Here is a 51,659-nt window from a genome sequence, read left to right as displayed (position 1 = left end):
AAGACATGACAGAATATCTTAGGTTTTTTCTTGATTTTAGATTTTTAGAAAGCCCACATATTTCAATAATAGCCACAGAATTTTTAGAGAAAAAGGCATGACCTCACAACCTATTGTTTACTGTCTAAGCAAGCTAATATAGCTATGAGCGAACACTGATTATAACATGGGAGCTTTTAATAATGAAGAGATTGCGGTCTCTAAAGAAGGAATCTATCAAGGAGAAGAAGTAGAAGAAAAACTTATAAACGCTCTTGTTTTTCTTGAATAAAAATAAGTATATTTGTCAAATATTGACAAGTCAAATGAAGGAAACTTTTGGAGAGTATATCAAAACGCATAGAAAAAACAAAGGGCTCACCTTGACCCAACTAGCTGCTTTATTGGGACTAGACGCTGCAAATTTGAGCAAAATGGAGAATGAGAAGCGTAATTTTGATCCATCCAAACTTCCAACCTTGGCAGAAATTTTTGAAATCCCTTTTGATGAGATTAATGACGAGTATGTAAGTGATAAGATTGGTAAACAAATCTATGAGATGAACTGCTCTACAGAGTTGCTCAAAGTTGCAGAAGAAAAAGCAGCATATCGCAGAGCTTCAAAAAAATAAAGCCTTTTTTACAGATTCAAGGCTACCCCGTATCAGGACCAAATTGCATCTCCTACCCTGCAATCCTGTAAATCTGTTAGTTTATAAAAAAGGATAGAAGGTTTTCTTCTATCTTACTAGTATACAAAAGGAGTTGATAAGTTATCCTATTCAGAGCTCTTTTTTTAAAATTTTAAGTCAGAACGATACATGCCCGCTTCTTTTATAGAAGGTAGCACTTGACATATAGCTATTACAGTATATGTTTTACCAAAGGCCGGGAACTACGCTAGTTTTATCTAAATCAAAAAAACACTAAATATAAAAAAGATGAAAATAGACTTAGAGGCTCAAGGTTTTCCAACATTTAAGCTACCTGCAAATCAAGATTTGATTTTATTACTTATCAAAAATGAACTGATTAGCACCCAGTTTGCACATCAATTAGATACTATAGGGTTTGATACCTCTAGCTACAGTATAGAGCTAGGTTCTGCTATTTTATCCTTGGTTGGCTTTACAGATAGAACAGATACGTTATGGGAGTGGTATTATAATATACTGGATTCTTATATAGAGAAAATAAATCTAGAAGAAAATGGCATAACAGAGAGGGTCATTTTTGATTTTTATATCGCCTTACGTATAAAGTTACATACAGAATCTATAAAGGTTGCATAACCTAGAGTGGGCTAATTTTATATAGATTTTTTATCTGAAGGAGAAAATAAGTATGATTCTATAGTTTATTAATCATAGTAATTACCTTTTGTGGCGGTATGCTATTCATTACATTTTCATACCCTTCTGGCACCTTATTACCATATATAGATGTTGGTATTTGATCATACTTGGCAAGGTTTGGCAAAATAGCATGTTCTATTGGTTGGCCAAATGGCATAAAGCCAGCATAGGGGTGTGTAACACCCCATAATGTAATGGTTGGCACACCGTGCATAGCGGCTAGATGTGCATTGCCACTATCCATAGATAGCATGATGTCTAGGTTGCCTATTAATTTTAATTCTCCTTCAAAGGATAATTTGCCTATTACATTGGTGACATTTTTATATTTGCTCGCTATATTATTCAAAATATCGGCCTCACGCTTACCACCACCAAACAAGAAAATCTCAAAGTTCTCTTCTTTATCCAATGTATCGATCACCTCAACGATCGATTCTAGTGGGTATGTTTTGCTGTCATATTGCGCAAAAGGGGCGATCCCTAACCACTTCTTGGTTGAATTCTGGGTGAGTTCTAGAATATCAGGTGTCAAAGATTGTTTTGCAGGAAATCTATGGGTAGAGAGATCTATAGGATATCCCAATGCCGAAAAAACATCTGCATAGCGCTGGTGGGTGGTTTTTAATTGTTTGAATACCTTGCCTTTTGATCGAGTCAATGCCTTCTTCTCTGCTCTACCTTTATCTATTTGAATGGTTTTTATTCCTTTTAAAAAGAATAAATTCTTGAGTATATTAGAGCGTAGCACATTGTGCAAATCGGCAACGGCAGTGATTTTCTGTTTTTTTAATTCATTAGATAATCTAGTAAGTCCCAAGATGCCTTTGTGCTTCTTATCTACATCGGCATGATATACCTCTAGATTTTCTATACCCGAGAATAAGGGAGCAAAGAATTTTCTTGTAAGTACTGTTAGTTTTACATCTGGATAGGTTGCTCTAAAAACACGTAATACAGGAATAGTCATTGCAACATCCCCCATGGCAGATAATCGTATTACCAAAATATTTGCCTCAGAACCGCCTAGTTTCCTGATATTATTTACCGCCACGCAATACTGGGTTTAATTCATCATCATTATACATCTTCATTTGCTTGTATACCTTCATGTACTTGTCGCCATTTTCTATATCACTCAGTAATGTATCTATGGCTGTCGATAAATCTACTTGTTGCTCTAATAAAGTGTCTAATTTTTTTTGGCACCCAGCCTTATGCGCTGCTGTAGCTCCTTCTCTAATAGTTTCTACATGCATATGATATACTTTTAATGCTAAAATAGACAACCTGTCTACACCCCAAGCAGGACTTTCTGTATTGATGGTTGCAGATGCTTTAGGAGTTACTTCTTTGTATAATTCTAGAAAATAACTATCAATATACTCTACCATATCAGTTCTATCCTGATTAGAAGCATCTATCTGTCTTTTTAGCTTTAATGCAGCAACGGGATCAATTTCTGGATCACGTATAATATCTTCATAATGCCACTGTACTGTATCAATCCAACATTTACGATACAACAAATGCTCTATAGCTTGTGATTTACTGTCATAGGGATTAGAGAATTCCTGATCTACAGTATCAATCACATGGTATTTTTCTATAACTTCTTTAAAAATGGAATTTGCTTTGTTGGTAAACATGTATCTTATTATTTTCTATAATTTATGCAAAGGTATTATATTTTGTAATAGTATGTATTATATAGCCATATTGATATCTTACTGAATTATATTTTAAAAATATTTCTTTGATAATCAACCTATAAAACAAATGATACGTATTTAATTTTAAAACAATAAAATGATAAATGGCATGAGAATGAATACCCATAGATTAACCTCTTTGGCAAACTGGCGATAATCCATCTCGAGATACGCAGTACTCATGAGTGCCAAAGGAGCAACGATAAAAAATAACTCTGAGGTATCTTTTGAAGGGGAAACCACTATAATCCCTACTGCAACCAATAAGTACACAATAACTAATCTAAGTATTGGCTTGGTATTTACTGCTTTTCGACCAAACTTAATAAGATATATCGAAAAAAAGAAAATCGTGCAAATTGATAATACTCCTACAGAAAACAATTGTTCTTTTCTTAGGTAACTGTGAAATGAGAATGAAAATGAATCTATATAGTCTGTGAATGCAAAAAATGAATCATAGACCAATAATGTAAAACAGTTGGCAAACAAAAAGGCTACGCTTATACCTACCACAGGAATAATCCAGTTTCTATAATCTTTGGAGCAAAAATATAATATTCCTAAAAAGACCAAGATTATAAAGCCGATACTCCAAAAATAGGCTAATGAGGCTAGTCCTATATAAAATGAAGCATTAAAAATCTTGGCTTTACTTTGTTTCTCATTTCGTAAATGCAATATATTCTGTAGTGCTAATAAAACAAATACATTGGATGCTAGTATATAAAAACTTGTCAATGAATTAGGAAGTACTGCCGATAGGCAAGCATACAATAGTATTGTAAATGTACCTTTATTGGTTAAGTTATTTTTTTGTGCTACCAAATTAAGTGCAAGCATAGGCAAAACGTATAAAAAAAGACCTACTGTAGCCAAAAGAATAGGGGTACTTTTTATCTCTAATCCCTTTTTGTAATAGGCAATACCAAAGAACACTGTCATATACAATGCTATGACTATATAATTAATTGGTTTTGATTTACTAAAAAAGCTTGATAACACTACTATTTTTTATATTTTTGCAATCGGTGATAATATATTTATTGTCATTATTTATGATAGAACTAATTTATAAAAAGTTTTTAAGTATAAGGCTTTAAACTTTTTACAAAAAATATTCAACCGTTATGAACGATTTTTTTAAAGCTATAGATTCCTTTTTTGTAGATGTGCTTTTTGCTCCTCTTGATGCCTTGAGAACACTTGAGCTAGAAAGCTGGTCTGGAGCCAATTTTATTAATTGGTTTTTTATGTTAATCGGTTTTGTTGCTTTTTTATATTGGATGAAACAATTGAAAAAGTTTAATGACAATAATGAAGAGGATAGAGATCCTACAGCTCATTCATTCCTGAATTAGTATAAAAGGAAATCAAATAATAAAAAGAAACCCGCTGTTTTTATAAAAACAGCGGGTTTCTTTTTTACAGATCGTAAACCTAGCTCTTACAAGTCAAATCCTAGATCTTTTCTATAATACATTTTATCAAAATTAAGTTTTTCTACACTTTGATATGATTTTTGCAATGCAATTCTAAAATCTTCATCAAGTGATGTGATTGCAATTACTCTTCCGCCGTTTGTTACTACTTTATCACCATCTATCTTGGTTCCTGCCTGAAAAACGATAGAGTCTGTTATCGTATCAATTCCTGTAATTTCTTTTCCTTTATCATATGCTTCTGGATATCCTCCTGAAACTGTCATTACTGTAGTAGCACTTCTAGGGTCTAACTCAATATCAATTGTGTCTAATGATTGATCTCCTACATGTTTAAATAAAGTTACCAAGTCTGTTTTTATTCTTGGCAAGACTACTTCGGTCTCGGGGTCACCCATACGCACATTATATTCAATAACTTTTGGGTCATCTCCTACCTTGATCAATCCTATAAAAATAAAACCTTTGTAATCTATATTCTCTTTTGCCAGTCCGTCTACTGTAGGTTTAATGACTTGATTTTCGATCTTAGCCATAAAAGTATCATCAGCAAAGGGAACGGGTGATATTGCTCCCATACCGCCAGTATTTAAGCCTGTATCTCCTTCTCCTATCCTCTTATAATCCTTGGCTGTAGGCAATGTTACATAGTTTTTTCCATCTGTAAGAACAAAAACACTAAGTTCTATCCCATCAAGAAATTCCTCTATCACGACCTTTTCACTAGCTGCACCAAACTTCTTATTGGTCAACATGTTTTCTAATTCTGCCTTGGCTTCTTGAATATCTTCTAATATCAATACTCCTTTTCCTGCTGCCAAACCATCTGCTTTTAAAACGTATGGAGCTTGCAGGGTTTCTAAGAACTGTTTTCCTTCTTCTACAGTAGTGGCTGTAAAGCTTTGATACGCTGCTGTAGGAATATTATGTCTGAACAAAAATTCTTTTGCATACTCTTTACTACCTTCTAGCTGTGCTCCTTCTTTAGAAGGGCCTATGACAATAACGTTCTTTAATTGATCATCTTTGGTAAAAAAATCACTGATTCCTTGTACCAAAGGGTCTTCTGGCCCCACTACTACCATATCAATACTCTCACGCAATACCACATCTTTGATTGCCATAAAATCTGTAACCGAAATATCAATATTGGTCGCTATACCAGCTGTCCCTGCATTACCAGGTGCTACAAATAACTTATTACAAAGTTTACTTTGCGCTATTTTATATGCAAATGTATGTTCTCTTCCTCCTGATCCAAGTACTAAAATGTTCATGATAATTTACCTTGTTTTTTGAGGTTCAAAAATAACTTATTAGAATTTGTATTACTAATTCTTTTTAAGGAAGTGACTTAAACTTTTTCTATTAGTAATAAAAACGGTAATCATTGCTCATTCCTAATAATTCTACTACTCAAAATACTTCGCTTTTTTAAAAGTAAAGGGATAACGATAGAAAAAAACACAATCCCATTAAATCGAACCAACATAGATTCAAAAAGTAATGATATAAAAAGAATTAAGAAAACCGAAAATTCATTTCTGCTTCTTTTCATACGCATACCTAACAAGATAAAAATGCTTACCAAAATACCAAAACCTACAATACCTGTTTGTAAGTACGTTTGCAAAAACTGATTGTGAGAGTTGTACTTGTTCTTATGATTGAACGTATAATTCAATTCTTTATATTTTTTGATCAAAACATCGTTTGCATCTCCTACCCCATAACCAAGAATAGGGGCTTCTTTTATCAATTTGATACTTGCATCCCAGGACAATACTCTTGATTTTTCTGAAGTGGTGTTTTCATAATCCAATGTCTCATTAAAACTTTTAATTCTCACATAAAAATCTGAAACTCTAGGGTTGCTTGCAAATAAAAATACTCCCATCATAAACATAATGATCATTGTATACTTTTTTTGCTTATCCTTGATATTAACAATCAATAGTATGGCCATAATTGCTAAAATCACATATGCAGCAATAGAAGCAAGTAAAAAGAGGTACAAAAACAAAACAAAAATCACTACCATTTGCAATCGTGTCTGTAGTTTGTTTTTTAGATAATAGCTTAGTACTAATAGTATATAAATCGAAATATAGTTTGCATTAACTGCTCTTGAAAGAGAGGAACCTATAAAGAAGTAGTTTCGCCCTTTTATCAGTCGTTCTATAAACGAAAATGTATTTATACCTTCTTTGTCGTTAATCGCATATTGCAATAGATTGTTTGTGGCACAAAAAAAATTAAAACAGAAAGAGACTAGTAGGCCTACTAGCAAAAAATCAAATAGTTTTCTTACTGTAGTTGCATCTTCTTTGACAAACAAAAAAATGATCGGAAATAATAACAATGTCAATGATCGCTGTATCAAATCGAATCCACTAGATAAATTATCTGTGTAGATTAATCCAAGAGACATTACTACAAAATACGCAGGGAATAGTAGTAATATTTTATTATCTAGTATAAAACTTTTATCAGATCTGAACATCATAATGACTCCAAAAATAATTGAAATCACAAAAAATGGAGTTGGAAGATTAATCCCTAGTGGTAATAAAAAGAAAGCAATATATAAGCTGTTCCAAAAAGTCATAACTATCCAGTCATCTTCTTTGTAAAACATGCTTGTAGCATTGATTATTAAATTCTTTAATTTCACTTACTATTAATTCATTTTGAAGCAATTAACGTTTTGTATTAACATATATTATCACAATACAATATAAAAACACTACATAAAATCTCTATGCTCACTTTTTTGAAGTTCTTCTTTTGAAAACTCTTTAAAGTAGTTTAAAGTTAATCGCATTCCTTGTGACCTATCAATTTTGGGTTCCCAATCTAAAACTTCCTTGGCTTTTGTGATATCTGGTTGTCTCTGCATTGGATCATCAATAGGTAATGGTTTATATACTACTTTCTGATTTGTATCTGTTAACTTCACAATTTCCTCAGCAAAATCTTTGATCGTTATCTCATCTGGATTACCAATATTTACAGGATATATATAATCACTAAAAAGTAATTTATAAATGCCCTCTACTTGATCATCTACATAACAAAAAGACCTGGTTTGTAATCCATCTCCAAATATTGTCAAATCCTCGCCTCGCAATGCTTGTCCTATAAAAGCAGGTACTACCCTACCGTCATTTAATCGCATTCTAGGTCCATAGGTATTAAAAATACGTGCTATTCTGGTTTCTAATCCATGATAGGTATGATATGCCATCGTAATCGATTCCTGAAAACGTTTGGCTTCATCATATACTCCTCTTGGCCCTATAGTACTTACATTACCGTAATACTCTTCGTTTTGAGGATGTACTAGAGGGTCCCCATATATCTCACTTGTTGAAGCTATCAAAATTCTTGCTTTCTTCTCTTTTGCTAACCCTAAAAGGTTATGTGTACCCAAAGATCCAACTTTTAATGTTTGAATCGGAATTTTAAGATAATCTATTGGACTCGCTGGGGATGCAAAATGTAGAATATAGTCCAATTCTCCTGGAACATGAACAAATTTGGTTACATCATGATGATAAAATTCAAATTGTTGTAGTTTAAAAAGATGTTCTATATTTTTGATATCACCTGTGATCAGGTTATCCATGGCAATCACATGAAACCCTTCTGCTATAAATCTATCACATAAGTGAGATCCCAAAAAACCTGCTGCTCCAGTAATTAGAATTTTTTTCATTTTACATCCTTTCTACCTATCGAAAAATACGAAATCTCTTCCCCTTCCATCTCCTTGATATCATATAAATTTCTTCCATCAAAAATTACTGGACACGAAAGTGTCTTTTTTATTTTATTAAAATCAGGAGTTCTAAAAATGCTCCATTCTGTACATATAATCAGTGCGTCTGCATTTTCTAAAGCATCATACATTGACTCTGTAAGATCAATTTTATTCTTATATTTTTTTGCTACATTATCCATTGCCTCAGGATCAAAAGCTCTAATCCTTGATCCTTCCCTTAGTAATTCATCAATCAAATATAATGATGGAGCTTCTCTAATATCATCAGTTTCTGGTTTAAATGCTAATCCCCAAATAGCAAATTTTTTATTACTAAGATCATTATTAAAATATTTTTTAATCTTTGGTAATAGCGCTATTTTTTGGTTATCATTTACTTTAATTACAGCATCTAGAATTTTAAAATCATATTGTGATTCTTTTCCTGACTTATGAAGTGCTTTTACATCCTTTGGAAAACAAGACCCTCCATATCCTATTCCAGGAAACAAGAAACGTTTTCCTATTCTAGAATCAGTACCTATCCCTATCCTCACTTTATCCACATCTGCGCCAACTTTTTCGCAATAGTTAGCAATCTCATTCATAAAAGTAATCTTAGTTGCCAGAAAAGAATTCGCCGCATATTTGGTAAGCTCAGCTGATTTTTCATCCATAATAATTATTGGGTTTCCAGATCTTACGAATGGTTTATACAATTTTTGCATTAGCTCGGTAGCTCTTTCTGAGCTTGACCCAATTACTATTCGTTCTGGTTTTAAAAAATCATCTACGGCAAAGCCTTCTCTTAAAAATTCTGGATTAGAAACTACATCAAAATCACATTTGGCATTCTCCTTAATAGTTTTATATACTTTTTCTGCAGTTCCTACAGGAACAGTACTTTTATCTACAATCACTTTATATTCAGTAATCATCTTTCCTATCTGCTCAGACACTCCTAAAACATATTGCAAATCAGCAGATCCATCACCATCGTCTGGCGTTGGTAGTGCCAAAAATATGATCTCACCATGATTCAGTCCTTCTTCTAGAGATGTAGAAAAAGTTAATCTACCTGCTTTAATATTTCTTTCGAACAATACATCCAAATGAGGTTCATATATTGGCACTTCACCATTACGCATTTTTTGAACCTTTTCTTCATTGATATCTACACAAACAACCTCATTACCAGTTTCTGCTAAACATGTTCCTGTTACTAGACCTACATAACCAGTTCCTATTACTGAGATTTTCATTTGTTTTTTTGCTTGTTTTTCTGCATTAATTTCCCTCCTCCTTTTCTAACTTCATTTTTTATATTATCCACCTTTCTTCTAAAAAAAATTTTTCTTTTGATGTTGGAAAAACTATAATCAAAACGATAAAAGAAATAACCTAATACGATAACTGTAAAAATAAGTACAATAACCAAATAAAAGTTATATGATGAACTTCCTAGAATAATAAACAGTACTACAAAAACAAGATTAAACCCCCCAATAATAAAACTAGCTTGTTTATGCGAAATTTTAAAATAATCGATCAATATATGGTGTGTATGATTTCTATCTGGAGAAAAAGGGCTTTTTTTATTTGCTAATCTTATCGTAAAAACACGAGCCGTATCGAATAATGGTACAATTAATATACTTATTGCTATCAGTGGTACATTTTCTAACAAAAAAGGAAGACTATCATATGATTCAGGAGATAATGCTAAAAATTTCAATGTTAATGTACTTATAATAAACCCAACAATAAGAGATCCCGTGTCACCCATAAATATTTTTTTACTTGATGAGAGATTAAAGCTCAAAAAAGCAATCAAACATCCATTTAGTGCAAGACAAAGAAGTACATAAAAAAACTCTTTAGTAATATAAAATATCGTTGTGTAAATTATAAGAATTATAATTCCAACAATCGCTGCTAATCCATCTATTCCATCAATAAGATTATACGCATTAATAATAGTGAGCATTAAAAAAGCCCCAACGAAATAATACAAATAAACAGGGATTTCATGTATTCCTAGAAAACCATTTAATGAACGAATCATAAAGCTTTCATTACTTAAAATAAAAATGATAGCAAGGAGTTGTGCTGCAAGTTTAGTATATGGTGACAATACTACAAGATCATCCTTTAAGCCAACAATGAAAAGAATAGTCAATCCAGGGATAAAATAAATTGCTTCATCATAATTATCCCATTCTTTTAAAAAAAAAAGAGTAAAAATTAAAGTGTAAAAAAAAGAAACTCCTCCTAAAGTAGGAGTAATTTTCACATGTGAACTTCTATTATTCGGTTTATCCATTAAATTCTTGTATTCAACAAGACCAATTATTTTAGGAATAGTCAAATATGTTATGAGATATGCGCCTATGAAAATGAGTATTAAAACTATTTCAATATTGAGAACAATCAAATTCATTCTTTCATATTTAATTAAATATTACTTTTTTAATTCAGAAGATTTAAAACTCAAATTACTCCATACATCTTTATTCGACGAAAAAAGTAATGAAAAAAATAAGAAGAAGAAAACCCCTCTTTGCAAATATATATAATCTTCTATCATTCCATAGGACATAACTAAAAAACATAATAATAGCCTTTCTTTATTTTTTAACTTGACAGACGTATATACTAAAAAGAAAAAGAGTATAATTAATATTACAAAACCTATAATCCCGTTTGATAGTAATTCCTTCAAATACATATTGTGAGGTATTAATCTTACATAGTTTTCTCCTATTTTAAAAAACACTTCATTAATTGACTCATCTCCAATCCCAAAAAGAAAATTTTGCTTAATAATGTTAAGTGATTCTTTAAAATATATTAATCTATGATCGAATGATTGACCTATTAATCTATAAATTAAGAAATCTCTAATGGTATATAGCAAAATTCCACACAATGTCAAAGATCCAATTATAGAATAAAAGGTTTTTTGAGTAAGCCCTTTGGAAAAAATTATAATCCAAAAAGAAAAAATAATCATTAATAAAATCGATAATTTAGAGCCTATATAAATCAAAGAGGTAAAAAGAAAAAAGTACAACCCTATTAATACCCATTTTGTTTTCCCCTTCTTATATATCAAATTTAATAATAACATCAAACCTGAAAAAACTATATAACTTCCAATATATGTATGATGATAAGATCCTGGCATTTCTTTTTTAAGAACATTCATCAAACTAAACTGATCAATCTCTATATTTGCCCAAAAACTAACATAAAAAATCAAATATAACCATGCATATAAAATATATACGATTGTACCCAGAATAAAAAAAAGAGTCACTTGCTTCTTAATTCCGCTCAAATGTTCTTTAATATTAAACAACAAAAAAGGGAGAATAAGAAAAGAAAGCTTTGTGTCGTTAAAAATAACATTTTTTTCCATTTCTCTACCAGAGAGGGTAAGGCTTAGTAAGTCTGTTAGAAAAAATAGAATACATATGATTGAAAAAAAATCAAACCTAACTTTCTTTTTTAGCAAAAAAAATGAATTAATAACAATACCTCCCATCAAGATTGCCGAAACAATTAAAGGTAATGGCAACGGTAAAAAAAAAGCAAAAATGTAGAACCCAATATATTTAACATCAAAATCCTTTGGCATCATAAACTATATGTTATTAAAAAGATCCATAATAATATTAAAGTTTCTAAAAAACTTAGAAAAATTTTTTCTTGGAGATTGTAAGAATCTAAACAAGAATTCAAGTTTAATTTTTCTTATGAAATTTGGAGCTCTTCTATTATCTGGAGAAAAATAATCGAAAAACCCCCCTACAGTAATTACCATTAGTCCTTTTTCTTTGACTTCATTCACATTTTTCAACACCCATTTTTCTTGCAAAGGACTTCCCCTTCCAATCAATAAAATTGAATTATTTTTTATACTTTTAAGATCAATGGTCTCATAACCATTGACAGAAAAATAAGGTAACAAACCATACTCTTTTTCTAACCATTCTTTAAAAAACTTCAAACCATTATCTGTAGAACCATATAAAGCAAAAGAAATTTTTTCTTCTGCCGTATACCTCAAAACATAAGGTGTAAAATCAGTCCCATTAAGATTTGGCAATTTAATATTATACTTATGTTTATAAAGTATTTGCATTCCAATCCCATCAGGTAATAAATGTGAAGATATATCTAATGCTTCTTTGTATTCTCTATCCTTTTTTAATAAGGTATAATTAGAATAATACAAAAAATTTATAATACAAAATGAGTTTTCACTCCAGGTTCTAAAAACTTTGTCAATCAAAATTTTTTCTGAAGATTCTAGTTCAAAATCAAACTTTTTCATGCGGTTTTCCTTTATCCAATAAACTTGAAGGAGATAATCTTTCTAATACTTCAAGTTTACCCCCATCTGTTGAATTAATCAATTTACCATTGTTTTTTCTTAAAAACTTATCACATTCTTTAAAAGCTTGTTCAACTAAGTCATATGTTGGAGGAACCCACTTTTTATTGTTTCTATAGTTTTTTATAAAATGATTTCCTTCTCCCGACGCTTTGCCATCTTTTTGTTTTTTAAAACTAAAACTATGATCAACTCCATAGAGGTACATATCTTTAATTCCCATAAAATAGGCCATTTGTATCGCAGGGAATAAAGAACCCGCACCACTAGAAAAGCCTTTTGATACATTTCTTTGAAATCGAAAAGGTCTTTGATTAAGTATAAACCCCCAGCAATAATGATCATTAACTATTGGTTTCGTTTTTGAAATAATAAAAAACTTTCCCTTATTCTTCTCTATTAATTCTTCACCAAAATCTTCAATAACCTGTTTATCAGAAGTAAACACATAATCAGGGCGAAAATCTGTTTGATCATAAATTAAATGAATTCTGTTTGCACAAAAAATTATATAATCATCATCATAGAAAAATTTTTCTAGATATTCAATCTTTACACTTGGTCCATTCCCACAAATTATAGCTTTTTTATGTTTATGTTTATCTCTTAAATTTTCAATTTTATTATAATCAGTATTTGAGAGATATCCTTTCTTAATAAGAAAATAGGAAAACTTCCAAGCCAAATTGTTGGGTATGTTTTTCACCCTATTTAATATCGATTTCCTTTTCTTTAAAAGAAATAATGGATTTAAAAATTTACTATACATTATATTTTTTTCATTAAAACACCCCTATTTAAATATACGCCAGCTAAAATGAAAACTATAAAATTTCCACTTAAGGCTAAACTAGATGCTGATAAATTATAGTTTAAATAATACACTAAAATCATTGCTGATATACCCAAATAATCAGAATTACCAGATAATTTATATATTTTATAAGATCTTACCATTAATAGGTATAAAATAATACTTATTATAAGCCCACCCACTCCTATTTGGGCAACAACATTTCCAAAACCGCTTTCTGCTCCATTTTCTCCATTAACTATATTGGTTGAAGGATTCATTGGTCTATTTCCTGCCATACCTAACCCCATTCCAAACAACTTATTCATTGCTATTTCAAAACCTGTATACACTCCTACTATATGTGAAAAGGACCCATGTATAAAGGTGCTATTTGTTACTGTGTATCCCAAAAATATTAGCAGAGGAGTCATTCCTAAAAAAATTAATTTTAGATTCATTCTAAAGTAATCTATAGCAATGATAAGAAGTATCGAAAGAATAAATATTTTCGAAAAAACCATCATTCCACATAGAAGAATCAGAATCAAAAATATTTTTTTATAATTAAATTTATTTGAAAAATAAAAGAATGCAAATATATATGAGAAAAAGGAACCTAAAGTTGAAGGTTCTAAAAAAACCGATAACATTCTTCTAAATTTTTTCTTATATAAAAAATATAAATCAGACGTATATCCTCTTCCTGTTTGTTTAATTGATTCTATTTCAAGACCTTGAGTGTCGTTGTTCCAATATTTAGGGAGGCTTAGCCATTCATCCCAAAAGTAATCTGGCAAAAAATATTCTATAAGCCCAAACAGGCAAATAAATAAAGAAATCCCAATTATGAAGTTTTTTATTGAAGTAAAACCATAACCAAAAAAGAGGCCATGGAAAGAAAAAAAAATGATATACAAAATCAAAATTCTCCTTAAATTATATAATTTAAAATATAAGTTTGATTCAGAAAGAAAAAAACTAATCGTCATGATTAGAATAAATAAGAAAAAAAGCGAATAGAGTTTTAGATGCTCTTTATTAATTTTTGATACAATTAATGTATAAAGCATCATTAAAGAAAATATCGAAAAGATCAAAAGATCCTTTATTACAGGAAAATAATTAATAAAAAATTGTTGATCCGACAAATTAAATAACAATAAGCCTATAAGTGGTTGTAGAATTACTACAAACACTAAAAAATAAAAAATTACTTTAACTTGGCTTTGCATTTTAAAGATACTTGTTTTTGTTGATTTATCCTTTTAGAACTATCACACTAGTATTAAGGTTTTCAAATTGAAATCAGTTATCCTATGGATTGGATAATTCTTATCTCTATTTTCGAAAAACAAATTGTATTTGCTTTTATTGTTGATGATTAATAGCTTTTTGGATTTATTTATTAACTCCAAAGACAAACTAATTCTTTTGTGCCCGTTATACTCTTTTTTTGTACAGACAACTAATTTTTCTTTTTCTTCTACTTCTTCACTGCCTGGAAAAAGTGATGCTACATGTCCATCCTCTCCCATACCTAAAAGAATAAAATCAAAAAAATTAACTTGATGTTTTTTAAAGTATTTATGAATTTCCTCCTCATACAACTTAGAGGCAACTTCGGGTTCCATTTCTCCTTTAATTCTATATACCCCACCAATATTGTCAATTTTAGAGATTAGATGTTTAAATGCCAGGTTATAATTACTTTCATCATGATTAGGAGGAACGCATCTTTCATCTAACCAAAAGATATCAACTTTACTCCAATTGATTTTTTCTTTATATCCTTTGATTAATTCTTCAAAAAAAAGCTTGGGCGTTCTTCCTCCCGAAAGCACCAACGAAAATCGTTCATTGTACTCAATACTCTCTTTAGCTTGTTCAACAATTAACTCACAGCCAATTTTTACGAATTCTTCAACACTCTGCGTGTCTATACTATTTTCATTCATCATAAGATCATATTTCAATTGAGATGTAAACAAGACTAATTAAGCTAACTATTATAATAATCGGTATAAACATATACTTTTCAAATTCAATAAAAGTCGTATTTAATGTTTTATATGTTCTCTTAATAATAAATGGAGCCGTTGCAAGCGTAGATACCAATGCAGCCAAAGGAAAAACGACAATACCTAATTCCTTGTACAATAGTCCCAAAAATAAAAAATAGATAACAAAAACTATTGAAGCATTAATATGTTCAATTACATTGTTTGCTTGGTTAGAAATTGCCAAATTAATACCTGCCCATCTTGATATTAATGTTGAATAAGTAAAGGCAAGTAACAGCGATATTCCTCCTAATTCTGCATTTCCTTTTATAATACTTATTAAGTTTTCTCCAAAAAACAAAATCACAACGATACCAATTACGAATATTCCGTAAGAAAGATACAGCACTTTTTTTAATAACGGTATTAATTTTTTAAAATCACCTCTTCCTCTGAAAGCTGCTATTTCTGGAATCTTAGCTTGAAAAGTAACCATGGTAAATGATTCTAATAGCTCAAATAATCTTTTAGTTAAAAGAAATGATGCTGAACTAATTGGAGTAAACAATTGTGCTACGATAACCCCTGAAATATGTTTAATTACAGTTGCAAAAATAGTTGTTAAACCACTTTTCCAAGCACTATCCCAAACTTCATTAAAAACTTCTTTCTTAAAAAAGGATTTAGGAATCTTTTGTAAAAAACTATCATTAGATTTTTGTGAAGCAAAATAAAGACATAAACTATTCATTATTGCTATAAATTGTACAACTAGAATAATATTTAACAAACTAGGAAAGTAAATACCCACAAATAGGATTAGAAATATTCCAAAGAAACTAACAATCGTAATAACTCTATTGATCAAAGCTACCTTGTTTATTCCCCTAAGGTAGATCTGATAAATAGACATATAGAGGTTTATTGAAGTACTAAGAATAATCACCAGCCATGCGATCCAACCTTCTTGATAATTCTCCAAAAACCCTATTGGCTTTATAACACCCCATGTACCAAAAACAGCAAGTAAAAAGAAATAAATTAATGTCAAAAAAAGAAAAGTTCTTTTTAAAACAACATACAGATCAGAAAATTCTTGTTTATCAACATCTTTTGATAGACTTGCTTCGAGTTTATTCTTTATATCAAAAAACTCTTTTATTCTTACTCCCGAAAATGAGTATGAAAAAAAACGAACGAAAGTTGTATTAAATCCATATTGAATCCCCTGCCCAATTCCTACTATGGTAATAAACAAAAACCATACATTAACTTGTTCTACAGAAAATTGCTTAAGAACAATGGGGAGGGTTACTAAACTAAAGACCACCTTTATAAGCTGGGATATCCAGGAAGTAAAAATCGAAGAATTATACAGTTTAGATAATATCATGAAAAATTATATAATCCTCTCATTTCTTTCCAAAAAGAAGATGTTTTATATTTGAATTAAAATCTAATCCAACAGCAAAGCTCACGCTTTTACTTAATTTGAACTTATTTCGCACTAAATAAGCAATAATAGATCTATATCTCAGCCTCTTTTTATAAAAAGAGTATATCAAATTACTTAACTTAATTTTAGCATCAATAAGCTCTCTACTATGTGTACTATTAGCAAGATCTAGTAGGTCGATATATTTATCAAAATTATTGTCGGCAAATGAACTATTATCTGCTCTCCATTTAACAATTGGAAATGGCAAATAGGTAACATTAAATTGGGTTGAATTATTTTTTATCTTCAAAAAAATATATACATGGGGGAAAATGTTAGAAAGATAAAAATCATCAATTTTTGATAGTCGTATAATTTCATCAATAGTATCTTTTTTAACGATCAATGAGCTAATAAAACACCCCAATGCATTTACACTTTTTACATCATCTAAATATGATATAAAATCTTCCTTATCAGACCAATTCCATGTATTTTCTTTTGTAAAATTCGTTCTAAAATAATTGTCTACTCCATATGTATTCATTTCAGTATCACAAAGCTCTCTATTGGTTATATAAAGTTCATTGTTAGATTGTAAATGAGAGGTAATGAAATCAAAACTATATTTCTCAGAAATTGTATCATCACTACCAAAAATCCAGACGTACTGACCCTTAGCCATATCTAAACAATTAATAAGGTTCTTTTGAAAACCTATATTTGATTGGTTAAAGCATGTATTGAAGTTAGGGAATTTTTCATTCCAATATGATAAAACCTCTTTAGAGTTATCTGTTGAACAATTATCACTTATGCAGATTTCAATATTGTCTAAGTCATTTTCAACTAATTTAAAAATGCTTTCAAGTGCCTCATTTAATTCTTGTCCCTTATTGTAATTTGGAATCGAAAACGATAATAACATATTTTTCTAAGTTAAATTCGATTTTTATTTATTAAATAATCTATTCAATCCTTCTTTTAACGAGATTTTCTGTGTCCAATTAGGTAAAATTTCAAATGAAGACCATAATTTCATCACTTCTCTTTTGCGATATGGTTTTTCTCCCCAATTAACTATGATTTCACTTTCAGAAATAGAATTAAAAATTTCAATTAGCTTTTTTAATGTTATAGTCTCTTTTGCAACAAGAGTATATTTTTCGTTCAGGCTTTTCTCATTTAAAAACTCATATGCACTTTCAAATCCCATGCAAATATCATCAGCATGCAATAAATTAATTTCCTGCTCACCTCCAGACATATCTAAAACCTTGCCTTCTTTAGAAAACTGATTAAGCAAATTAATCAATTTTGGTCTAGTATCATTTTCACTGTAAGAATCGAACAATTTTAATGTGATACACGATAATCCTTCTGCTTCATAATAATACGTGATTATTCGTTCAAATGCATCTTTTGTAGCTGCATATAAGCAAACTGGATTATAGGACTCATTATTAAAATGTTGCCATGAGGTGCCGGTATTAATTAGCTTTTTTACTTCAGCAATTCTCATTGCTTCTAACAAAAATGTTCCAAACAAAAGATTACTATTAATAAGTGAGTTTACATCTTCTGGTTTATGTTCTGCTATAAAGCAAGACGCTAAATGAAAAACTACGTCTATTTTTTGTTCTTTTAAGAAAGATGCCAATTCGTTAACAGAATCAGTGTAATTGTATAATACAATGTTCTCTTCAATATCCTTTAAGTTGCTTAAATCGGCATTTTCTCTAATTCCGACACTAATATTATATCCTTTCTTATAAAGATACCTACATAGATTGGATCCGATAAATCCTGTTCCACCAGTTATAAAAACATTTTTCATATATATCTAAAACGGAGATTTAAATTCTTCTAAACTTAAAAAGCTTTTATCTCTATCTGACATAATCAAATCTTCATTTTTTATGTCCCAATCGAAATCAATTGAACTCCATAGAATTCCTGAATCTGCCTCAGGATTATATTCAGTAGAAACGTTATATTGCATAACAGTATTATCCTCTATAGCTTTGAAGCCATGCGCTATTCCAGTTGGCAAATATACCATCTTATGATTAGTAGATGACAACTCAAAAGATAATGTTTCCCCAAAGGTTTTCGATTTTTTTCTAATATCAACAACAATATCTAAAACGCTACCGTTGATTACATAAACTAATTTACCATGATCAAAAGGTGGAAATTGAAAATGTAAACCACGAATAGTATTTTTATTAGAAATAGAGTAATACGTTTCTCTAATGTTGAAATCAATATTTTGATCTTCGAAAGTATTCTTATGAAATGTTTTAACAAATTTCCCTCTCTCATCATTTGCATAGAAAGGTTCTATGACATAAAGTCCCTGAATTTCTGTTTCTATAAACTTCACCTTAGTTTTTTTTCGATAAATTCTATAATTATTAATTTAGTCTGCTTATATATACTGACCTAAAAACAATTCTATATTCTTATGTAATTTTTCAAACATTTCTTCTGTCAGACCATGATGCAACGGTAACAATACTCCATTTTTCATTATGTTATCTGAATTAGGATATCCATGTTCTGTTACTCTTTTATCAATATTGATAAAACCAGGCTGTCGATTAATATTACCTGTAAATACTACACGTGTTTGGATGTTTCTTTTCTCTAAATAAATCTGAAACTCTTTTCTTGAAAACGGAGCTTCTTCTTTAATTAAAATAGGAAATGCTAACCAAGCAGTGTTTGCTCCTTTTGTCTCCTCTGGAGTTATAAAGAATTTATCGTGCTTTTTGAAAAATTCAATTTGCCTGTTTAAATTTTCTTGTCTAGTTTTAATATTATGGTCTAATTTATTTAATTGAGTCAACCCAAACGCAGCACCTACCTCGTTTCCTTCTAGATTATATCCTACTGTTTCAAAAACAAATTTTGCATCATATTCAATCCCTTCAAGATTAACATTAAATCTGTTTTCAATAGCTTCGCTTTTTTCATCAAACAGCGACGAACTTCTACCCCAAGAACGAAGTAACTTGGCTCTTTTCATCACCTCATCATCATTTATGGCAAGAGCACCGCCATTTCCTGCACAATTAATAATGTGAGAGCCATAAAAACTTGTTATTGACATATCAGAGTAATAACCAGAAGATTTTCCATTTAATGTAGCTCCTAATGTGTCAGCAGAGTCTTCAATAACCTTCAATCCGTGCTTATCGGCAATCTCTCTAATTTCTTCCCACTTACAAATATTTCCCATTAGGTTCGGGGCAATAATTGCTACTGTTTTATCAGTAATCATTTCTTCTATCTTAGTTGGGTCAATACAATATGAGTATTCTTCGACATCAACAAAAACAGGTATAAGATCATTCTTAATTAAACACCCTACAGTGGTTGAAAAGGTTAAGGCAGGTGTAATAACCTCGGCTCCCTTCGGGAATTGGAAAGCCTCAACGCCTATGTATAACGCAGATGATCCAGAATTAACATATAAACAGTGTTTTTTATCGAAAAGCTTTGCTATTTCGGCTTCAAACTTTCTTGAATAATTCCCCATCTGGGTAGATTCATTTAGGCACTTAACTACTGCATCTATTTCTTCTTGCCCATACACGGTCTTTGCATATGAAACGAATAAATCCTCTGACACTTTGCTCATCACTTAACTATTTTTGTTACTTAATTTTTTATAATTGAAAATATTGATTAATTTCTTCTTCAGTTCTTTTTCTGATATCATCAGAGTTTAAATATGCTTTATTCCAATCAACAATAAGTTTTAACGTTGTCTCGATATCCCATCTTGGGTTCCAATCCAGTTTTGATTTGGCCTTAGAGCAATCTAATTTCAAATAATTGGCTTCATGCAATTTATTTAAATTATCTATTTCATATGAAGAGTCTTCTCCCCACAAAGCACAAATTTTACTTATTATCCATTCTACATTCTTAGCATCAGAATCCTCTGGTCCAAAGTTCCATCCTTCTGCATAATCGACTCCATCATTATATAGTTTTTCTGCAAGAAGAATGTAACCAGACAGCGGTTCTAAAACATGTTGCCAAGGTCTGATCGCATAAGGACTTCTTATTTTTATTTTTTCACCCTTAGCAATTGCTTTTATAAAATCTGGTATTAAGCGATCATTTGCCCAATCACCTCCTCCAATGACATTTCCAGCACGTGCTGATGCCAATGCTACGCCATGCTGATCATAATCTTTTGGATTAAAATATGAACTTCGATATGAAGACGTAACTAATTCTGAACACCCTTTACTGTTTGAATATGGGTCATATCCTCCCATGGGTTCATTTTCTCTATATCCCCAATACCATTCTTTGTTTTCATAACATTTATCCGTGGTCACATTCACTATAGATTTAACACTTGGAGTGTTCCTGCAAGCTTCTAATACATGAACTGTTCCCATTACATTTATAGCATAGGTGTCAATAGGTATTTTATAAGAATCTCTTACCAAAGGTTGTGCAGCCATATGAATTACAATTTCTGGTTGAGATTTTTGTATTACCTCAAGAAATTTTTCATAATCTCGGACATCTCCTATATAAGAAGTAATCGATTTTTCTACTTCTGCTTCTACAAATAGACTAGGTTCGGTCGGTGGATTTAGCGCATAACCAGATACATTAGCCTCTAATTTATTAAGCAATATGCATAACCATGATCCTTTAAAACCTGTATGCCCTGTAATAAGAACACGTTTACCATTCCAAAAGGACAGGTCTGTTTTTGAACCTAGTTTCCCCATAGTTTCCATGGTGCTTTATTTGTTTTTAACAGGTTTTCCAATTTCTTCTTATCTCTTAAAGTATCCATTGGTTGCCAAAAACCTTCATGTTTATATGCCATTAATTGATTGTCTTGTGCCAAACCTTTCAAAGGTTCCTGCTCCCAAATCGAATCATCTCCGGATATTCTATCTAATACTTTGGGTGATAGAACAAAAAAACCTCCATTAATTTGTGCCCCATCTCCTTTCGGTTTTTCTTGAAATTTATTAACTACTCCTTCATTAATGTCAAGAGCACCAAATCTTCCAGGAGGATAAGTAGCTGTAAGGGTCGCATCTTTGCCGTGTGCATAATGAAAATCTATTAGTTCCTTGATATCAATATCTGCTACACCATCTCCATAGGTAAAACAAAATGCTTCTTCATCTTTAATGTACGGCTCAACTCGTTTTAATCTACCTCCTGTCATAGAATTGTCTCCCGTATCAACTAAAGTAACTGTCCAAGGTTCTGCTCTTTTTTCATGAACGATCATTTTATTATCCTTCATGTTAAAAGTAACATCAGATTGATGTAGGAAATAATTTGCGAAATATTCTTTAATTATATAACCTTTATATCCGCAGCATATAATAAAGTCATTAATTCCATGATAGGAATATATTTTCATAATATGCCATAAAATAGGTTTACCTCCTATTTCTACCATTGGTTTTGGTTTTGAAACCGTTTCTTCACTTAATCGAGTTCCTAATCCACCTGCAAGAATAACTGCTTTCATTTACAATACTTTTATGTTAAATTCTACTTTTTAGAATATTTTCTATCAAAATAAAATCTTTTTCCTCACTTACTTTTAACCCTTTAAGCGGTTCAATTTCAAAGAGCAATCTATTATCTCCAAGGACCGCATAATTTTTTGTTTTCATTCTATCAATGAAAGATTTTGAATCCCAAATAGTAACAGCCCAATTTAATATTACTATTTTCTTGTTATCTTGAGAAGGCGCTAATTGTTCATTGACATTAATATTAACAGGCTCATCGTTGCAAAATGTCTGCATTTGAGTTGATGATGCAGAAATTAATGTATCGCCTTCATTATTCTTAAAAAACTCAACCGCATTTTCGATATCCTTGCTATCAATTAAAGGACACACTGGGTTTATCATTATTAGTGTATCTGGAGATAGTTTTTGTATAATATCGTAGTTAAACTCATCACTAGACGAATTATCATCTGCTAAGTTTTTCTCTCGTTTATATATCTTAACATTAGGAAAATTTTCTGACACATAATCTTCTATTTCCTGTGAGTCTGTATTTACATATATCTCATTCGTAATGTTTGCTGTAATCGCTGCAGAGATCGTATAATAAATCATTGGTTTATTATTCATTAACCTCATGTTCTTTCTAGGAACTCTCTTACTACCTTCTCTAGCTGGTATGTGAAGTACAATTACGCCTAAATCTCTCATTTTAAGTAATTTTTCAATATTTAACTTTAATGGTAGCCTTCTTAATAACCTGTGGTTCAACAATAAATTTTTGAGGACTATGAGCGTCTGAAGGAAACATAATTGCAAATACGCCATTTCCTATATCCACTTGATTTACATCTAATGATGTTTTACCATAATATGATACATCCTTTACAGGGTTATATTCGTGAGTTAATTTTAAATCATCTATGTGGCTCCACAAAATTCTTTCACGCCCAACCAGTGGGTATTGAATATCAATTACATTCTGGTGTGCTTCATACCCGAGTTCAAAAAATTCTTTTGTCTCGTATTCTGTAATTATCGCTTTTGCTCTCTCATTAATTTCATATACCCCTAAATCGATGTTTTTGTCCATTTTAGACAAGAACTCTAAGCCTATAAATATATCTTCTTGAAGAAAATTATAAAATTTATAGTTCCTTAAGTTATCTATTATCATACACTTCCATTTAAGTAATTATTCAAATATCCTACAAAACGTTCATCAGGCAAGATAAGTCTCTTCTCACCGTTTCCAAAATCGTTCAATAATATTAGCCCAAGTTTGTTTCCTACATTTTTCTTATCCTTTGATAATGCATTTAATAGGGTACTTGTATCCAAAGAAGTAAGGTCAAAACTGTGCCATATTTTCTTTAAAAGTGTTTTTATTTCCTCTCGAACTTCAGGATCAAGCATCTCATATTCAACAGAAATATAATTAGCTATGTCCATTCCGAAAGCAACTGCAATACCATGGGGTATTTTATAATTTGTAATACTTTCTATTGCATGTCCAAATGAATGACCATAATTCAACAGTTGTCTAATTCCTTCATCAAACTCATCTTGTTCAATAAAACCTTTCTTAATTTGAAGGCATGTAGATATTACATGTTTTAACTTGGATCTATCCTCTATAATCTCATTATAATTATCTGCTACCAGGTTAAAATCTTTCTTACTGGATAAAATTATATAATGACACAACTCTCCCAATCCAGATTTCAAATCGGTCTCGCTAATAGAATCCAAAAATTTTATATCAATAAAAATTTTACTTGGAGGATAAAACCCTCCTATCTGATTTTTGTATTCTTTAAAATTAATTGAGGTTTTGCTTCCAATACAACTATCTCCTTGCGCTAATAATGAAGTAGGAATAAACATCCACTCAACACCACGATAAAGTACCGAAGCAATAAACGAGGTAACATCTTGTGTGATACCTCCACCAATAGCAAATAACCTGTTTTTCTTTTTAAAACCACTTTTAATCAATGAATCAATTACGGGAATAGTTCCTTCATAGCTTTTCATTGTTTCGTTTGCATCTATTTCAAAACAGTTATGAGAATTCAATATTCCTTTAAAAGTTTTCTCATACAAAGATTTTACTTTAGAATCAATTACAAAAAAATCACCTTCTTTTACTTCATTAAGAAGAATCTCTTTTATGTTATCTCTAAAATAAACAGAATAGTCGTTTATTTTTGATTTCACATCGAAATCATAGACTTGTATATCCTCCATCTATAATTATATTTTGCCCTGTTAAATATGTGTTTAATTCACTTGATAAAAATAAAACCAAATTAGCTATTTCTTTAGGATCCGCCAATCTTCTCATCGGAATTTTATCTTCCAAGATTCTTAACTCTTCTTTGGTATTCGTTTGTTCAGTTAATTCTGTTAGTGTAAAACCAGGTGCTACTGAATTAACTAAGATATTATGCTCGGCCAAATCAATTGCTGTCGATTTACTAAACCCTGCTAATCCCCATTTAGACATTGAATACATAGCTCTTTCTTTTCTAGAAACACTACTCCAAATCGATGTTATATTAACTATTTTCCCTCCTTTATTATTAATCATTAATTGGCTTACTTCTTGGGTAATTAAAAAAGGTGCTTTTAAGTTTATATCCAATACATCATTATATTCTGAGAGGCTTATATCAGAAACTAAATTAAGCTTATTAATTCCTGCATTATTTACGAGAATGTCAATTTTCTTTAGAGATCTTAAGTACTCCAAAAAACCTTGGAGAGATTTTTCATCACCAAAATCACTTTGATAATACTCAATATTTTCAGAATCAAACTCTTGTTTAATTGTTTCTTCTTTTTTTTGTGTAGTTCCTGTTATAATAACTCTAGCTCCAGCTTCTAATAAAGCTAGACTTATTGCCTTGCCTATACCTCTTGTGCCTCCAGTTACAACGGCTAACTTTTTATTTAAATTAATTAATTGATTCATAATTTATGAGTTGAAAAAGTCAAGGATTCTTTCAATTGCTGCTTCACCCATGGCCTGTACTGCTTCTTTTGAATTTCCTCCAATATGAGGGGTATTCATTAGGTTAGGGATTCCTAACAACCCTAAATCAGTGGGAGGTTCTATGTCATAAACATCCATAGCTGCCCCTGCAATATCTCCTGCAATTAAGGCTTTCTTTAAATCATCTTGATTAAAAAGACCTCCTCTTGCTGTATTAATAACAAATGAGGTTTCTTTCATTAAGCTTAAAGTTGATTTATTGAATAGATTTTTCGTTTTATCAGTTAATGGAGTGTGAATAGTTATAATATCTGCATTCTTAAAAATTTCTTCTTTTGAAACGTGTGTTAAGTTATTAGCTTTATAATACTCTTTTTGACTAATTATATCGTTTACTAATATTTTACAATTAAACGGTTTTAATAAGGATATCACGTCCTTTCCTATATGGCCTACTCCAATTATCCCGATTGTTTTTTCTGATAATTGCATTCCTCCTGATTTATTCCAAATACTATTTTTCAATAAATTAGAAGTTACGTATAGGTTTCTGCATAGAGAAAGCATAAAACCAAGTGTCATTTCTGAAACAGATCTTTTATTTACCCCTTGCGGATAAAACACTTTTATGTTATGTTTTTCACAGGCTTCAAAATCAATATTATCAAGACCAACACCATATTTAGATATCGCTTTTAAGCTAGGGATTTGAGCTAACACTTCTTCGGTGATAAGATCAAGTCCTATAATCGCTACGTCACAATCTTTTAGAAAAGAGACCAGCTCTTCTGTTGTAAACCTTTTTCCTGCTTCATTTTTCTTAACTTTTTTAAATCCTAATGAATTTAATTGATTCATTAATTTTACATTTTTTGAAAATGCAATGGTGGTAACGCCAACGGTTAGGTTCTGTATCATTTTAAAAGCCTGATTTTTTATAAATTTCTTCTACCAAACTAAGTGTTTCTAAAGCATCTTTACTTGTTCCGTTTTTTATTTCAGATTTTCCTAAAACTGCGTCAATAAACTCTTCTACTTCAAGTGTCCAAGAATTATCGTTTTCAAACCAAGTTATATTTTCCTTTGGTTTTCCCATTGCAAAAGTGATGTCTTCAAACTCTCTTCTACCCACTACTAATTTCTCTGGAGCATAACTTCTTGTATTTGATAATATACCATCCAAATTGATATAACCTTCTTCAAAACACATTTCTAATAAAAACTTATGTTTCCATTGGGTTGCGCTTGAATGCATCATTGCTGTAACCTTTTCTTCTGATTGCATAATCACAAAAGCATTGTCCTCTGCTTTTATATTCCAATAAGAGGTTGTCACAAAACTATTGATATTTTTAAAATTTTGGTTCGAAAAATAACGCATTAAATCAAGCATGTGTATTCCTTGATCAATCAAAATACCACCTCCAGAATATTCTTTATAGTTTCTCCAATTTTTATCATAATCGATACTTCCTGCTTTTCCATAAACTCCACGGAGCCAAAGTAATTTGCCCATTTTCCCAGAATCAATAATTTTCTTGGCTTCCATCACGGAATAGTGATAGCGATGATTAAAACCATATTTCAGATGTACATCACTCTTTTTTTCAATTTCAATTACTGCTTTCAATTCCTTTGATGTCCTAGCTGGGGGTTTCTCACAAAAAACATGCTTACCCGCTTTAATCGCTTTTACAGTATATTCAGCCAACACATTATTAAATGCACATATAAATACAGCGTCAATATCCTCCTCTAAAAGTTGATCAAAAGATTCATGAAACTTTATGTTTTCATTAAGGTCATCTGGTTTATTGATATCATAAACACTAACAAGCTCTGCATGTTGATTTTTTTTAATCTCATTGGCTCTAACTCTACCAATTTTACCATATCCAGCTATTCCGATTTTAATCATTGTTTATAATTTAAAATTTGAAGCATCCATGTTTTGATATGAATCTCTTGCCCAATCTTCAATGTTCATGTATTTATCTAACCATAAATGAAGGAAAATCTGATGAATACATTCTACTAAACCATATGTCTTCCGTGGCACATATAACGAAAAATCTGCAATATCTGCACTCTTATTATTTTCTTTTAAACCAGACAAGCCTAAGGTAGGGATGTTGTTTTCTTTACAGTAATTTAAAACAGAAATAATATTTGAACTATTACCGCTACTACTGATGGTAGCAACTAAATCATCAGAATTAATTTTTTCAATCTTTAAGTATTCAACAAAAGCTTTATCATATGAATAATCATTTGATAAAGCCGTTAAAAGTGCACTATCACTAAGAGATTTAGCTAATACTCCTCCATTTTTTGACCAATCCAAAGCCATATGATTAGAAAAGGCGGCACTTGCACCGTTACCAATAAAAAAAATTCGTCCATTTTTTTGTTTCGCTACATGAGTTCTTTCTAATAGTTGATTAAAAAAATTCGTCTTATCAGTATTCTCTCCTCCAATTGTATATCTAGTCTCTTCTAACCCTTGTTTTATCGAATCAAAATATTTCTCTTCGTAGCTTATCATTTTTCTATTTTTTTAGAACCGAATCTATTTTTATTGTTTTTAATCTTTCCTGCCAAGAAAGAACATTAAAGTTGCATCTTCTTATAACCTTAGTGACATCCAAAACACTATACTTTGGTCTAGCAACAAAAGTAGAGTAATTATCTGTTTTTTCAAGTTTTATTGTATCAAGTTTATTCAAAATTCTTAAAATTTCTTCCGCAAAATCATACCATGTGGCTTCTCCTCGATTGCTAAAATGATAAATACCATACCTTGTACTACTTGATTGAATCAATTTTAAAATAAACTTAGCCAGATCATTTGCATTTGTTGGAGTACCTATTTCAGAAGTTGTGATAGTAAGTTCCGCTTCCGTTTTTGACTTTTCTAATATGGTTTTGTAAAAATTCTTACCAAATTCTGAATATAACCATGAGGTTCTAATAATAAAATATTTCTCAAGTATGTCTTGAACATGTTTTTCTCCTGCTAGCTTTGATTTACCGTACTGATTGATTGGATTAGGAGTATCCTCTACTGTATACGGAGTTCTTTTTTCTCCATCAAAAACATAGTCTGTAGATATATGAATCAAAGTTGCATTATAATCTCTACAGATTTCAGCTAAATTTTTTACTCCCTCAGCATTTACTTTAAATGCTTTTTCTGGTTCTCTTTCTGCTTGTTCTACGTTAGTATAAGCAGCACAATTAATTACAAAATCAAAAGATCTATCTGCAAAAAAGCTTTGTATATCTTTCTTTTTAGTAATACCTAAATTCTTAGAGCTTGCAAAATGTAATTCTAACTTTGAATAAACATCTTCTATCTTGCTTATACATTGTCCTAACTGCCCCCCTGCACCTGTTACCAACACCTTTATATTTGAGAATTGATCAGACATTTTTTAAATCTTTTAGAAAAGAAAGTGCTCTGTCTTTTTCTGATAAACGGATTTCTGAGGCATCTAGTTTCCAGTCAATTGCAAGATCTGGGTCATTATACATAATTCCAGATTCTGAAGATTTATTATAATAGTTATCACATTTATATGCAAAAATTGCCGTTTCACTCAAAGTAATAAATCCATGTGCAAAACCTCTGGGAACAAATACCTGATAATTATTTTGATCATTTAGAATAATAGAAAAGTGTTTTTTATACGTTTTAGAATTTGGTCTTAAATCAACAGCAACATCCATTACTTCTCCTTTACTTACTCTTACTAATTTTGCTTGTTCATATTCACCTGTTTGAAAATGTAGTCCTCTAAGAACTCCTCTTTCAGAAACGGACTGATTATCCTGAACAAAATCAATCTGCAATCCTGTAACTTTCTGAAAAACATTTTTTTGAAAGCTTTCAAAAAAAGTTCCTCTTTCGTCTTTATAAATTGTTGGTTTTAACACATAACAACCTTCTATCCCAGTATGTTCAATCTCCATTCTTAATCTAATTGAAGTAAATATTTACCATAACCACTTTTTATAAGAGGTTCTGCCAATTTTTGAAGTTGTTTCTTATCTATAAAGCCTTTTTTATATGCTGTTTCTTCAATTGCTCCAATTTTAAGGCCTTGGCGTTCCTCTATTACCTGTACAAACTGGCTAGCTTGCATTAGTGAATTAAATGTTCCTGTATCTAGCCATGCAGTACCTTTATCAAGAATACTCACTTGTAATTTTCCTTTTTTGAGATATGCATTATTTACATCTGTTATCTCAAGCTCTCCTCTTTTACTAGGATTAATATTTTTAGCTATTTCTACTACATCATTATCATAGAAATAAATTCCAGGAACTGCATATTTTGATTTAGGTTCTTTTGGTTTTTCTTCTATTGAAATCGCTATATTATTCTTATCAAACTCCACTACCCCATATCGTTCAGGGTCCTGTACATGATAAGCATATATAATTCCTCCATCAGGATTATTATTGTTTTCTAGTATAGTTTCAAGACCCGATCCATAGAAAATATTATCTCCTAATATAAGGGCAACCTTATCTTCTCCAATAAATTTTTCACCAATAATAAATGCTTCTGCTAAACCATTAGGGTTTTCTTGAATTTCATATTCAAACGTACACCCATATTCTTTACCATTTCCCAACAGTTTTTTAAAAAGAGGTAAATCTTGTGGAGTAGAAATAATCAAGATTTCTTTAATCCCAGCAGACATTAAGGTAGAAAGTGGATAATATATCATAGGTTTATCATACACAGGCATTAATTGCTTGCTTACAGCTAATGTAAGAGGGTGTAACCTCGTTCCTGAACCTCCTGCTAATATTATTCCTTTCATTTTTTTATTAGTCTACAAATAGATTTCCAATGTACTTGTCCAAATACCATCGAATTGTTTTCTCTATTCCTGTTTCAAAATTTTCTACAGCGCTCCATCCTAATTCATTTTCAATTTTAGTAGCATCAATTGCATATCGATAATCGTGTCCTGGTCTATCTGCTACAAAAGTAATCAGTTCTTTATAGGATATATTATTCTTTCTTGGAATCATTTTATCCAATAGATTACAAATAGTATTTGCTATATATATGTTCTCTCTCTCATTTTTACCACCAACCGTATAGGTTTCACCAATTTTTCCTGTGTGTAATACTAAATCCAACCCTTTGCAATGATCCTCTACATATAACCAATCTCGTATATTTTTACCATCCCCATAAATCGGAATATTTTCTTCATTAATTGCTTTTCTAATAATTGTTGGAATCAATTTCTCATCATGTTGTCTAGGTCCATAATTATTTGAACAATTTGTTGTCAAGACAGGCAATCCATAAGTATGAAAATAACTTCGAACCAGCATATCTGAAGACGCTTTTGATGCACTATAAGGACTGTTGGGAGCATAAGGAGTTTCCTCTGTAAAAAGTCCTGTTTTTCCTAATGTACCATATACCTCATCTGTTGAAATATGTAAAAAACGTGCATGCTTAAATTTTGGTTTTATTTCATGGGGAGAACTCATCCATGTTTGATATGCCTGTTGTAATAAATTAAAAGTCCCTACAATATTAGTCTCTACAAAAGTTTTGGGGCCTGTAATAGAATTATCAACATGAGATTCTGCAGCAAAGTGTACTACTGTATCAATATCATATTTCAAAAAAACCTCTTTAATTATCTGTTCATCACAAATATCAGCCTCTATAAGAACATAATCAATATCATTATCAATCTGAATATTATTTAGATCAGCTGCATATGTCAATTTATCCAAATTAATGATTCTTGATTTTGAATTATTAGAGATGAAATTAACGTAATTAGAACCTATAAATCCAGCTCCTCCTGTTATTAATATATTTCTATCTATCATATTAAATATACACTTCCAATAATTTCATTTCTGCACTATCACTCACAATAGAAAGGTTTTCGATAGAACGTGGGATCAATATTGTTTCTCCAAATGAAATAGCTTCAGAATAAATGCCTGTATTTATTGTACCATTTCCTTTTACACACATTAAAATCTTAAATGAATCCAACTCTTTATAATCTCTTTCAAACACACCATCTACATTGATAATGCTTGTTGTAAAATATGTGCCCGAAATAAGGTTATTAACCTTATTTTTACTCTTATCATATGTTAATTTAAAAGATCTATCTGAGGTAAAATCTAAAGCATCCAGTGCTAAATCAGTGTGTAATTCTCTCTCATTTCCTTCATCATCTTTTCTATCCCAATCATACACACGATAGGTAATATCAGAAGTTTGTTGAATTTCTGCAATCAATGCCCCTCCTCCAATGGCATGAATTCTTCCTGCTTTTATAAAATAACTATCTCCTTCTGAAATCTTTTCAAAATTGAGTAATTCTGTTATTTTTCCTTTTTCTAAAAACGCTTCATATTCTTCCTTTGATGTGTCCTTATCAAAACCAACTATGAGTTCAGCATCAGTATCTGCTTGAACAACATACCACATTTCTGTTTTCCCAAAAGAATTGTGACGTTTCTTGGCTAATTCATCATTGGGGTGTAATTGAACTGAAAGGTCTTCTTTTGCATCAATAAATTTTATTAATAAAGGAAATTGATTTCCGAACTCTTGATATACTTTCTCTCCTAACAGTTCTGAGGTATATTCACCTATAAGACCAGTTAGTTTTCTTCCTGCAAACTCACCATTTTCTATTATTGAAATATCCTCTCCTACTGTAGAAATTTCCCAGCTTTCGCCAACATTTGTTTTACTTGTCTGTTTATTTAAAATAGTTTTTAGCTTATTTCCTCCCCATATTTTTTCTTTCAGAATAGGTTGGAATTTTAATGGATACAACATAGGTTCTATTTTTTTATTAATGCTATCTTTTACATTTTGACAAGGAATTTAAAGAATAGACAAAACCTATTCTTCTTCTCTAATGAAATTATTTATCGTTCTTGATAAATACTTCAAAAAGAAAAACAAAGAAACTGCTCCAAATAAAATTAAAGGTATTATTAATAATGTTCTTCCTAATAACATTTTACGATTAGAGATAATATCTCCGTAATCCACAACAGAAAAAACTTCTTTATCCAACGCTAATAATTTTTCTTCTTCTTTAATAATTTCTATCAATTCTTCCTTTTGTTTTAATAATGAAGGAATTGTCGGGCTTTCTGACTCTACTGCAAAAACAAATTTACTATCATTTTGAATTGGTTTTTTAGTCAAATTAGTCAAATATTCATTTATAAACCGTAATGACTCTTTATTTTGAGCTAAAGCAATAGTCGCTTGTTTCAACTCTAAATCCAATACTTCTTTAAAGTAATCGTTTGATTTGATATACCCCAAAATGTTCTTAACAACCTTTTTGTTATTGTTATCTATACTTTTAAACCTTACGATTAACTTATGTTGTTTATAAAAGTTTCTATACTTTTTTTCATCGAGCAATTTTTCATCATAAACCTCAATAAAAGACCCTTTATCTTGATATTCTTCGTGTAATTCACTTAAAACATCTTCTGCTCTAATTATTGGCACAAAAGAAATTTCCTTTATATTTTCAACTAAATCTATTTCTAAACCGAGTTTTTTTACAAATAGACTGTCTTCAAAATTATCCTCTAAACCATCAATAAAATCATATATGTATTCTGTAGAATTATATTTAGGTTCAATTATAACCTCTTGTACATATACATCCTTTGTATCTTGATTTTGATCTATAAAGTACCCTATACCAAGACCTACAATCAATAAAATCAAAAACAAGATTGCTTTTTTCTTATAAAATAAAATTACGGAAACAATTAGCTTCAAGAACTTCCTAAAACCATTCTTAATCATTGCAAAAATTTGCATTAAATCAATTTCCTCATTGTAATTCTCATTACTCATAATTATTTATCTTTCTTTAAATATTTGTTCTATTATTTTTTCTGTGATTAGGTATGTTGGTTTTACTCCTGTTGTTCCTAACCCACCTGAAGCTAGTGTACTCCCTGTTTCCAAAGGGTTATCAGAGGCATAATATGCATATCTCACTTTTACTTTTTCACTTATACTACCACGTAGTTTTGAAGCAGATTGAATGGCTTTCTGGTAATGTGCCCCTTCCATTTCTAAACCAATTATATTCCACGTAGAATCATGAAAAAACTTCAAAATATCTCTATTTTGTAAAGATGTACCCAAAACAGTAATCATAGCTCCATCATAAATATCAATACCATGACCTTCTAGTTCTTTTTTCTTAAGTTCATTTTTAAACGGGTAATTATCTGCCGTTCCTTCAAAAACATGTGCAGAAGGGATCATAATATCTCCTTTCCCCCCTTCAAGAATACCAGCTTTGCCCATAATAGATATAGACTTGACATCTATATGTGTTTTGGTTTCTTTAAGAGTAATGTAAGGTTTTAATAACTCATCCATCGTTTCATACGCTTGCTCTCCAAACGCATAATCCATTACGATTATTACTGGTTTATCATTGTCCTCAACATCTTTGATAAGGTCTTTGTACTCGCAATCTTCATATTGAGCAGTATCAAATATTTGAACGTTAATATTAGCCCCACTCTGATCCTCTATATAGGTCATTCCTTTTTGCAAGGCTAATTTTCGGATTTTTGCTCTTAATTTATCATTCTTACTATCACTAAGTAATTCATAAATATCAAAAACATTCTTATTTTTCAACTCTGTTTTTAAAGCAATAGGTGTGTATAGTGTATTCATAACACTATGCATATTGGCGCTAATGATATGAATAGGCCGATCGAGTAAGTTTAATTCTTCTAGTTTTCTTTTGATCGTATTTGCCCATATCTCACCATGAATATGATGTCCTAATCGTTCTCTTAATACTGGACTAAAGGTAACAATTCGTTTATTATCATCAATAGATTCCTCTATTGCCAATTTACCTAACCAATATATAATATCCAGAAAACGTTCTTTGTTTTCTGCACAAGAAAAACTATCATATACAGAGGTTACTTCTTCAAAGGTTCTTCCTAAAATATTGGCTGTATGAGTCAATGCTACTTCTCGTTCAGCTTTGGTGAGATCTTTTTTTGAAGTAACCGCTTTTTCTAATTTATGCCAATCTCTGGTAAGGTTACCTTGTTCATTTATCACCACTCTATTCATGATCTTATGAGATTCTATAAATAGAAATGTAAGATGAGTAAGAATATCGTAAATTTCTGAACGCCCTCTAGTGACTTCGATGTTCATTTGCTCCTCATCTATACGATAACAATTTCTACGTCTTTTAGGTGGTACTATAACCTTGAAATGAGAATTTTTATATCCTTCATCACTTGTCAAATTGATATAACGACATTCTTCAATACCAAAAGGCAAACGATCTATTACGTATAGTAAACCATTAAGCTCTACTTTTTCTTCGGCAACAGAACCATAAATCTCTGGTCGAAGCGTTAATAGTGCTTCTCTTAGCGTATCTCCTGAAACCCCCATAGGTTTATAGAAACCTCTATTGAAAAGGTGGCGCATGGTAATATACATACGTTCAATCGCACTGGAGCTCTCTTGAGCTCTTGTCCTTCCTTGTAATTTTAGATTTGCCATAAATTTTTCCTAACAAATATAACTTATTTGTTAATCATTGCCGTAAGTGTGTTTGCTATATTTCTATCATTAGAGAGTCTTGGTAACTTATTTTGTCCCCCTAGTTTACCAATGGATTTCATATAGTTTTTAAATCCATCTTTTGGAACTGTTGTTATTTTTAAACTTCTCAAAATTTTTCCCTCTATCAAATCATTATAATATGAGTTCTGTTTTCGTAAGGATTTTTCGATTTCCAATGCCAACGAATCTATATTCTCAGGTATTTCGCTAAATTCTATAAACCATTCATGATAAGGTAAATCATTATTGTCTGGTGTAACTTGTGGTGCTACTGTAAAATCATTGATTGTAGCTCCACCTGTAACCGCTACACCTTCTTTGAGCGCTTGGTCAACTTCTTTGCCTATAACATGTTCTCCAAATGCCGAAATAAAATGTTTAATCCTACCTGAAACGATAAGTCGATATGGTGACGTATTTGTAAATTGTACTGTGTCTCCTACATTGTAAGCCCATAATCCTGCATTTGTAGAAATAAGCATCACATAGTTCACCCCTATCTCTACTTCTCCTATAGTTAACCTTTTAGGGTTTTCTTCAAAAAACTCCTCTGCTTTTACAAACTCATAAAACATTCCTGAATCAAGTTGTAATAACATTCCTTTTTCGGTTTGATTATCCTGAAATGCAAAAAAACCTTCAGAAGCTGGATATAGTTCAATACCTGGTACTTTTCTTCCTATTAGTTTTTCAAAAGTAGCTTTGTAGGGTTCAAAATTTACTCCACCATATATAAATAATTCAAATCCTTTAAAAAGCTCTCCTATTTTTTTGTTTGTTTTTTGCTGTAATTTTTCAAAATACATCTGTACCCAAGGGGGAATTCCACTAATAATAGTCATATCTTGATCTACTGTCTCTTCTACAATTGCATCTACTTTTTGTTCCCAATCTTCAATACAGTTTGTTTCCCAACTAGGCATTCTATTTTTTTGAAGATACTTGGGTACATAATGTGCTACAATACCTGAAAGTCTACCTAGCATTACACCGTTTTTTTTGCTCATTTCTGGGCTTCCCTGAAGAAATATCATTTTACCATTTACGAAGTCTGTTTTTCCTGTTTCTTCAATATAGCATAAAATTGCATTTCGCGCTGCTCTGATATGAGTAGGCATAGACTCTTTGGTCAAAGGGATATATTTTACACCACTGGTAGTTCCCGAAGTTTTTGCAAAGTATAAAGGTTTTCCTGGCCAAAGTATATTTTTCTCACCTTCTACAACACGATCTACGTATGTTTTTAGCTTTTCATAATCTCGTATAGGTACATTTTCTACAAAATCAGCATGTGTTTTAATATTTTGAAAACCATGATCTTTACCAAAATCAGTGTTTTGGGCTGTGGTTATTAAATTTGTAAATACTCTTTGCTGAGTTTTTACAGGATTTGAAGCCCACTTATTAATTTTCTTTCTAATACGTTTTGCAAAAACTTTAGCTCCTAATGTTTTTAAGGACATAAATAATTATTGTTCAAAATCAATAAAATTAGATGGATCTGTAGGATATCCATCTCTCCATAACTCAAAATGTAAATGTGGCCCTGTAGATAACTCTCCCGTAGAACCAGCAGTTGCAATTACTTCTCCAGCCTTAACCTGTTCTCCTTGTTGTTTGGTCAAAGAGGCATTATGTTTATATACTGTAAGTAAATTATTACTATGTTTTAAAATAATCACATGACCTGTTTCTGCAGTCCATTCAGAAAAAATTACTGTACCAGAAGATGCTGCTTTTACTGGAGTATCTTTAAGAACAGCAATATCTACACCATAATGTTTTTCATTTACATCATATATAGATGTAATATTACCTTTTACTGGTGGAAATAACGAAAAATCAGTGTTTGACTTCTCACTTTCAAACAAGCTGTATTTATCTTCTTTAGATACTTCTTCACGAAGTTTAATATCCTGTTCAGAAGGTTTTAAATCAACTTCTTCTGGATTTAATTTTTGTGATTGTATTGCTGAATCAATATCAAACTCTACCTTTTTTACATCACCCGTCAATACTTTTCTTATTGACTTATAATACTCATGATTAACAGCAATTACTGACTCTAAAGAATCTGTGGTAACGGCTAATCTAGTAGCTCTTAAATTTAATGAAGTAGAAGAATACCCTGGTATGTATTCTCGTAAAGGTGTAAAGGCAATTAAAAAAGTAGTTCCTGCTACCAAAACGATTGAGGTTATAGTAACCATTACAAAAACATTAAGCCTATTTAACTTAAACGAAATACGCTCTTCAAAAGTATCTTCATTAAGAATAACCAAGCGATACTTATTCAGTAGCTTTCTAGTAATCTTCTTTTGTTCTTTGTTCTTTTTTGTCATAGATTACACCTAATATGATAAAGAAAGTTATCAAAATTGGTATTAATAAACGCAAATATACGTAATCTACCAATATCAGTACGTATAACGTTTCTTATCTATAAATCGTCTTTATTAGATATACTAAAAGCGTTTTTTAACAGCATAAAAAGTATATTTCAGCATTTCTTGCTACCTTTGTAGTCTAATTGTTAAGATCATGATGTTATCTAGTATATTTTTAGGAATAATAGGCCCATGGCAAATAGCCTTAATTGTAGCTATTGTATTACTTTTATTTGGCGGAAAGAAAATCCCAGAATTAATGCGGGGACTTGGTAGTGGAATAAAAGAATTTAAGGATGCTTCTAAAGAAGAGGAAGACCCTAAAATTGATGAAAAAAAATAACAAAGTGTTAATTTAATATAAGAACCCCCAATTCATATGAGTTGGGGGTTCTTTTTTGTTTAGTAACTAATCAATTAGAGATAGTTGAATTCTTTTTCTATTAATATCAACCTCAATAACTGTAACCATAAGATGTTGATGTAGCTGTACTACTGCATTTACATCACTTATGTATTCATTTGCAAGTTTTGAAATATGTATTAAACCACTTTCTTTAATTCCAATATCTACAAAACATCCAAAATTCGTAATATTATTAACAATCCCTGGTAATTTCATTCCTGCTTTGACATCTGCTATTGTCTTTACATTAGGATCAAACTCAAAAACAGTAACTTTTTTTCTAGGATCTACTCCAGGTTTTTCTAGTTCTTTTACGATATCGGTTAATGTGGGTAGCCCAACCTCATCAGTAATATAGCTTTGTAATTTTATTTTTTTGATAGCTTCTTTATTACCTATCAATTCACTTATTGGTACTCCTGCATCTTTTGCCATTTTTGAAACTAACTTATATCTTTCTGGATGTACTGCAGAATTATCAAGTGGGTTTTTAGGACTTGTAATACGTAAAAATGCTGCTGCCTGCTCATATGCTTTTCCTCCTAATCGTGGTACTTTTTTAAGTTCTTCACGCGATTGTAAAGCTCCATTTTCTGATCGATATGTTACAATATTCTCTGCAAGTTTTCCTCCTATACCAGAAACATAACTTAATAACGGAATACTTGCTGTATTTACATTTATCCCCACACTATTTACACAACTCATCACCACCGTATCTAATTCATTTTTGAGCCTTGTTTGGTCTACATCATGTTGATACTGTCCTACTCCTATAGCTTTTGGATCAATTTTTACAAGTTCTGCCAATGGGTCTGCCAATCTTCTTCCTATAGACACTGCGCCTCTTACAGTAACATCATAGTTAGGAAACTCAGCTCTTGCAATTTTTGATGCAGAGTATACCGAGGCTCCACTCTCGTTCACCATAAATACTTGAATAGAGGTATCAAAAGGTATTTTTTTTATAAAAGCTTCTGTTTCTCTGGCTGCAGTTCCATTACCAATAGCAATCGCTTCAATCTTGTAGGCATTGACAAGAGATTTTATTTTTTTTATTCCAGCAGTAGTTTCTCGTTGTGGAGGATGTGGATATATGTTTTCATTATGTAATAAATCTCCCTGATTATCTAAACAAACCACTTTACAGCCTGATTTAAAACCTGGATCTAATGCTAATATCCTTTTTTGCCCCAAAGGAGAAGCTAGTAGTAATTGTTTTAAATTTTGGGCAAAAACGTGAATGGCATTATCATCTGCTTTTTCTTTAGACTGATTGAGTACTTCTGTAGAAATAGCTGGAGTTAGTAATCGTTTATATGCGTCAGATATAGCCAAAAACATATGATCTGTACATGCCTCTACATTTGTTTTGATCATCACATCATCAATAATGTCTAATGCATCATTTTCTGGAACACTAATTTTTACTCTTACTATTTTTTCGTTTTCAGCTCTCAAAATTGCGAGTAACCTGTGTGAAGGACATTTATGCAAAGGTTCTTCCCATTCAAAATATTGCTGATATTTTTGTGCCTCTTCTTCTTCTTTTTTACTTTTAATTACTGTTGAAACTATTATAGCTTTGCGCTGAAACAGTCTTCGTAATCTATTTCTAATTTTTTCATCTTCATTAATCCATTCTGCAATAATATCTCTTGCACCCTGTAATGCCAATTCTTCTGTAGTAATAACATCATTTAAATATTGTGAAGCAATAAAAAGAACTTCTTCTTCTTTCTGCTGCATGATAATCTTTGCCAAAGGTTCTAATCCTTGTTCTTTGGCAGCAACCGCTTTGGTTTTTCTTTTTTTCTTATACGGCAAATACAAATCTTCTACTTGCATAAGAGTATCTGCAGATAGAATCCTTTTCTCTAATTCGGGTGTTAATGCGTCTTGCTCCTTAATGGCAGCAAGTACACTTTCTTTTCTTTTTTGAAGCGCCTCATAAGCAGTTTTGTATTTTACTATTTCACCAATAGCAACCTCATCAAGATCACCTGTCATTTCTTTACGATATCTAGAAATAAATGGAATGGTTGCCCCATCATCTAATAATGAAATCGTTTTGGTAATTTGTTTTTCTGAAATAGGAACTTGCTTAGCAATAAAAGAAACAATACTCATAGAATCAATTTTAATAATCGCTAAATATAATGCCAAAAAAGAAGGTTTATTTTATGACCAATAGAAAGTTTTCTACAATTTATATTCTTTTTACTACAAAGAGTCTTTACTCTTTGACATATTTTGATATTTCATAATTAGATTATCTACAAAAAAATATAAATGTGGCATAAATTAAGTGAATAATTATTTTTTTTATACCATAAATACCCTATTTTTGATAGTAATAGAAGTTGTATCAAGCATATTGGCTATAACAACTTCGTATACCTGGTGTGTTAAACGTTTCCTACCCTGCCTTTTATAAGCACTCCATACATTTATATATAATTTTTTAAAATCTTATTACATATGTCATTTTTAGGAAAATTAGAATTAGAGGGCACAACCTTTACATTAGAAGACTGTACAGTAGCAATTAGTCAAAACAGTGACTATAGCGGCAAACCATCTACTAGACCTGTGGCAGGAAAATTTACCATTACTATTGCGTATCATAAAGAAGCCAATGCCTTTGCAGAGTGGGCGGTATCACCCACAATGGTCAAAAGTGGGAAAATACAATTTTTTAATAACGATGCTATGTCTATCATGCAAACCATTGCATTCAATGAGGCATATTGTCTGGATTATGTACAGAACTACCACAGTAGAAATAACAAAACCATGCTGATGCAGGTAGTAATCAGTGCAAAAGAAATAGAGGTAGGAACTGCCAAACATGCCAATAACTGGCCAACTAGAGGATAAGCGATGGATATTGATATAAGATTAAAACTAGGACTGGTCAATCAATATCTAGATGATCAGATTCAAGGTATTGTAAAAGAAGCTTTTGATGATGCCATACGTAACGAAGCCCTAGATGAGATAGCTACAAAACTAGAAGCTATTCTTAGTGTAGAAAAAACAAAAATGGTCCTTACTATACGAACTGCTTATTGTGGAGTGTTTTGTAATGTGGAAGCTATTTTGGATTATATCAATGCATACATTGATGATCATGTGCCAAATATTAAGTTATCAAAGGTTCTTAGTGATACAGGAGAGAAATTATTGAAATTAACATTTTGGGACGGTGTTACAGAATATTGGACAGATATAGAAAAGGTTTTTGATGATCTAAGTAATGAAGTAGATTTACGTTTGGTAAACTTATCGATAAGTGCTAGTAAGAATGTGGTTTCTATTCTTAAAGAGGCAACAGTAATAACTACTATTCCTGTATATGATGAGTATGGAAAAACAATTGGTGAATGGGTAGCTAGGGTCAAAGTTCCTTTTAAAGCATTAAAAATGGTTGGAGGAATATTAAAAGTTGGAGGAGGAATAGTCAACGCTATAAATCTTCGTTCTAACACTATAAAATTTAGAGATGGAGAGTTATCAGGGGGACATTATGCTTATAAAACAATAGGCACAGGACTGACTATGGGAGCTACTTATTCATTAGGTGGTCCTGTAGGGATAACAGTAGGCGGTATTGTTTATGTAGGAGACTTATTTTATGAAGCAAATGAAATATCTTTTATGCAACGTCAGGAAGCAACAGAACATTCAAGATATAGGATTCATCCATCAAAAAATGCAGCGTGGTATCAAGTAGAATTCTGGAAATCAATTTGGAGATCAGCATCAACATTTATGCCTAAATAAGATATGGTAAACGAATATAAAATAACGCCCTCATCAAAAAAGAAATATTTTTATAAAATACTATTTCTATCGTTATCAATATGTGTAGTGGCTTTAGTGGGCATGTCTTATTATGAAAATATTGAAGATCTTGAATTAATAGTGGAAGTTTCTTTAGTTACTCTTTTATGGTACTCATTTATTTATGCTCTTCCCGTTTTTATATTGTATTATAATCATTATAAGTATAGTAAAGGTGTAGTTTTTAAATATGATAGAGGACAAGGTATGTTTGTCTATAGTAAATTATCTGAGAATATTACTTTTAAAAAAGAAGATATTACTCTGATAGAATTATGTTTGGCTATTACAGCATATGAAAAAAGGGTAGATTGGCTTTTCTTTGGTGAATATCACTACACATCGATTTATACAAAACAAAAACAAAAAATTATTCTATCCTGTATTGTATGTGATGAGATTGGTACGATATTTCCTGAGAACCTAATCGTAAGAAAAGGAAAGTATTTACCATTAATACCAAAGTCTATTCCTAATTCTGAAACCAAGTTTGATTCTGAGCTAGAAATTATAAAAGAAAGAGAGCGAGGACCCAAACACCCCGATGAGCGAGTTGCAATATTATTGACAAAGTTTGAGAATAAATCACAAAGCGAGTTACAAGATATTATAGATAATAAAGATAAGTTTCAAAAAGAAGCTGTAATAGCAGCAGAAATCCTTATGAAGATGTAGTTATTTAAGGCACTAAAACACGAAGTCTATAATTAAAAAACATCACTCAAACTTTACTGTTTTCATAATTGCTTCAAGCTCAAACATATTATCTCTCTTGTTTACAGAAGGGGCAAACACAAAACCTTCTAATACGAGCAGTCTGTTATTGGCATTATCTTCTATAGCATAATTAACAAATGGTCCCGCCATAAAACGATCCTTGATTTCCCAAGTACCTTTAGTTTCAAACGCAAATCTACCATCTAGATTGGTTTCATAAAGATAAGGAGCATATGCTTCTTCTGTAATAAAATTACCTACTTCTGATGTAGGGATTTTTGCCATTCCAATAGAATCTCTCATCTTTACAATACTTGCAACTGTATTAGAATCTTTGGTTACAGTACCTAGTGGTAATTCATAAATCATAAGATTCATACTACCATGTTCGACGGTTTTACGTATCCAGAAAAAATTATCTTCTTCAATTGCAATACGGTAAGCAGAGGGTATTGTCATTGTAACTCCTAGTTTCTCTTTAAGTTGAGGAATTCTTTCTACAGATTTTTTGAGTAGTAATTGCTTCTCACTGGTTTCAACGCTTTTATATTTTGAAATGATCGTTTCATGATGTTTCTGAATCAAATCAAATATTTCTTCATCTGTAGCTCCTGATATAACAGCACCAACTTGAGGGTTGGCAAATTTATTATTGATCAAAGTATATTTTGCTGTTTTACCTTCTTCCTTTCGTATCAAAAGGAATATACGTCTTTTCTTTGTCAACCCCGTAAAAGCCTGTATGGGCATTTGCCTCATAGAAAACAAAGGTTCTTCTTGGGGTAATCCTGGAACCTCTGCTCCAAAATATTTTCTTATTGTATCCCCTACTTTATTTTTCCACAAGTCATTATCTACTATTACAGCAAGTTCATTGATTCTTCCTGTAGAATGTGCCATTGATCCTTCGATCTTTTGTTTTTTTTCTTTTTTTGCCTCTGTACAACTCATGACACAGAATAGACAAATAATTGCAAGAAATAACTTTTTCATAAGATAAAGATGTTTGTGGTTATGATTTAGAAAGCCTTAATCTCATACCAGGTTTTATACCACTACCACTAATATCGTTCCATTTTTTAAGATTTTCTACAGATACCCCTTTAAATTTTTGAGAAATGCTCCATAATGTATCTCCAGATTTAACTGTATATACTGCAGAACTATTACTTACTACTCTGGATATTACTTTATTAGATTTTCTAGGCTTATCTACTACTGGCTTTCGGGGATAAATAGTAAGACGTTGTCCTATTCTAAGATTATTACTACGTAAACCATTCCATCTTTTGATCTGGCTAACTCTTACTCCATACTTTCTAGCGATTTTTCCTAAATAATCTCCACTACGAACTCTATATCTAGTTCTATCATTTGCTTCAAAAAACTTAGGTAATGGTTTTTCTCGCTTATCCAACTCTGTTTTTGCCAGTGTATAAATTTGATTTTCATTGGCTACAAAAGGCCCTATCTTATCCAATGGTAATCGCAATACATAATCTTCATCTTTTATATATGGAATTATATCAAGTTTATATGAAGGATTTAGAAATTGTAACTCTTCTATGTCTATATTCATATATTCTGATACCTGATCCAAACTAATCATTTGTTTTACTCGAATAGTATCTGTTTCAAAATAAGCAAACTCAGGTCTTTTTGGTTTAAAACCATGTTCTTCTGCATATTCAAAAATATACATTGTAGCCAAAAAAGCGGGAAGATATCCTGCTGTTTCTCTTGGAAGATTATGCCTGATATTCCAGTAATTTGTACGTCCACCACTACGACGAATAGCTTTGGTCACATTACCTGGCCCTGAGTTATAAGAAGCCAATGCCAAATCCCAATCACCAAATACCTTATATAAATTTGCCAAATATTTACATGCTGCTTTGGTAGCCATTATCGGATCCATACGTTCATCAACATACGAACTTACTTCAAGACCAAACATTTTACCTGTACCAAACATAAATTGCCATAAACCTGTTGCTCCAACTCTTGATTTTGCTCTAGGTTTTAATGCAGATTCAACAATCGCAAGATATTTTATCTCTAATGGGATATTCTGCTTATCTAATTCTTGTTCAAACAATGGAAAATAAAACTCACTCAATGCCATTAATCTCTGCAAATGCTTACGTCTATTTTTGAGATATCGTTTAATTACACTTTCTAGAGAAGGGTTGTATTCTACATTAAAAGGAGTACGAGCATTTAATCTTACCAACCTTGCTTTCAAGGTATCAGTAGGAAGCTCTTTATATACTACTGGTTCATACTCTAGTTCTCTTACTGATTTGTAAATTGTATCAAAAAGACTAGAATTATACAATTCTTGTTTCCATAAAGAATCTAATTCTGACATTTTATGATGATCCGTTGCTACATATCTCACACTATCTTTTGTGCTAGTAGACGCTACTGTTATCGTTTTTATTTCTGCCCCATCCTTGACTGCTTCAACGGACTCTTTTTCTACATCTGAATTGTCTTTTGGTAAACCTTTATCAGTATTCTGAGGTGATGTTTCTTGACCTATTAAAGAAACTGAAACTAATAAAAAAGAAAAAAATAATGTGCAATAGTTACTCATCTTATAAATGCATTTGCTTTTTTTGGTTAAGAAAAATTTGAGGTTGTAAGATATTGTTTTTAACATGTTATCAACAATACATGAGCGAAAATCGCACTTTTTTTTCTAAACCACAAGCAATCAAAACGTTAAAAACACAAAAAACCAGCCAAAATGGTAGTTTTTTGTGTTTTTCACTTGAAAAAAGCGTATTTTCTTACAAATATTGTTGTTATTTTTCTATTGCCGCTATTCCTGGCAGTGTTTTACCTTCTAGACTTTCTAACATTGCTCCTCCTCCTGTAGATACATAACTTACTTTTGAGCCAAAGCCAAATTGTTTTACAGCCGCAACAGAATCTCCTCCTCCTACAAGAGAGAATGCTCCTTTTTCTGTAGCTTCAACAATAGAATTACCCAGTGCTATTGTTCCTTTTGCAAAATTCTCCATTTCAAAAACTCCTAAAGGGCCATTCCATAAAATGGTTTTTGAGTTTAAAATTACTTCATGAAAGTTTTTTATTGTTTCTGGTCCAGCATCAAGCCCTTGCCAACCTTCAGGAATTGCATTTACAGCTACAACTTTGGTATTTGCATCATTATCAAATGCATCAGCACCCAATACATCTACTGGTAGATGAATTTGTACTCCTTTTTCTTCAGCTTTCTTTAAAATTTCTAGCGCCAATTCTTGCTTATCATCTTCGCAAATAGAATCTCCTATTTGTCCTCCCTGAGCTTTAACAAAGGTATATGTCATACCCCCACCAATGATTAAATGATCTACTTTATCAAGAATATTTTCGATAATAGTAATTTTTGAAGATACTTTTGATCCCCCTAAAACAGCAGTTACTGGTTTTTCTCCGCTACTCAATACTTTATCAATACTTTCTATTTCTTTTGCTAGTAGGCTACCAAAACATTTATTATCAGCAAAAAACTGTGCTACAATAGTTGTTGAAGCATGTGCTCTATGCGCTGTCCCAAAAGCATCATTAACATAGATGTCTCCTAATTTTGATAGTTGCTCTGCAAAAGTCACATCTCCTTTTGTTTCACTAGTATGAAATCGTAAGTTTTCTAACAATAAAACTTCTCCTGGGCTTAATGCTGCTACCGCATCTTCTGCTTCTTGACCAACACAATCAGCTACGTATTTTACCTGTACACCAAGTATATCAGAAATATCATCTGCAATATGCTTAAGAGAAAACTCGTCTTGTACTCCTTGGGGTCTACCTAAGTGAGACATAAGAACAGCACTCCCCCCATCTTCTAGAACTTTGATTATTGTAGGTTTTGCTGCCTGAATTCTAGTAGCATCAGTTACTTCAAAGTTTTCATTTAAGGGTACATTAAAATCTACACGAATTAATGCCTTTTTATTTTCAAAATTAAAATCATTTATTGTCTTCATCTCCGAGAATTGGTTTTTCGCAAACGAAAATAATTCTATTTAGTTAAAAACATCAAAATCTATTGAAAAAATTATACTAAAAAAGCTATAAATCATCACTTTTATCAAATTTTTATAAAAAATCCTTTTTCAATAAAAAAAACATATTGAAGTTGCTTGTTTGAATTTGTACAAAGAAAAAACAATTATAACCACAGCCGATGATTGTTTTTTATGTTACTACATCAATATTTTACTGAATAAATTCGGGTAAGAAATAGTATTATACACCTGATGGATCGAACTTCTTTTTATATTTGCCTATGCTATTCTCAGAAATTTTAGGGTTAAAACATATCAAAAGTTATTTAACAACGAGTGCTAACCGCCAAAGAATACCTCATGCACAACTTTTTGTAGGTGCAAATGGTAGTGGAACCCTACCTATGGCTATTGCTTATGCGCAATATATTTTATGTCAAAATCAAAATCAAGAAAACACTGGAGGTAACCATGCATGCAATCTAAAATTTGATCATCTGGCTCATCCAGATTTACATTTTGTATATCCTGTTGCTACAAATGATAAAGTAAAAAAACATCCTACATCTGATCAATTTGCTGAGGAATGGAGAAGTTTTGTAGCTAAAAGTCCTTACGGAAGTATTTTTGACTGGTATCTCTCTCTAGGTATAGAAAATAAACAGGGGCAAATTGGAGTTGATGAAGCATTAGAAATTGTAAAAAAGCTTTCGCTAAAAAGTTATGAGGGTGGATATAAAGTGATGCTAATTTGGATGGCGGATAAAATGAATATCGCTGCTTCTAATAAGCTTCTTAAGCTAATAGAAGAGCCTCCTTCAAAAACTATATTCATTCTTATTACTGAGGATGAAGAACAACTTATACAAACTATACGATCCAGATGTCAAGTATTACATTTTCCTCCTTTGGGAGAACAGGTAATCAAAGATGCTTTATTAAAAGTAGAAGACATTTCTGATACCAAAGCACTAAAAGTAGCGCATCAAGCTAATGGTGATTATAGCAAAGCGTTGCATTTATTACATAATGATGGAGGTGACAATCAATTTGAAGATTGGTTTATACAATGGGTACGTACTGCTTTTAAGGCTAAAGGAAATAAATCAGCTATAAATGATCTGATTGCTTGGAGTGAATCTATTGCAGGAACAGGAAGAGAAACTCAAAAGAAATTTTTAAAATATTGCCTTGACTTTTTCAGACAAGCAATGCTACTTAATTATGGAGCAAAAGATTTGGTCTATTTAGAACCAAATACTAGCGGTTTTAAGCTAGAAAAATTTGCACCATTTATACATGGTGCAAATATTATGGATATCAGTAAAGAAATTCAGGATGCTGCTTATCATATTGAACGAAACGGTAATGCAAAAATCATTCTTACTGATCTTTCTATAAAGCTTACCCGCCTACTCCATAAGAAATCTTACTAATACAATAAATCAAATAACATCTATGGATCATTTTATAAGTAATATCGTTTCAATAACAATTTTACTATTTCTTCTTATCACATTTTTACAATCTGGTATCGATAAACTAACCGATTGGAAAGGGAATCTCAGTTGGCTAAAAGAGCATTTTTCTGCTACTTTTATGCGTGATATGATTCCACTATTATTGGCAATTGTTTTAGTCATTGAAGTAGTTACTGCTATTTGTTGTATTGTTGGTATCTATGAACTCATTGTGGCCAATCATAAAGTTTATGCTATTACAGCAATGTTTTTAGGATGTATCACCTTATTAATGTTACTTTTTGGACAAAGAGTAGCCAAAGATTATCAAGGAGCCCTAACAATCACTTGTTACTTTATAGTTGCCGTTTTTGGATTGTATGTGGTTACTTTATAAGTTTTAAGAAAACAAGAGGCTGTCTGAAAAGTAATTTTTAGGCGGTTTTTTTTGTTCTTTTTGGTTTAAAGGTGTTTTATCCTTTTGCAGATAATGCAAATACATCTATATCTAAAAAACTGGCACCTCCACCCATCTCAAAGAAGCCATAGACGAGATACGTGATACAGGCAAACACCTATTCAGAAAACCCCCAGAGCGATACCAAGGATATATCAGCAGGTATAACCGATAACACCCCCTCATTTTTATAGCAACGCTATACAAACACTAGTCCGCGCACAGAATATATAGTCCCCAGTAGCTGGGATGCCTTATATAGTAGCGCGGACTATCTTTTACCCAACAGGGACACCCCAAACCACCACTGGGGAGGGGTAAAACTGCGCTGGGACACCCCAAACCACTGCTGGGAAAAGATAAAATTGCGCGGGGAGTCTTATATAAGTTACGCGAACTATCTTTTACCCAACTAGGAACACCACAAACTACCGCTGGGGAGGGGTAAAAGTGTGCTGGGACACCACAAACTACCACTAGGAAAAGGTAAAACTGCGCTGAGAGTCTTATATAAATTACACGGGCTATCTTTTACACAACAGGGACACCTCAAACTACCGCTGGGGAGGGGTAAAACTGCGCTGGGACACCTCAAACTACCACTGGGGAAGGGTAAAACTGCGCTGGGACACCCCAAACCACCGCTGGGGAAGGGTAAAACTGCGCTGGGACACCACAAACTACCGCTGGGGAGGGGTAAAACTACGCTGGGACACCTCAAACTACCGCTGGGGAGGGGTAAAACTGCGCTGGGACACCACAAACTACCGCTGGGGAGGGGTAAAACTGCGCTGGGGCGCCTAAATATGAGGGATTTCTAAGAATCTTACTAGAATAAATCCAGTAATTCGCTTTTAGGTATATAGCTATTTTATTTTTAGAACTTCATATTATTTTTTACGGCTTACTGTAATCTTTTTACTGTAAAACCATAATTACAATACGGTATTAATTCATTGTTTATCAGGTATATAGATGGTTGTTGGCGCTTGGTTTAATGAAATCTGCATTTTTCTGTTTTATTTTGCAGAAATCTATCCGTAAAAACGGGGAATTTCTTTAAAAAATCATGCAAAAATACTTTCAAAAAACAAGAAAATCACTACCCTTTTTTTAAATATATATCAATATATTTAATCTGTAAATCAATCATTTAGACTCAAATAAGTCTATTTACTTAAATGAGATGAAAACTTAAAATTTATTTTATGAAAACAAAAGCATTTTTTTCCCGTATTTTTTTTCTAATTTTCATCATGTCTATTTTATTGACAAGTTGTGAAATACCAGAAGATGAAACAAATAAAACTGAAACAAAAGGCGTTGACAGGGAAGTCGTCAGACCTGGAACACAAGGGGTCGAAGACGATAATAAATCTATTATTTGATGAAAAAGTAACTTTTAAAGGAAGAGTTACGGGTACGATTTTCAATATTTTCTCTGGAGTATTACTTTATCTAGATAAAATATTTATTCTATTTGGTATTAATAGTACATCGAACTATGGATTTACTAATTTTTATAATTTTATTTGGGTGTTCATGCAAGGTGTGACACCCATATTTATTATTCTTACAGGAATTTATTTAAAACCTTATAAATCTTCATATTTAGTTCCTATATATTGTTATGCAATACAGATAATATGGACTTTCAATCCTGAATATGCAGATGATTTTCTTTTAACTATGAAATTTTCTTCTGGTCTTGTTGTTATTATTCTCGGAATTGTAGCATTACTAAAGAAACTTATCTCATTATTTTATATAGAGAAGAATAAAAATGAAGAATTTATAGAAGACACTAAAGAAGTTTTAGATATGTTGAAATCAAAAATTTTGGATAACAACCCATAAATATTAACAATTGATGAAAATGCCTGTTAATATAGAAATAAAACGACTAAAATTACTTTTACAAAAGGATCAAATAAAAGTATCAGAAGCAGTAGGCCTTTTTACTACCATTTTAAATAACTATAACAATGAATTTGATATTGGGGAGGAACAGATAATTTTAAATAATGTTTCTAAACTAAATGAATCTATAAAAATGTTACTTGAAGATAGAAGAAAGGTTAATGAAAGAATAAATAATCTTAACTCAATTATTGTATTACAAGAATTAGGAATTACTTTTGAAGAAGATGAGTTAGAAAAACTGTTAAAAAGGTAATCGTATTATTTTTTTGTAGCATTTTGACTATTTCTTAAAATAATATGCTGTTCCATTAACTCTGCTTTAGCATCTTTTCTCTCATAATCTATTAAAATCTTAATTTCAGGGATTTGCATAAAATGTTCCTTATGTTTAATGCAAAATCTGGCTATTTCTTCCAATGAAACTTTATCCATACCAGAAACATTCATTTCAATTTTTGACAAATTATCATTTGGTAAACTATCTTCTACCTTCTTTCTCAATAATTCTGCTATTGCTAATGAAATTGTCAAATTTCCATATTCGTACTCTTGTACAGCTCTAGTTGAGATTTCAAGCAGTTTAGCTAACTTAGATTGAGTTAGTTTTAACTTTTTACGTAATGTCTTAAATTCTTCTTTATCCATCGATAACAAGCACGAATAAAATGTGGTTTTTTTAAGTTTTTATCTAATTAAAACACAATAAATGTGTATTTTTTCATTCTTTTTCTTTTTTAATACACATTTAATGTGTATTTTAGCGTAAGGATTAGGTAAATATACATATTTATGTCTTATCAAAATCAATAGTAATATAAAGTTTTAATAAGAAAACGATAATTAATACAAAACAAAAACCTAAAAATAATAATCAATTGTGATATCTAAGTTTATTGATATCAGAGCAAGAGATTTAGAAGAGAAACCCCACATAGCTCTCATTTATTACAATCTTGATTTTTAATCAAATAACTAACATAATTTTTGGATTTTATGGGAAACAAAAAAAAATCAATAAAAAAAGAAAGAAGAGAAAGAGTGGAGAATTTTTTGATAAAATGTAAACCTATTTTAAATATTCTTGGAATGGAAAGAGAGATAGGTGTACCTATAGGTACTATGCAAAAGTTTTTATCAAATAATAGTGTAATTCATGATGATAGAATTTCAAAAATTGACAAGTTTCTATTTAATATTTTCATAGACTATGATAAAGATTCCTAACTAAGAAAAGTTCCTTTTCAACCAAAATTATTAATTAATACAAAGTAATCATATCATTAATAATCAACCCCCAAAGAGTATGAAAACAGCCCCTATTGTACCAGATCGTTTCAGCGTATTTGAAGCCACGGTATTCAACTATTTGTTGATTAACCCACAACTAT

The 51,659-nt window shown here is 31.2% G+C and carries 53 protein-coding genes; 12 read left to right on the top strand and 41 right to left on the bottom strand.

Annotated elements, in window-relative coordinates; all coding sequences use genetic code 11:
- Positions 1 to 305 precede the first annotated feature (305 nt).
- The gene (locus DG508_RS18660; RefSeq protein ID WP_103866255.1) at positions 306 to 611 is read left to right on the top strand and encodes a helix-turn-helix domain-containing protein; all 306 of its coding nucleotides are present in this window, start codon (positions 306 to 308) and stop codon (positions 609 to 611) included.
- 309 nt (positions 612 to 920) lie between these two features.
- Entirely contained in the window at positions 921 to 1,271 is a 351-nt protein-coding gene (locus DG508_RS18655) for a hypothetical protein (RefSeq protein ID WP_108869598.1), read from the top strand.
- A 58-nt stretch (positions 1,272 to 1,329) separates the two neighbouring features.
- Here DG508_RS18655 and DG508_RS18650 read toward each other — a convergent pair whose 3' ends face one another.
- The 3 genes from DG508_RS18650 to DG508_RS18640 form a co-directional block, all read right to left on the bottom strand.
- Positions 1,330 to 2,388, bottom strand: coding sequence for a glycosyltransferase family 9 protein (locus DG508_RS18650; RefSeq protein WP_234418263.1), 1,059 nt, complete (start codon positions 2,386 to 2,388; stop codon positions 1,330 to 1,332).
- Positions 2,375 to 2,983 (bottom strand): DUF4254 domain-containing protein, encoded by a 609-nt coding sequence (locus DG508_RS18645; RefSeq protein ID WP_108869597.1) that lies wholly within the window; start codon positions 2,981 to 2,983, stop codon positions 2,375 to 2,377. Before DG508_RS18645 ends, DG508_RS18650 begins: the two co-directional genes overlap by 14 nt.
- A 147-nt stretch (positions 2,984 to 3,130) precedes the next feature.
- Positions 3,131 to 4,051, bottom strand: coding sequence for a DUF6427 family protein (locus DG508_RS18640; RefSeq protein ID WP_255412591.1), 921 nt, complete (start codon positions 4,049 to 4,051; stop codon positions 3,131 to 3,133).
- 125 nt (positions 4,052 to 4,176) lie between these two features.
- On the opposite strand from DG508_RS18640, the gene DG508_RS18635 reads away from it, so the two are divergent.
- Entirely contained in the window at positions 4,177 to 4,407 is a 231-nt protein-coding gene (locus tag DG508_RS18635; protein ID WP_108869595.1) for a DUF6341 family protein, read from the top strand.
- An 86-nt stretch (positions 4,408 to 4,493) separates the two neighbouring features.
- On the opposite strand, the gene purD is transcribed toward DG508_RS18635, so the two are convergent.
- The 33 genes from purD to DG508_RS18470 all read right to left on the bottom strand — a co-directional run bounded on the left by purD (position 4,494) and on the right by DG508_RS18470 (position 37,398).
- Positions 4,494 to 5,765, bottom strand: a complete 1,272-nt coding sequence (gene purD, locus DG508_RS18630) for a phosphoribosylamine--glycine ligase (RefSeq protein ID WP_108869594.1) — start codon at positions 5,763 to 5,765, stop codon at positions 4,494 to 4,496.
- A gap of 110 nt (positions 5,766 to 5,875) precedes the next feature.
- Positions 5,876 to 7,162, bottom strand: a complete 1,287-nt coding sequence (locus DG508_RS18625; RefSeq protein ID WP_234418262.1) for an O-antigen ligase family protein — start codon at positions 7,160 to 7,162, stop codon at positions 5,876 to 5,878.
- Between the two features lie 72 nt (positions 7,163 to 7,234).
- A complete protein-coding gene (locus tag DG508_RS18620; RefSeq protein ID WP_108869592.1) occupies positions 7,235 to 8,206 on the bottom strand; it encodes a UDP-glucuronic acid decarboxylase family protein in 972 nt (323 codons plus the stop codon).
- Complete coding sequence (locus DG508_RS18615; RefSeq protein ID WP_108869591.1) at positions 8,203 to 9,513, bottom strand: UDP-glucose dehydrogenase family protein; 1,311 nt, start codon at positions 9,511 to 9,513, stop codon at positions 8,203 to 8,205. Before DG508_RS18615 ends, DG508_RS18620 begins: the two co-directional genes overlap by 4 nt.
- Positions 9,510 to 10,574 (bottom strand): MraY family glycosyltransferase, encoded by a 1,065-nt coding sequence (locus DG508_RS18610; RefSeq protein ID WP_234418261.1) that lies wholly within the window; start codon positions 10,572 to 10,574, stop codon positions 9,510 to 9,512. The genes DG508_RS18615 and DG508_RS18610 overlap by 4 nt, the downstream gene beginning before the upstream one ends.
- 138 nt (positions 10,575 to 10,712) lie before the next feature.
- Positions 10,713 to 11,894, bottom strand: coding sequence for an O-antigen ligase family protein (locus DG508_RS18605; RefSeq protein ID WP_108869589.1), 1,182 nt, complete (start codon positions 11,892 to 11,894; stop codon positions 10,713 to 10,715).
- Between the two features lie 3 nt (positions 11,895 to 11,897).
- On the bottom strand, positions 11,898 to 12,590 hold the full coding sequence (locus tag DG508_RS18600) for a WecB/TagA/CpsF family glycosyltransferase (RefSeq protein ID WP_108869588.1): 693 nt from the start codon (positions 12,588 to 12,590) through the stop codon (positions 11,898 to 11,900).
- The gene (locus tag DG508_RS18595) at positions 12,577 to 13,335 is read right to left on the bottom strand and encodes a 6-hydroxymethylpterin diphosphokinase MptE-like protein (protein WP_159090926.1); all 759 of its coding nucleotides are present in this window, start codon (positions 13,333 to 13,335) and stop codon (positions 12,577 to 12,579) included. The genes DG508_RS18600 and DG508_RS18595 overlap by 14 nt, the downstream gene beginning before the upstream one ends.
- 83 nt (positions 13,336 to 13,418) lie before the next feature.
- Positions 13,419 to 14,435, bottom strand: coding sequence for a hypothetical protein (locus DG508_RS18590; protein WP_108869586.1), 1,017 nt, complete (start codon positions 14,433 to 14,435; stop codon positions 13,419 to 13,421).
- A 285-nt stretch (positions 14,436 to 14,720) separates the two neighbouring features.
- Positions 14,721 to 15,404 carry a 6-phosphogluconolactonase gene (gene pgl, locus DG508_RS18585; protein ID WP_159090924.1) on the bottom strand — a complete coding sequence of 228 codons (684 nt, stop codon included), beginning with the start codon at positions 15,402 to 15,404 and terminating at the stop codon, positions 14,721 to 14,723.
- 4 nt (positions 15,405 to 15,408) lie between these two features.
- On the bottom strand, positions 15,409 to 16,839 hold the full coding sequence (locus tag DG508_RS18580) for a polysaccharide biosynthesis protein (RefSeq protein ID WP_108869584.1): 1,431 nt from the start codon (positions 16,837 to 16,839) through the stop codon (positions 15,409 to 15,411).
- Between the two features lie 19 nt (positions 16,840 to 16,858).
- A complete protein-coding gene (locus DG508_RS18575; RefSeq protein WP_108869583.1) occupies positions 16,859 to 17,812 on the bottom strand; it encodes a glycosyltransferase family 2 protein in 954 nt (317 codons plus the stop codon).
- A 24-nt stretch (positions 17,813 to 17,836) separates the two neighbouring features.
- Positions 17,837 to 18,721: an NAD-dependent epimerase/dehydratase family protein gene (locus tag DG508_RS18570; protein ID WP_108869582.1), complete on the bottom strand. Its 885-nt coding sequence runs from the start codon at positions 18,719 to 18,721 to the stop codon at positions 17,837 to 17,839.
- 6 nt (positions 18,722 to 18,727) lie between these two features.
- The gene (rfbC, locus tag DG508_RS18565; RefSeq protein ID WP_108869581.1) at positions 18,728 to 19,270 is read right to left on the bottom strand and encodes a dTDP-4-dehydrorhamnose 3,5-epimerase; all 543 of its coding nucleotides are present in this window, start codon (positions 19,268 to 19,270) and stop codon (positions 18,728 to 18,730) included.
- 45 nt (positions 19,271 to 19,315) lie between these two features.
- On the bottom strand, positions 19,316 to 20,530 hold the full coding sequence (locus tag DG508_RS18560; protein ID WP_108869580.1) for a DegT/DnrJ/EryC1/StrS family aminotransferase: 1,215 nt from the start codon (positions 20,528 to 20,530) through the stop codon (positions 19,316 to 19,318).
- A 28-nt stretch (positions 20,531 to 20,558) separates the two neighbouring features.
- On the bottom strand, positions 20,559 to 21,647 hold the full coding sequence (gene rfbG, locus DG508_RS18555; protein WP_108869602.1) for a CDP-glucose 4,6-dehydratase: 1,089 nt from the start codon (positions 21,645 to 21,647) through the stop codon (positions 20,559 to 20,561).
- On the bottom strand, positions 21,635 to 22,411 hold the full coding sequence (gene rfbF / locus DG508_RS18550; RefSeq protein WP_108869579.1) for a glucose-1-phosphate cytidylyltransferase: 777 nt from the start codon (positions 22,409 to 22,411) through the stop codon (positions 21,635 to 21,637). The genes rfbG and rfbF overlap by 13 nt, the downstream gene beginning before the upstream one ends.
- A gap of 16 nt (positions 22,412 to 22,427) precedes the next feature.
- Entirely contained in the window at positions 22,428 to 23,111 is a 684-nt protein-coding gene (locus DG508_RS18545) for an acylneuraminate cytidylyltransferase family protein (RefSeq protein ID WP_159090923.1), read from the bottom strand.
- 13 nt (positions 23,112 to 23,124) lie between these two features.
- Complete coding sequence (locus tag DG508_RS18540) at positions 23,125 to 23,577, bottom strand: NanQ anomerase/TabA/YiaL family protein (protein WP_108869577.1); 453 nt, start codon at positions 23,575 to 23,577, stop codon at positions 23,125 to 23,127.
- Positions 23,574 to 24,650 carry an AroB-related putative sugar phosphate phospholyase (cyclizing) gene (locus DG508_RS18535; RefSeq protein ID WP_108869576.1) on the bottom strand — a complete coding sequence of 359 codons (1,077 nt, stop codon included), beginning with the start codon at positions 24,648 to 24,650 and terminating at the stop codon, positions 23,574 to 23,576. The genes DG508_RS18540 and DG508_RS18535 overlap by 4 nt, the downstream gene beginning before the upstream one ends.
- Positions 24,628 to 25,377: an SDR family NAD(P)-dependent oxidoreductase gene (locus DG508_RS18530; RefSeq protein WP_108869575.1), complete on the bottom strand. Its 750-nt coding sequence runs from the start codon at positions 25,375 to 25,377 to the stop codon at positions 24,628 to 24,630. The genes DG508_RS18535 and DG508_RS18530 overlap by 23 nt, the downstream gene beginning before the upstream one ends.
- Before the next feature lie 3 nt (positions 25,378 to 25,380).
- Positions 25,381 to 26,316 (bottom strand): phosphoglycerate dehydrogenase, encoded by a 936-nt coding sequence (locus tag DG508_RS18525; RefSeq protein WP_199912814.1) that lies wholly within the window; start codon positions 26,314 to 26,316, stop codon positions 25,381 to 25,383.
- A gap of 1 nt (position 26,317) precedes the next feature.
- A complete protein-coding gene (locus DG508_RS18520) occupies positions 26,318 to 27,316 on the bottom strand; it encodes a Gfo/Idh/MocA family protein (RefSeq protein WP_108869574.1) in 999 nt (332 codons plus the stop codon).
- A 3-nt stretch (positions 27,317 to 27,319) separates the two neighbouring features.
- Positions 27,320 to 27,943, bottom strand: a complete 624-nt coding sequence (locus DG508_RS18515; protein WP_108869573.1) for an SIS domain-containing protein — start codon at positions 27,941 to 27,943, stop codon at positions 27,320 to 27,322.
- 4 nt (positions 27,944 to 27,947) lie between these two features.
- Positions 27,948 to 28,829 (bottom strand): dTDP-4-dehydrorhamnose reductase, encoded by an 882-nt coding sequence (rfbD, locus tag DG508_RS18510; RefSeq protein ID WP_234418260.1) that lies wholly within the window; start codon positions 28,827 to 28,829, stop codon positions 27,948 to 27,950.
- On the bottom strand, positions 28,822 to 29,370 hold the full coding sequence (gene rfbC / locus DG508_RS18505; protein ID WP_108869572.1) for a dTDP-4-dehydrorhamnose 3,5-epimerase: 549 nt from the start codon (positions 29,368 to 29,370) through the stop codon (positions 28,822 to 28,824). Before rfbC (DG508_RS18505) ends, rfbD begins: the two co-directional genes overlap by 8 nt.
- A 2-nt stretch (positions 29,371 to 29,372) precedes the next feature.
- Positions 29,373 to 30,230 carry a glucose-1-phosphate thymidylyltransferase RfbA gene (gene rfbA, locus DG508_RS18500; RefSeq protein ID WP_108869571.1) on the bottom strand — a complete coding sequence of 286 codons (858 nt, stop codon included), beginning with the start codon at positions 30,228 to 30,230 and terminating at the stop codon, positions 29,373 to 29,375.
- Between the two features lie 7 nt (positions 30,231 to 30,237).
- A complete protein-coding gene (rfbB, locus tag DG508_RS18495) occupies positions 30,238 to 31,269 on the bottom strand; it encodes a dTDP-glucose 4,6-dehydratase (RefSeq protein ID WP_108869570.1) in 1,032 nt (343 codons plus the stop codon).
- A 1-nt stretch (position 31,270) separates the two neighbouring features.
- A complete protein-coding gene (locus DG508_RS18490; RefSeq protein WP_108869569.1) occupies positions 31,271 to 32,242 on the bottom strand; it encodes a type I phosphomannose isomerase catalytic subunit in 972 nt (323 codons plus the stop codon).
- A 66-nt stretch (positions 32,243 to 32,308) separates the two neighbouring features.
- Complete coding sequence (locus DG508_RS18485) at positions 32,309 to 33,292, bottom strand: hypothetical protein (RefSeq protein ID WP_108869568.1); 984 nt, start codon at positions 33,290 to 33,292, stop codon at positions 32,309 to 32,311.
- A 6-nt stretch (positions 33,293 to 33,298) separates the two neighbouring features.
- A complete protein-coding gene (locus tag DG508_RS18480; protein ID WP_108869567.1) occupies positions 33,299 to 34,993 on the bottom strand; it encodes a DUF6909 family protein in 1,695 nt (564 codons plus the stop codon).
- Positions 34,994 to 35,016: 23 nt separating this feature from the next.
- Entirely contained in the window at positions 35,017 to 36,519 is a 1,503-nt protein-coding gene (locus tag DG508_RS18475) for a GH3 auxin-responsive promoter family protein (RefSeq protein ID WP_108869566.1), read from the bottom strand.
- A 6-nt stretch (positions 36,520 to 36,525) separates the two neighbouring features.
- Positions 36,526 to 37,398: a M23 family metallopeptidase gene (locus tag DG508_RS18470; protein ID WP_108869565.1), complete on the bottom strand. Its 873-nt coding sequence runs from the start codon at positions 37,396 to 37,398 to the stop codon at positions 36,526 to 36,528.
- Positions 37,399 to 37,597: 199 nt separating this feature from the next.
- Between DG508_RS18470 and DG508_RS18465 the strand changes: the two genes are divergently transcribed.
- Positions 37,598 to 37,786: a twin-arginine translocase TatA/TatE family subunit gene (locus DG508_RS18465; protein ID WP_108869564.1), complete on the top strand. Its 189-nt coding sequence runs from the start codon at positions 37,598 to 37,600 to the stop codon at positions 37,784 to 37,786.
- Positions 37,787 to 37,852: 66 nt separating this feature from the next.
- Here the strand turns inward: DG508_RS18465 and DG508_RS18460 are convergent, their stop codons facing one another.
- A complete protein-coding gene (locus tag DG508_RS18460; RefSeq protein ID WP_108869563.1) occupies positions 37,853 to 39,979 on the bottom strand; it encodes a Tex family protein in 2,127 nt (708 codons plus the stop codon).
- Between the two features lie 351 nt (positions 39,980 to 40,330).
- Between DG508_RS18460 and tssD the strand changes: the two genes are divergently transcribed.
- Genes tssD through DG508_RS18445 form a run of 3 tightly spaced genes read left to right on the top strand, consistent with a single transcriptional unit; the run spans position 40,331 to position 42,370 of the window.
- Positions 40,331 to 40,729, top strand: coding sequence for a type VI secretion system tube protein TssD (gene tssD / locus DG508_RS18455; protein ID WP_108869562.1), 399 nt, complete (start codon positions 40,331 to 40,333; stop codon positions 40,727 to 40,729).
- Positions 40,730 to 40,732: 3 nt separating this feature from the next.
- Positions 40,733 to 41,635 carry a hypothetical protein gene (locus DG508_RS18450; protein ID WP_108869561.1) on the top strand — a complete coding sequence of 301 codons (903 nt, stop codon included), beginning with the start codon at positions 40,733 to 40,735 and terminating at the stop codon, positions 41,633 to 41,635.
- A 3-nt stretch (positions 41,636 to 41,638) separates the two neighbouring features.
- A complete protein-coding gene (locus tag DG508_RS18445) occupies positions 41,639 to 42,370 on the top strand; it encodes a hypothetical protein (protein ID WP_159090922.1) in 732 nt (243 codons plus the stop codon).
- A gap of 42 nt (positions 42,371 to 42,412) precedes the next feature.
- Here the strand turns inward: DG508_RS18445 and DG508_RS18440 are convergent, their stop codons facing one another.
- The 3 genes from DG508_RS18440 to DG508_RS18430 all read right to left on the bottom strand — a co-directional run bounded on the left by DG508_RS18440 (position 42,413) and on the right by DG508_RS18430 (position 46,410).
- Positions 42,413 to 43,405 carry a DUF4837 family protein gene (locus DG508_RS18440; RefSeq protein WP_108869559.1) on the bottom strand — a complete coding sequence of 331 codons (993 nt, stop codon included), beginning with the start codon at positions 43,403 to 43,405 and terminating at the stop codon, positions 42,413 to 42,415.
- Positions 43,406 to 43,424: 19 nt separating this feature from the next.
- Positions 43,425 to 45,011, bottom strand: coding sequence for a LysM peptidoglycan-binding domain-containing protein (locus DG508_RS18435; RefSeq protein ID WP_108869558.1), 1,587 nt, complete (start codon positions 45,009 to 45,011; stop codon positions 43,425 to 43,427).
- Positions 45,012 to 45,222: 211 nt separating this feature from the next.
- Positions 45,223 to 46,410 (bottom strand): phosphoglycerate kinase, encoded by a 1,188-nt coding sequence (locus DG508_RS18430; RefSeq protein ID WP_108869557.1) that lies wholly within the window; start codon positions 46,408 to 46,410, stop codon positions 45,223 to 45,225.
- A gap of 302 nt (positions 46,411 to 46,712) precedes the next feature.
- Here DG508_RS18430 and DG508_RS18425 point away from each other — a divergent pair, with 302 nt between their 5' ends.
- From DG508_RS18425 to DG508_RS18405, 4 genes are all read left to right on the top strand, one after another.
- Positions 46,713 to 47,867 (top strand): DNA polymerase III subunit, encoded by a 1,155-nt coding sequence (locus tag DG508_RS18425; protein WP_108869556.1) that lies wholly within the window; start codon positions 46,713 to 46,715, stop codon positions 47,865 to 47,867.
- A gap of 22 nt (positions 47,868 to 47,889) precedes the next feature.
- On the top strand, positions 47,890 to 48,288 hold the full coding sequence (locus tag DG508_RS18420; RefSeq protein WP_199912813.1) for a DoxX family protein: 399 nt from the start codon (positions 47,890 to 47,892) through the stop codon (positions 48,286 to 48,288).
- 1,353 nt (positions 48,289 to 49,641) lie between these two features.
- Positions 49,642 to 50,205, top strand: coding sequence for a hypothetical protein (locus DG508_RS18410; RefSeq protein WP_108869554.1), 564 nt, complete (start codon positions 49,642 to 49,644; stop codon positions 50,203 to 50,205).
- A gap of 19 nt (positions 50,206 to 50,224) precedes the next feature.
- A complete protein-coding gene (locus DG508_RS18405) occupies positions 50,225 to 50,524 on the top strand; it encodes a hypothetical protein (protein ID WP_159090921.1) in 300 nt (99 codons plus the stop codon).
- A gap of 5 nt (positions 50,525 to 50,529) precedes the next feature.
- On the opposite strand, the gene DG508_RS18400 is transcribed toward DG508_RS18405, so the two are convergent.
- Positions 50,530 to 50,916, bottom strand: coding sequence for a helix-turn-helix domain-containing protein (locus DG508_RS18400; protein ID WP_108869552.1), 387 nt, complete (start codon positions 50,914 to 50,916; stop codon positions 50,530 to 50,532).
- Positions 50,917 to 51,264: 348 nt separating this feature from the next.
- On the opposite strand from DG508_RS18400, the gene DG508_RS18395 reads away from it, so the two are divergent.
- On the top strand, positions 51,265 to 51,495 hold the full coding sequence (locus tag DG508_RS18395) for a hypothetical protein (protein WP_108869551.1): 231 nt from the start codon (positions 51,265 to 51,267) through the stop codon (positions 51,493 to 51,495).
- Positions 51,496 to 51,659: the final 164 nt, after the last annotated feature.

The sequence above is a fragment of the Aquimarina aquimarini genome (assembly GCF_900299535.1).
Lineage (GTDB): Bacteria > Bacteroidota > Bacteroidia > Flavobacteriales > Flavobacteriaceae > Aquimarina > Aquimarina aquimarini.
The sequence above is the reverse complement of the archived record's forward strand: the minus strand, read 5'-3'. Positions and strand labels throughout refer to the sequence as shown.

Excerpts from the sequence above, each read along its gene's own strand:
- DG508_RS18645 (WP_108869597.1), bottom strand. The coding sequence starts at position 2,983 with ATGTTTACCAACAAAGCAAATTCCATTTTTAAAGAAGTTATAGAAAAA.
- DG508_RS18570 (WP_108869582.1), bottom strand. The coding sequence starts at position 18,721 with ATGAAAAATGTTTTTATAACTGGTGGAACAGGATTTATCGGATCCAAT.
- DG508_RS18395 (WP_108869551.1), top strand. The coding sequence starts at position 51,265 with ATGGGAAACAAAAAAAAATCAATAAAAAAAGAAAGAAGAGAAAGAGTG.
- DG508_RS18410 (WP_108869554.1), top strand. The coding sequence starts at position 49,642 with ATGAAACAAATAAAACTGAAACAAAAGGCGTTGACAGGGAAGTCGTCA.
- DG508_RS18635 (WP_108869595.1), top strand. The coding sequence starts at position 4,177 with ATGAACGATTTTTTTAAAGCTATAGATTCCTTTTTTGTAGATGTGCTT.
- DG508_RS18540 (WP_108869577.1), bottom strand. The coding sequence starts at position 23,577 with ATGATAATAGATAACTTAAGGAACTATAAATTTTATAATTTTCTTCAA.
- DG508_RS18605 (WP_108869589.1), bottom strand. The coding sequence starts at position 11,894 with ATGATGCCAAAGGATTTTGATGTTAAATATATTGGGTTCTACATTTTT.
- rfbC (WP_108869572.1), bottom strand. The coding sequence starts at position 29,370 with ATGGAGATTGAACATACTGGGATAGAAGGTTGTTATGTGTTAAAACCA.
- DG508_RS18425 (WP_108869556.1), top strand. The coding sequence starts at position 46,713 with ATGCTATTCTCAGAAATTTTAGGGTTAAAACATATCAAAAGTTATTTA.
- DG508_RS18620 (WP_108869592.1), bottom strand. The coding sequence starts at position 8,206 with ATGAAAAAAATTCTAATTACTGGAGCAGCAGGTTTTTTGGGATCTCAC.
- DG508_RS18470 (WP_108869565.1), bottom strand. The coding sequence starts at position 37,398 with ATGACAAAAAAGAACAAAGAACAAAAGAAGATTACTAGAAAGCTACTG.
- DG508_RS18525 (WP_199912814.1), bottom strand. The coding sequence starts at position 26,316 with ATGATACAGAACCTAACCGTTGGCGTTACCACCATTGCATTTTCAAAA.
- DG508_RS18420 (WP_199912813.1), top strand. The coding sequence starts at position 47,890 with ATGGATCATTTTATAAGTAATATCGTTTCAATAACAATTTTACTATTT.
- DG508_RS18655 (WP_108869598.1), top strand. The coding sequence starts at position 921 with ATGAAAATAGACTTAGAGGCTCAAGGTTTTCCAACATTTAAGCTACCT.
- rfbG (WP_108869602.1), bottom strand. The coding sequence starts at position 21,647 with ATGGGGAAACTAGGTTCAAAAACAGACCTGTCCTTTTGGAATGGTAAA.
- DG508_RS18475 (WP_108869566.1), bottom strand. The coding sequence starts at position 36,519 with ATGTCCTTAAAAACATTAGGAGCTAAAGTTTTTGCAAAACGTATTAGA.
- pgl (WP_159090924.1), bottom strand. The coding sequence starts at position 15,404 with ATGATGAATGAAAATAGTATAGACACGCAGAGTGTTGAAGAATTCGTA.
- DG508_RS18530 (WP_108869575.1), bottom strand. The coding sequence starts at position 25,377 with ATGAATCAATTAATTAATTTAAATAAAAAGTTAGCCGTTGTAACTGGA.
- DG508_RS18590 (WP_108869586.1), bottom strand. The coding sequence starts at position 14,435 with ATGACGATTAGTTTTTTTCTTTCTGAATCAAACTTATATTTTAAATTA.
- DG508_RS18435 (WP_108869558.1), bottom strand. The coding sequence starts at position 45,011 with ATGAGTAACTATTGCACATTATTTTTTTCTTTTTTATTAGTTTCAGTT.
- rfbA (WP_108869571.1), bottom strand. The coding sequence starts at position 30,230 with ATGAAAGGAATAATATTAGCAGGAGGTTCAGGAACGAGGTTACACCCT.
- rfbB (WP_108869570.1), bottom strand. The coding sequence starts at position 31,269 with ATGATAGATAGAAATATATTAATAACAGGAGGAGCTGGATTTATAGGT.
- DG508_RS18600 (WP_108869588.1), bottom strand. The coding sequence starts at position 12,590 with ATGAAAAAGTTTGATTTTGAACTAGAATCTTCAGAAAAAATTTTGATT.
- DG508_RS18485 (WP_108869568.1), bottom strand. The coding sequence starts at position 33,292 with ATGAGTAATGAGAATTACAATGAGGAAATTGATTTAATGCAAATTTTT.
- DG508_RS18400 (WP_108869552.1), bottom strand. The coding sequence starts at position 50,916 with ATGGATAAAGAAGAATTTAAGACATTACGTAAAAAGTTAAAACTAACT.
- DG508_RS18460 (WP_108869563.1), bottom strand. The coding sequence starts at position 39,979 with ATGAGTATTGTTTCTTTTATTGCTAAGCAAGTTCCTATTTCAGAAAAA.
- tssD (WP_108869562.1), top strand. The coding sequence starts at position 40,331 with ATGTCATTTTTAGGAAAATTAGAATTAGAGGGCACAACCTTTACATTA.
- purD (WP_108869594.1), bottom strand. The coding sequence starts at position 5,765 with ATGAACATTTTAGTACTTGGATCAGGAGGAAGAGAACATACATTTGCA.
- DG508_RS18520 (WP_108869574.1), bottom strand. The coding sequence starts at position 27,316 with ATGATTAAAATCGGAATAGCTGGATATGGTAAAATTGGTAGAGTTAGA.
- DG508_RS18480 (WP_108869567.1), bottom strand. The coding sequence starts at position 34,993 with ATGGCAAATCTAAAATTACAAGGAAGGACAAGAGCTCAAGAGAGCTCC.
- DG508_RS18405 (WP_159090921.1), top strand. The coding sequence starts at position 50,225 with ATGCCTGTTAATATAGAAATAAAACGACTAAAATTACTTTTACAAAAG.
- DG508_RS18575 (WP_108869583.1), bottom strand. The coding sequence starts at position 17,812 with ATGTTATTATCGTTTTCGATTCCAAATTACAATAAGGGACAAGAATTA.
- DG508_RS18610 (WP_234418261.1), bottom strand. The coding sequence starts at position 10,574 with ATGGATAAACCGAATAATAGAAGTTCACATGTGAAAATTACTCCTACT.
- DG508_RS18445 (WP_159090922.1), top strand. The coding sequence starts at position 41,639 with ATGGTAAACGAATATAAAATAACGCCCTCATCAAAAAAGAAATATTTT.
- DG508_RS18440 (WP_108869559.1), bottom strand. The coding sequence starts at position 43,405 with ATGAAAAAGTTATTTCTTGCAATTATTTGTCTATTCTGTGTCATGAGT.
- DG508_RS18450 (WP_108869561.1), top strand. The coding sequence starts at position 40,733 with ATGGATATTGATATAAGATTAAAACTAGGACTGGTCAATCAATATCTA.
- DG508_RS18545 (WP_159090923.1), bottom strand. The coding sequence starts at position 23,111 with ATGAGAGATTTAGGCGTAATTGTACTTCACATACCAGCTAGAGAAGGT.
- DG508_RS18430 (WP_108869557.1), bottom strand. The coding sequence starts at position 46,410 with ATGAAGACAATAAATGATTTTAATTTTGAAAATAAAAAGGCATTAATT.
- DG508_RS18465 (WP_108869564.1), top strand. The coding sequence starts at position 37,598 with ATGATGTTATCTAGTATATTTTTAGGAATAATAGGCCCATGGCAAATA.
- DG508_RS18660 (WP_103866255.1), top strand. The coding sequence starts at position 306 with ATGAAGGAAACTTTTGGAGAGTATATCAAAACGCATAGAAAAAACAAA.
- DG508_RS18615 (WP_108869591.1), bottom strand. The coding sequence starts at position 9,513 with ATGAAAATCTCAGTAATAGGAACTGGTTATGTAGGTCTAGTAACAGGA.
- DG508_RS18515 (WP_108869573.1), bottom strand. The coding sequence starts at position 27,943 with ATGATAAGCTACGAAGAGAAATATTTTGATTCGATAAAACAAGGGTTA.
- DG508_RS18580 (WP_108869584.1), bottom strand. The coding sequence starts at position 16,839 with ATGATATTATCTAAACTGTATAATTCTTCGATTTTTACTTCCTGGATA.
- DG508_RS18560 (WP_108869580.1), bottom strand. The coding sequence starts at position 20,530 with ATGAGCAAAGTGTCAGAGGATTTATTCGTTTCATATGCAAAGACCGTG.
- rfbD (WP_234418260.1), bottom strand. The coding sequence starts at position 28,829 with ATGTCTGATCAATTCTCAAATATAAAGGTGTTGGTAACAGGTGCAGGG.
- DG508_RS18535 (WP_108869576.1), bottom strand. The coding sequence starts at position 24,650 with ATGGAGGATATACAAGTCTATGATTTCGATGTGAAATCAAAAATAAAC.
- DG508_RS18490 (WP_108869569.1), bottom strand. The coding sequence starts at position 32,242 with ATGTTGTATCCATTAAAATTCCAACCTATTCTGAAAGAAAAAATATGG.
- rfbF (WP_108869579.1), bottom strand. The coding sequence starts at position 22,411 with ATGAAAGCAGTTATTCTTGCAGGTGGATTAGGAACTCGATTAAGTGAA.